The 57,303-nt window shown below is 58.9% G+C and carries 52 protein-coding genes and 1 other annotated feature (2 of these 53 running past the window's edge); of the genes, 23 read left to right on the forward strand and 29 right to left on the reverse strand.

The window, feature by feature from the left end; all coding sequences use genetic code 11:
• From hisIE to hisG, 8 genes are all read right to left on the reverse strand, one after another.
• A protein-coding gene (gene hisIE, locus BN1125_RS06235; protein ID WP_244268473.1) for a bifunctional phosphoribosyl-AMP cyclohydrolase/phosphoribosyl-ATP diphosphatase HisIE crosses the window boundary here: on the reverse strand, positions 1–451 show its 5' portion. 116 nt of this gene lie to the left of the window's left edge; the window shows 451 of its 567 coding nt (coding positions 1–451); it begins with the start codon at positions 449–451; its stop codon lies beyond the left edge, outside the window.
• Positions 452–633: 182 nt separating this feature from the next.
• Positions 634–1,407, reverse strand: a complete 774-nt coding sequence (hisF, locus tag BN1125_RS06240; protein ID WP_042011276.1) for an imidazole glycerol phosphate synthase subunit HisF — start codon at positions 1,405–1,407, stop codon at positions 634–636.
• Complete coding sequence (hisA, locus tag BN1125_RS06245) at positions 1,407–2,168, reverse strand: 1-(5-phosphoribosyl)-5-[(5-phosphoribosylamino)methylideneamino]imidazole-4-carboxamide isomerase (protein ID WP_042011277.1); 762 nt, start codon at positions 2,166–2,168, stop codon at positions 1,407–1,409. The genes hisF and hisA overlap by 1 nt, the downstream gene beginning before the upstream one ends.
• Positions 2,169–2,173: 5 nt before the next feature.
• Complete coding sequence (hisH, locus tag BN1125_RS06250) at positions 2,174–2,815, reverse strand: imidazole glycerol phosphate synthase subunit HisH (protein ID WP_042011278.1); 642 nt, start codon at positions 2,813–2,815, stop codon at positions 2,174–2,176.
• Positions 2,815–3,954 carry a bifunctional histidinol-phosphatase/imidazoleglycerol-phosphate dehydratase HisB gene (hisB, locus tag BN1125_RS06255; protein ID WP_042011279.1) on the reverse strand — a complete coding sequence of 380 codons (1,140 nt, stop codon included), beginning with the start codon at positions 3,952–3,954 and terminating at the stop codon, positions 2,815–2,817. Before hisB ends, hisH begins: the two co-directional genes overlap by 1 nt.
• A 15-nt stretch (positions 3,955–3,969) precedes the next feature.
• Entirely contained in the window at positions 3,970–5,040 is a 1,071-nt protein-coding gene (gene hisC, locus BN1125_RS06260) for a histidinol-phosphate transaminase (protein WP_042011280.1), read from the reverse strand.
• The gene (gene hisD, locus BN1125_RS06265; protein WP_042011281.1) at positions 5,037–6,362 is read right to left on the reverse strand and encodes a histidinol dehydrogenase; all 1,326 of its coding nucleotides are present in this window, start codon (positions 6,360–6,362) and stop codon (positions 5,037–5,039) included. Before hisD ends, hisC begins: the two co-directional genes overlap by 4 nt.
• 12 nt (positions 6,363–6,374) lie before the next feature.
• Positions 6,375–7,271 carry an ATP phosphoribosyltransferase gene (hisG, locus tag BN1125_RS06270; protein ID WP_042011282.1) on the reverse strand — a complete coding sequence of 299 codons (897 nt, stop codon included), beginning with the start codon at positions 7,269–7,271 and terminating at the stop codon, positions 6,375–6,377.
• Between the two features lie 25 nt (positions 7,272–7,296).
• Positions 7,297–7,425: a sequence feature (His leader region), on the reverse strand.
• Positions 7,426–7,613: 188 nt separating this feature from the next.
• On the opposite strand from hisG, the gene BN1125_RS06275 reads away from it, so the two are divergent.
• The 7 genes from BN1125_RS06275 to rnd all read left to right on the forward strand — a co-directional run bounded on the left by BN1125_RS06275 (position 7,614) and on the right by rnd (position 15,254).
• The gene (locus BN1125_RS06275) at positions 7,614–7,859 is read left to right on the forward strand and encodes a hypothetical protein (protein WP_042011283.1); all 246 of its coding nucleotides are present in this window, start codon (positions 7,614–7,616) and stop codon (positions 7,857–7,859) included.
• A gap of 67 nt (positions 7,860–7,926) precedes the next feature.
• A complete protein-coding gene (yoaA, locus tag BN1125_RS06280) occupies positions 7,927–9,846 on the forward strand; it encodes a DNA repair helicase YoaA (protein WP_042011284.1) in 1,920 nt (639 codons plus the stop codon).
• Between the two features lie 90 nt (positions 9,847–9,936).
• A complete protein-coding gene (gene tsaB / locus BN1125_RS06285) occupies positions 9,937–10,638 on the forward strand; it encodes a tRNA (adenosine(37)-N6)-threonylcarbamoyltransferase complex dimerization subunit type 1 TsaB (RefSeq protein ID WP_042011285.1) in 702 nt (233 codons plus the stop codon).
• Between the two features lie 118 nt (positions 10,639–10,756).
• The gene (locus BN1125_RS06290) at positions 10,757–11,272 is read left to right on the forward strand and encodes a Slp family lipoprotein (RefSeq protein WP_042011286.1); all 516 of its coding nucleotides are present in this window, start codon (positions 10,757–10,759) and stop codon (positions 11,270–11,272) included.
• 8 nt (positions 11,273–11,280) lie between these two features.
• The gene (locus BN1125_RS06295) at positions 11,281–12,159 is read left to right on the forward strand and encodes an alpha/beta fold hydrolase (RefSeq protein WP_042011287.1); all 879 of its coding nucleotides are present in this window, start codon (positions 11,281–11,283) and stop codon (positions 12,157–12,159) included.
• Positions 12,160–12,356: 197 nt separating this feature from the next.
• The gene (gene fadD, locus BN1125_RS06300; protein ID WP_156993161.1) at positions 12,357–14,033 is read left to right on the forward strand and encodes a long-chain-fatty-acid--CoA ligase FadD; all 1,677 of its coding nucleotides are present in this window, start codon (positions 12,357–12,359) and stop codon (positions 14,031–14,033) included.
• Between the two features lie 108 nt (positions 14,034–14,141).
• The gene (gene rnd / locus BN1125_RS06305) at positions 14,142–15,254 is read left to right on the forward strand and encodes a ribonuclease D (protein WP_042011289.1); all 1,113 of its coding nucleotides are present in this window, start codon (positions 14,142–14,144) and stop codon (positions 15,252–15,254) included.
• 186 nt (positions 15,255–15,440) lie between these two features.
• On the opposite strand, the gene BN1125_RS06310 is transcribed toward rnd, so the two are convergent.
• From BN1125_RS06310 to selD, 3 genes are read right to left on the reverse strand one after another with little or no spacing between them, the layout of a single operon-like run.
• Entirely contained in the window at positions 15,441–16,085 is a 645-nt protein-coding gene (locus tag BN1125_RS06310; protein WP_042011290.1) for an MBL fold metallo-hydrolase, read from the reverse strand.
• A gap of 21 nt (positions 16,086–16,106) precedes the next feature.
• Positions 16,107–17,222, reverse strand: coding sequence for a tRNA 2-selenouridine(34) synthase MnmH (mnmH, locus tag BN1125_RS06315; RefSeq protein ID WP_042011291.1), 1,116 nt, complete (start codon positions 17,220–17,222; stop codon positions 16,107–16,109).
• Positions 17,219–18,256 (reverse strand): selenide, water dikinase SelD, encoded by a 1,038-nt coding sequence (gene selD, locus BN1125_RS06320; protein WP_042011292.1) that lies wholly within the window; start codon positions 18,254–18,256, stop codon positions 17,219–17,221. Before selD ends, mnmH begins: the two co-directional genes overlap by 4 nt.
• A 325-nt stretch (positions 18,257–18,581) precedes the next feature.
• Between selD and BN1125_RS06325 the strand changes: the two genes are divergently transcribed.
• On the forward strand, positions 18,582–18,995 hold the full coding sequence (locus BN1125_RS06325) for a GNAT family N-acetyltransferase (RefSeq protein ID WP_042011293.1): 414 nt from the start codon (positions 18,582–18,584) through the stop codon (positions 18,993–18,995).
• Between the two features lie 111 nt (positions 18,996–19,106).
• Here BN1125_RS06325 and BN1125_RS06330 read toward each other — a convergent pair whose 3' ends face one another.
• On the reverse strand, positions 19,107–20,300 hold the full coding sequence (locus BN1125_RS06330; protein WP_042011294.1) for a class I SAM-dependent methyltransferase: 1,194 nt from the start codon (positions 20,298–20,300) through the stop codon (positions 19,107–19,109).
• Positions 20,301–20,413: 113 nt separating this feature from the next.
• Positions 20,414–21,844 carry a methyl-accepting chemotaxis protein gene (locus BN1125_RS06335; RefSeq protein ID WP_042011295.1) on the reverse strand — a complete coding sequence of 477 codons (1,431 nt, stop codon included), beginning with the start codon at positions 21,842–21,844 and terminating at the stop codon, positions 20,414–20,416.
• A gap of 83 nt (positions 21,845–21,927) precedes the next feature.
• Between BN1125_RS06335 and yccX the strand changes: the two genes are divergently transcribed.
• Both yccX and BN1125_RS06345 read left to right on the forward strand, forming a co-directional pair.
• Positions 21,928–22,200, forward strand: coding sequence for an acylphosphatase (gene yccX / locus BN1125_RS06340; RefSeq protein WP_042011296.1), 273 nt, complete (start codon positions 21,928–21,930; stop codon positions 22,198–22,200).
• A 15-nt stretch (positions 22,201–22,215) separates the two neighbouring features.
• Positions 22,216–23,079: a CHAD domain-containing protein gene (locus tag BN1125_RS06345; protein WP_042011297.1), complete on the forward strand. Its 864-nt coding sequence runs from the start codon at positions 22,216–22,218 to the stop codon at positions 23,077–23,079.
• Positions 23,080–23,220: 141 nt separating this feature from the next.
• Here BN1125_RS06345 and metG read toward each other — a convergent pair whose 3' ends face one another.
• Entirely contained in the window at positions 23,221–25,254 is a 2,034-nt protein-coding gene (gene metG, locus BN1125_RS06350) for a methionine--tRNA ligase (RefSeq protein WP_042011298.1), read from the reverse strand.
• Positions 25,255–25,440: 186 nt separating this feature from the next.
• Between metG and apbC the strand changes: the two genes are divergently transcribed.
• From apbC to BN1125_RS06370, 4 genes are all read left to right on the forward strand, one after another.
• On the forward strand, positions 25,441–26,523 hold the full coding sequence (gene apbC, locus BN1125_RS06355; protein ID WP_042011299.1) for an iron-sulfur cluster carrier protein ApbC: 1,083 nt from the start codon (positions 25,441–25,443) through the stop codon (positions 26,521–26,523).
• 110 nt (positions 26,524–26,633) lie between these two features.
• The gene (gene udk, locus BN1125_RS06360) at positions 26,634–27,278 is read left to right on the forward strand and encodes a uridine kinase (protein WP_042011300.1); all 645 of its coding nucleotides are present in this window, start codon (positions 26,634–26,636) and stop codon (positions 27,276–27,278) included.
• Positions 27,279–27,344: 66 nt separating this feature from the next.
• The gene (dcd, locus tag BN1125_RS06365) at positions 27,345–27,926 is read left to right on the forward strand and encodes a dCTP deaminase (RefSeq protein WP_005336719.1); all 582 of its coding nucleotides are present in this window, start codon (positions 27,345–27,347) and stop codon (positions 27,924–27,926) included.
• A gap of 375 nt (positions 27,927–28,301) precedes the next feature.
• A complete protein-coding gene (locus tag BN1125_RS06370; protein WP_042011301.1) occupies positions 28,302–29,771 on the forward strand; it encodes an inorganic phosphate transporter in 1,470 nt (489 codons plus the stop codon).
• A 579-nt stretch (positions 29,772–30,350) separates the two neighbouring features.
• Here the strand turns inward: BN1125_RS06370 and BN1125_RS06380 are convergent.
• From BN1125_RS06380 to potA, 4 genes are all read right to left on the reverse strand, one after another.
• Positions 30,351–31,418 carry an extracellular solute-binding protein gene (locus tag BN1125_RS06380; RefSeq protein ID WP_156993153.1) on the reverse strand — a complete coding sequence of 356 codons (1,068 nt, stop codon included), beginning with the start codon at positions 31,416–31,418 and terminating at the stop codon, positions 30,351–30,353.
• Between the two features lie 81 nt (positions 31,419–31,499).
• Positions 31,500–32,273, reverse strand: coding sequence for a spermidine/putrescine ABC transporter permease PotC (potC, locus tag BN1125_RS06385; RefSeq protein ID WP_042011303.1), 774 nt, complete (start codon positions 32,271–32,273; stop codon positions 31,500–31,502).
• Complete coding sequence (gene potB, locus BN1125_RS06390) at positions 32,270–33,166, reverse strand: spermidine/putrescine ABC transporter permease PotB (protein ID WP_042011304.1); 897 nt, start codon at positions 33,164–33,166, stop codon at positions 32,270–32,272. The genes potC and potB overlap by 4 nt, the downstream gene beginning before the upstream one ends.
• Positions 33,153–34,256 (reverse strand): spermidine/putrescine ABC transporter ATP-binding protein PotA, encoded by a 1,104-nt coding sequence (gene potA, locus BN1125_RS06395; RefSeq protein ID WP_084202269.1) that lies wholly within the window; start codon positions 34,254–34,256, stop codon positions 33,153–33,155. The genes potB and potA overlap by 14 nt, the downstream gene beginning before the upstream one ends.
• Before the next feature lie 201 nt (positions 34,257–34,457).
• Between potA and BN1125_RS06400 the strand changes: the two genes are divergently transcribed.
• Together BN1125_RS06400 and BN1125_RS06405 are read left to right on the forward strand one after the other, a co-directional pair.
• Positions 34,458–35,195, forward strand: a complete 738-nt coding sequence (locus BN1125_RS06400; protein ID WP_042011305.1) for a DUF2189 domain-containing protein — start codon at positions 34,458–34,460, stop codon at positions 35,193–35,195.
• 16 nt (positions 35,196–35,211) lie between these two features.
• The gene (locus tag BN1125_RS06405; RefSeq protein WP_042011306.1) at positions 35,212–35,898 is read left to right on the forward strand and encodes a DUF2987 domain-containing protein; all 687 of its coding nucleotides are present in this window, start codon (positions 35,212–35,214) and stop codon (positions 35,896–35,898) included.
• A 101-nt stretch (positions 35,899–35,999) separates the two neighbouring features.
• Here BN1125_RS06405 and ttcA read toward each other — a convergent pair whose 3' ends face one another.
• From ttcA to ccoN, 11 genes are all read right to left on the reverse strand, one after another.
• Positions 36,000–36,908 (reverse strand): tRNA 2-thiocytidine(32) synthetase TtcA, encoded by a 909-nt coding sequence (ttcA, locus tag BN1125_RS06410; RefSeq protein ID WP_042011307.1) that lies wholly within the window; start codon positions 36,906–36,908, stop codon positions 36,000–36,002.
• Between the two features lie 81 nt (positions 36,909–36,989).
• Entirely contained in the window at positions 36,990–37,937 is a 948-nt protein-coding gene (gene uspE / locus BN1125_RS06415) for a universal stress protein UspE (RefSeq protein WP_042011308.1), read from the reverse strand.
• A gap of 139 nt (positions 37,938–38,076) precedes the next feature.
• Entirely contained in the window at positions 38,077–38,832 is a 756-nt protein-coding gene (locus tag BN1125_RS06420; protein WP_042011309.1) for an FNR family transcription factor, read from the reverse strand.
• A gap of 68 nt (positions 38,833–38,900) precedes the next feature.
• A complete protein-coding gene (locus BN1125_RS06425; RefSeq protein WP_042011310.1) occupies positions 38,901–39,587 on the reverse strand; it encodes a sulfite exporter TauE/SafE family protein in 687 nt (228 codons plus the stop codon).
• Positions 39,571–39,759, reverse strand: a complete 189-nt coding sequence (ccoS, locus tag BN1125_RS06430) for a cbb3-type cytochrome oxidase assembly protein CcoS (RefSeq protein WP_042011311.1) — start codon at positions 39,757–39,759, stop codon at positions 39,571–39,573. Before ccoS ends, BN1125_RS06425 begins: the two co-directional genes overlap by 17 nt.
• 139 nt (positions 39,760–39,898) lie before the next feature.
• A complete protein-coding gene (locus BN1125_RS06435) occupies positions 39,899–42,283 on the reverse strand; it encodes a heavy metal translocating P-type ATPase (RefSeq protein WP_042011312.1) in 2,385 nt (794 codons plus the stop codon).
• Between the two features lie 86 nt (positions 42,284–42,369).
• Positions 42,370–42,858 (reverse strand): FixH family protein, encoded by a 489-nt coding sequence (locus BN1125_RS06440; protein ID WP_042011313.1) that lies wholly within the window; start codon positions 42,856–42,858, stop codon positions 42,370–42,372.
• Between the two features lie 140 nt (positions 42,859–42,998).
• On the reverse strand, positions 42,999–43,979 hold the full coding sequence (ccoP, locus tag BN1125_RS06445; RefSeq protein ID WP_042011314.1) for a cytochrome-c oxidase, cbb3-type subunit III: 981 nt from the start codon (positions 43,977–43,979) through the stop codon (positions 42,999–43,001).
• Positions 43,979–44,158 (reverse strand): CcoQ/FixQ family Cbb3-type cytochrome c oxidase assembly chaperone, encoded by a 180-nt coding sequence (locus tag BN1125_RS06450; RefSeq protein ID WP_042011315.1) that lies wholly within the window; start codon positions 44,156–44,158, stop codon positions 43,979–43,981. The genes ccoP and BN1125_RS06450 overlap by 1 nt, the downstream gene beginning before the upstream one ends.
• 10 nt (positions 44,159–44,168) lie before the next feature.
• Positions 44,169–44,783, reverse strand: a complete 615-nt coding sequence (ccoO, locus tag BN1125_RS06455) for a cytochrome-c oxidase, cbb3-type subunit II (protein ID WP_042011316.1) — start codon at positions 44,781–44,783, stop codon at positions 44,169–44,171.
• Between the two features lie 16 nt (positions 44,784–44,799).
• On the reverse strand, positions 44,800–46,224 hold the full coding sequence (gene ccoN / locus BN1125_RS06460) for a cytochrome-c oxidase, cbb3-type subunit I (protein WP_042011317.1): 1,425 nt from the start codon (positions 46,222–46,224) through the stop codon (positions 44,800–44,802).
• Positions 46,225–46,505: 281 nt separating this feature from the next.
• Between ccoN and BN1125_RS06465 the strand changes: the two genes are divergently transcribed.
• From BN1125_RS06465 to BN1125_RS06495, 7 genes are all read left to right on the forward strand, one after another.
• Positions 46,506–46,967 carry a hypothetical protein gene (locus tag BN1125_RS06465; RefSeq protein WP_042011318.1) on the forward strand — a complete coding sequence of 154 codons (462 nt, stop codon included), beginning with the start codon at positions 46,506–46,508 and terminating at the stop codon, positions 46,965–46,967.
• A 93-nt stretch (positions 46,968–47,060) separates the two neighbouring features.
• Entirely contained in the window at positions 47,061–47,519 is a 459-nt protein-coding gene (locus BN1125_RS06470; RefSeq protein ID WP_042011319.1) for a GAF domain-containing protein, read from the forward strand.
• A 102-nt stretch (positions 47,520–47,621) separates the two neighbouring features.
• Entirely contained in the window at positions 47,622–48,260 is a 639-nt protein-coding gene (gene proQ, locus BN1125_RS06475) for an RNA chaperone ProQ (RefSeq protein ID WP_042011320.1), read from the forward strand.
• A gap of 8 nt (positions 48,261–48,268) precedes the next feature.
• Positions 48,269–50,284 (forward strand): carboxy terminal-processing peptidase, encoded by a 2,016-nt coding sequence (prc, locus tag BN1125_RS06480; RefSeq protein ID WP_042011321.1) that lies wholly within the window; start codon positions 48,269–48,271, stop codon positions 50,282–50,284.
• A gap of 142 nt (positions 50,285–50,426) precedes the next feature.
• Positions 50,427–53,051, forward strand: coding sequence for an aminopeptidase N (gene pepN / locus BN1125_RS06485; RefSeq protein WP_042011322.1), 2,625 nt, complete (start codon positions 50,427–50,429; stop codon positions 53,049–53,051).
• Between the two features lie 70 nt (positions 53,052–53,121).
• Positions 53,122–53,343, forward strand: coding sequence for a DUF2835 domain-containing protein (locus tag BN1125_RS06490; RefSeq protein WP_042011323.1), 222 nt, complete (start codon positions 53,122–53,124; stop codon positions 53,341–53,343).
• 278 nt (positions 53,344–53,621) lie between these two features.
• Positions 53,622–57,303 carry the 5' portion of an NAD-glutamate dehydrogenase gene (locus BN1125_RS06495; RefSeq protein WP_042011324.1) on the forward strand. Its footprint extends 1,157 nt past the window's final position, so the window shows 3,682 of its 4,839 coding nt (coding positions 1–3,682); it begins with the start codon at positions 53,622–53,624; its stop codon lies off the right edge, out of view.

Consider the following 57,303-nt stretch of genomic DNA (forward strand, 5'->3'; position numbering starts at 1 on the left):
CCCGATCCTTGGCCATGGCGGCCAGCGCCACTTCGACACCTTCCTCACCGACCTTCTGGGCGATGCGCTTGGTGCCTTTGCCATAGAGGCTGGCGGTGTAGCTGGTGGCCGGATCGGCACCTTTGCGGGCGGCCAGCACCTGCTCCAGCTCTGCCAGAAAACCGAGGGGTGGCAGCGGGTGGCCATGGAAGCAGGAGGTCGTCCCTTTGTGGCAGGTGGGGCCGATGGGATTGGCAGCAATCAGCAGGGAATCGTGATCGCAGTCGGTGCTGATGGCCACGAGTTTGAGCACATTGCCCGAGCTTTCGCCCTTGGTCCAGAGCCGCTGTTTGCTGCGGCTAAAGAAGGTGACCTGACCTGTGGTCTGGGTCTTCTCCAGCGCTTCACGGGTCATAAAGCCCTGCATCAGCACCTCGCCGCTGGCGGCGTGCTGGACGATGGCGGGGATCATGCCATCGCATTTTTCCCAGTCGAGCTGTTCAATTAATAAGTTGGAATTATGCACGGGTATCGGCTCCTCTATTATCAGACCGGCACTCAGGGCGGGGGATCATGGCGCATTTACATTTTTCCCAGTCGAGCTGCTCGGCAAGGGGGCGCGCGCTGGCGGTTGTTTGTGCATTTTCAGAGAAGTTATTCACGGATGGCGACTCCTTCGGTTTTCAGCCAGCGTTTCAATTCGGGAATGGGGATAAGGCCCTTGTGGAACACAGAGGCGGCCAGCGCCCCGTCCACATCGGCGAGGGTGAAGGCATCGCGAAAGTGTGCCATGGCACCGGCGCCGCCGGAGGCGATCAGCGGCACCTTGCAGACGCTGCGCACTTGCTTGAGCTGGTCGAGATCATAACCCTGACGCATGCCGTCCTGATTCATCACGTTCAGCACGATTTCGCCCGCGCCGCGCTTTTGTACCTCCTGCACCCAGTCGAGAGTGTGCCAGGCGGTGGTGCGGGTGCGACTCTCGTCACCGGTAAACTGTTTGACCTGATAGTGGCCCGTCCCAGCGTCGAAGTAGGAGTCAATGCCCACCACCACGCACTGCACGCCGAAGCGCTCGGCCAGTCGGCTGATCAGGGTCGGGTCGGCCAGCGCCGGGGAGTTGATGGAGATCTTGTCGGCGCCAAACTCGAGGATCTGGCGGGCATCCTCCACACTCTTGATGCCACCGGCGACGCAGAAGGGGATATCGATCACCTCCGCTACCCGGCTCACCCAGCTCTTGTCCACCACCCGCGCATCGCTGGAGGCGGTGATGTCATAGAACACCAGCTCGTCAGCGCCCTCTTCGGCGTAGCGGCGCGCCAGCTCGACAATGCCGCCCATCACCTCGTGATTGCGAAACTGCACCCCTTTGACCACCACGCCATCTTTCACGTCGAGGCAGGGGATAATGCGTCTTGCCAGCATCAGTTGCCTCCTGTGGTATCGGCAGCGGGAGCTTGCCAGCAGGCGATGGCGTCCCCCACCGAGAACTTGCCCTCCAGCAGGGCGCGGCCAAGGATGATCCCCTTGACCCCGGAGCCCTTGAGCGCCTCAATGTCTTCGATGCCGCCAATGCCGCCGGAGGCCTGAAAGGCCACGCTCGGGTAGCGGGCGCAGAGATCCCGATAGAGCTCGACGTTGGTGCCAGCCAGGGTGCCGTCACGGCTGATGTCGGTGCAGAGCACATGCTTGAGCCCGGCGGGGAGGAAGCGTTCGATCAGCGCCTCGATGGTCACGCCGCTGTTCTCCTGCCAGCCTGCCACCGCGATATGGCGATTGCCTTGTGCATCGATATTGACGTCCAGCGCCAGCACGATCTGCTCGGGGCCATATTTCTCCATCCAGCTGGCCACCAGATCCGGGGATTTGACGGCGGTGGAGCCAATCACCACCCGGCTGGCACCGGCGGCTAGCAGATCTGCCACATCCTGTTCGGTGCGCACGCCGCCGCCGACCTGCACCGGCGCTTCGGTGGCCGACAGCAGTTGAGTCAGCAGGGGCAGCTGGCGCGCCTTGGCATCCTTGGCACCATCCAGATCTACCAGATGGAGCTGCACCGCCCCCTGGGAGACATATTCGTCGAAGCGCGCCTGCGGGCTGCTGCTGTATTCAGTCTTCTGCTCGTAGTCGCCCTGATAGAGGCGAACTACCTGACCGTTGATAAGGTCAATTGCGGGAATGATCATGCTAGTCACAGCTCCAGAAAATTTTGCAGCAAACGGGCACCGGCTGCGCCTGAGCGCTCCGGGTGGAATTGGGCGCCAAAGAAGTTACTGTGGTCAGCAACCCCGCCCACGATGGCGGTGAAAGGCTTGCCATAGTTGCAGGTCGCCAGCGTTGCTTCTGTCACCTCCAGCGCATAGGAGTGCACGAAGTAGAAGTAGCTGCCGCTCGGGATCCCCTTGAGCAGAGGATGGCTTTCGTCATGCTCAATCTGGTTCCAGCCCATATGGGGCAGGCGCAGGTTGCCTACCTCCATCAGCCGGATCTTGCCCGGTACTATGCCAAGGCAGTCGATAAGCGGCTCTGGTGAACCCTCTGTGCCCATGCTCTCTTCGGAGGCCTCCGCCAGCATCTGCATGCCGAGGCAAAAGCCCAGCAGCGGCTGCTTGGCGGCGCGAATGAGCGGCACCAGCCCGCGCTCGTTGAGGTTGTTCATGGCGGCCACCGCGGTGCCGACGCCGGGCAGGATCAGCTTGTCCGCCTGCTCGATATCGGCGGCCTGGCTGGAGACCAGTGGCTGTACGCCGAGGCGCTCGAACGCCATCCTGACCGAGGCCAGATTCGCACAGCCGGTGTCGATGATGACCAGCTTCTGCTTGCTCACATCCATCACAGCACTCCCTTGCTGGAGGGGAGCTCGCTCCCTTCCACCCGAATGGCCTGACGCAGGGCGCGGCCAAAGCCTTTGAACAGCGCCTCTACCTGATGGTGGGTGTTGCCGCTGCCCACCTTCATCTGCAAGGTGATGGCCATGGCGTCTGACAGCGAGCGGAAGAAGTGGGGCACCATCTCGGTAGCCATCTCGCCCACGTTGTCACGGCCAAAGCCGCTCGGGCAGTCGAATACGAAGTAGGGGCGACCGCTCAGATCCAGCGCTGTGCTCACCTCTTGCTCCGTTAGCGGGCGGGCATCGATCACTGCCTGCACTTCGTCCATCGCCAGCACGAAACCGAAACGGCCGATGCCGCGCTTGTTGCCAAGGGCCTGACGCAGTGCCTGACCGAGGGCCAGCCCCACGTCCTCTACCGTGTGGTGATCGTCGATATGCAGATCGCCGCTGACGTTCAGCTTGAGCTGGAAACCGGCGTGGGTGGCAATTTGATCCAGCATGTGATCAAAGAAGCCGATGCCGGTGGCGATCTGGTTGCCGCCGCTCTTGTCGGTGGCAGAAGGGTCCAAATCTACCGCCACCTGAATGCGGGTCTCCTTGGTATTGCGCTCTACCTCGGCTACGCGGCTCTTATTTGGACTGAGAACAGTGAGCAGCTGATCACGGATAGCGAGCCAGCCGTGATCTAGCGGGTGGTAGCGAATACCGCTGATGCCCATGTTCTCGGCAAGCTGCAGATCGGTCTGGCGATCGCCAATCACGAAGGAGTTGGCAAAGTCGATGCGGCCCGAGGCGAGGTACTCCCTCACCAGCCCAAGGTGGGGCTTGCGGCAGCTGCAGCCGTCGGTGGGGAAGTGGGGGCAGATCAGCACCTGCTCCCACTTCACCCCTTGCGATTCAAACAGGTGCATCATCAGGTCGTGGGGTGGCTGGAAGTTCTCCAGCGGCAGGCTGGCGGTGCCCAGCCCATCCTGATTGGTCACCATCACCAGCACGTAACCGGCGGCCTGCAACTCGCGCAGCACTGGGATCACCATGGGCTCGAAGCGCAGCTTGGCGAGGCTATCCACCTGCTTGTCGCTCACCGGCTCTTCAATCAGGGTGCCGTCGCGGTCGATAAACAAAAACGGGGTCTTCATCGCTACATCCTTGTTCTAGAGAGAGGGAGAGGGCAGGTCACGCAGTACGGCCAGCACGGCGTCCATCTCGCCCTGATAGCCGATGGTGACGCGAATGCTGTTATCCAGACCCGGCTTGGTTGAGAAATCCCGCAGTATGATGCCTGCGGCCTTCATGGCAGCAAAGACGGCGGCGCCATCCACAAAGCGCACCAGCACGAAGTTGCCCTTATCCTCGAACACGGCGTTGACGCAGGAAAGTCTGCCGAGCTCTGCCTTGAAGGCGGCTTTTTGCTTGTTGAGCTCCTGCACCCGCTCCTGCATCAGCTCCAGCCCCATGGGGGAGAGGGCCTGCGCCGCGATCTGGGCGATGGGCTCGGGAATGGGATAGGGGGCGATCACCTTGGCCAGCATGGCGATCACCTCGGGATGGCCTAAGGTAAAGCCGCAGCGGATCCCCGCCAATGCAAAGGCCTTGGAGAGGGTGCGGGTCACCACCAGATTGGGGAAGCGGGCCAACAGGTCCACCACGGACGCTTCCGGGCAGAACTCGATATAGGCCTCGTCCACCACCACGATGGCGCGATCCCGCGCCTTCTCCAGCAGAGCGATGAGACCGTCGCGCCCCACCAGATCCCCGGTGGGGTTGTTGGGAGAGCAGAGAAACACCAGTTTCACATCAGACAGACGGTCTGCGATGGCGGGCCAGTCAGGCTGACGGTTGGCGGTCAGCGGCTGCTCGACGATGCCGACGCCGCAGGTCTCGGCGCTGATGGCGTACATGCCGTAGGTGGGGGGGCAGATGAGGATCTGATCTTCACCCGCTTCGCAGAAGGTGCGAATAAGCAGCTCGATGGCCTCGTCGGCACCGCGACTGACCAGTACCTGTTCGGGATTGACCCCGGCATAGGCGGCATAACCAGTCACCACCTCGGCCGGTTGGCATTCGGGATAGCGGTTGAGACGGCTCCCCTCGATGGTGAAGGGATAGGCCTGTGGTGCCTCGTTGGCGTTGAGCCAGACGTGGCCCTTGCCGCCGATGCGGCGAGCGGATTGATAAGGGGTGAGGGCCCGCACCACGCGGCGCGCCAGATTGGCAATGCTCATGACAAATCCTTCTGCTCTGTTTTTTGCGGCAAATCGATTGAAAGTGCGTTCAGTCTGAGGGTGACGGCGTTCTTGTGGCCATCGAGCCCTTCGGCCTCTGCGATGCGCTCGACGATGGGACCAAGGCCCTGAATACCTTCCGCGCTCAGCTCCTGCACCGTGTAGCGGCGCTGATAATCGGCAAGGCCAAGGCTGGAGTAGGTGCGGGCATAGCCATAGGTAGGCAGAGTGTGGTTGGTGCCGCTGGCGTAATCGCCGACCGACTCGGGGGTCCATGCCCCGAGGAAGATGGAACCGGCGTTCTCGAGGCTATCCAGCAGATCGCGGGGCGCTTGGGTCTGCACAATCAGGTGCTCCGGCGCGTAGGCGTTGGAGATGGCGCACGCTTCGGCCAGATCGTCACAGAGGATCACCAGACTGCTACCGAGCGCCTGCGCGGCGATCTCGCGGCGGCTCAGCTTGGCCAGCTGGCTCTTGATTTCTCCTGCGATGGCATCGGCCAACAGGGGCGAGGTGGTCACCAGCACCACCTGACTGTCGGGGCCGTGCTCGGCCTGGGAGAGCAGATCTGCCGCCACGAAGGCCGGGTTGGCACTCTCGTCGGCAATCACCAGCACCTCGGAGGGGCCCGCGGGCATGTCGATGGCCGCGCCGCGCCAGTCGCGCGAAACCTGCCCCTTGGCTTCGGTCACATAGGCGTTGCCCGGGCCGAAGATCTTGTCCACCTTGGGAATGCTTTCGGTGCCGTAAGCCATGGCTGCGATGGCCTGGGCGCCACCGATGGCGAAGACCTTCTCGACGCCGCAGGCGCGGGCGGCAAACAGGATCTCGTCGCTGGCCGGGGACGGGGTGCAGAGCACCACTTCACGGCAACCGGCGATGGCTGCAGGAATAGCCAGCATCATCACGGTGGAGGGGAGCGGCGCGCTGCCCCCCGGCACATAGAGGCCGACCCGGCTGATGGGCTGGGTGCGCAGTTCGCACACCACCCCAGGTTGGGTCTCGACCCGCACCACCGGCTGCACCTGGGCGGCGTGGAAGGTGCGAATATTGGCAATCGCCGCTTCGATGGCGTTTTTGATGTCGTCATCCAGTCGCGCGCAGGCAGCTTCAATTTCGGCCTCACTAACGCGCAACTGTTCACGGGGGGCGCGCTCGAAGCGCTGGCTCAGCTCGCGCAGGGCCTCATCGCCACGGCTACGCACCGCGGCGATGATATCCCGCACTACGGCGCCAATATCGGCCTCGTCATTGAGGGCGGGCCGGGTCAGCACGTCGGCCTGCTGGGCGGGAGAGAGGGTCTTCCAGATCAGGGTCTGCATGAGATCTCTTCCTTATTCCATCATCTTTTCGATGGGCAGCACCAGAATGGAGCTGGCGCCGAGGGCCTTGATCTGCTCCATGGTCTCCCAGAACAGGGTCTCGCTGGAGACGACGTGCAACGCCACCTGATTGGTGTCACCGGCCAGCTGCATGATGGTGGGGCGCTCGGCTCCCGGCAGCAGATCGGTGATGGCATCGAGCTTGTCTTTGGGGGCGTGCAGCATGATGTACTTGCTCTCGCGGGCCTGCTGCATCCCCTGAATGCGTGGCAGCAGTTTGTCGATCAGCTTCTGCTTGACATCTGACAAGGGGTTGGGGGCCTGTACCAGCACTGCCTTGGAGCGGTAGATCACCTCCACCTCTTTGAGGCCGTTGGCTTCCAGGGTCGCGCCGGTGGAGACCAGATCACAGATGGCATCGGCCAAGCCTGCGCGTGGTGCCACTTCTACCGAGCCGCCCAGCATCACGCTCTTGAAGCCAAGACCCTTTTCGTCAAAGAAACGCTTGAGCAGCCCGGGGTAGGAGGTGGCGATGCGCTTGCCCGCCAGACTTTGTGGCCCTGTGTAGGTCACATCTTCCGGCACGGCCAGCGAGAGGCGGCAGCCGCCAAAATCGAGCTGCTTGAGGGTCTTGACCTCTGCAGACAACCCTTGGGAAGCGCGAATAAGCTGCACCTCTTCCAGCACGTTCTCACCGATGATGCCAAGGTCAACCACCCCTTCCATCACCAGACCCGGGATATCGTCATCACGCACCCGCAGGATATCGATGGGCATGTTCTCGACATGGGCGATAAGGCGCTGCTCGCGCAGATTGATCTTGAGGCCACAGCTCTTGAACAGTGCCTGGGAGTCCTGGCTCAGACGACCGGACTTTTGCATGGCGATACGCAGACGTTGTGTTTCCATTTGCTCGATTTCCTTCTAGTCAAAAACGAAAAAACCCTCGGAAGTGTGTGCTTCCGAGGGTTTATGAATCTTGCGGTCCTTTTGGAAGTCACCAGTTAAGTGTCTTCCAGCAGTCAACCTCCTGAAAGACTAGTCGGGATGATGGTGGTGATGATGAGTCTTCAGAGTGGTGAACTTCATGTAATCAATCCTTTACAAAAATAAGATGTCGTAATTGACGCCTGATTTAAACTACCTGCCTTGACAGAAAATGCAACCCAAAATTGTGATTTGATCGATTAAAGTGGCGGAAACGGTTTTCTGGTCGATAACTAGACAATAACCCCTGCAGGAGTCGCCATCATGCCCAGCCAGGACCTGTTGTTCCCCATTTTGCCCCGGGCTCCCGCCGCGCCCGGCAGCGAAGAGATCAAGCGGGAAGTGAACCAGATCAGCAAAAAGCACCAGCTGCGCAAGACCAGCACTGACAACAGTGACTCCCAGCAGCGCCAGCAGGCGTATAGCACGCCCGCCAAGCGTGATCAGTCCAAGTCGGAAGAGGATGATCACAAACCGGATCCCGAGCATCAGATCGATCTGTTCGTCTAAGCAGATTATCTGTCCCGCTTTTGCCGCGCTTTTGGCATAATGGCCGCTTTTGCTGCGGGACGCCCTTTTGAACATCCAGACCCTGTTCAAGCCAGATGGCCCTCTGGCCAGCCATATCGACGGTTTCAAAGCCCGCGCCCCCCAACTGGAGATGGCCGAAGCGGTCGCGCGCGCCATCAAAAGTGGTGGTCGTCTGCTGGTGGAGGCGGGGACCGGTACTGGCAAGACTTATGCCTATCTGGTGCCTGCGCTGGAATCCGGCAAGCGGGTGGTGATCAGCACCGGCTCGAAGAACCTGCAGGAACAGCTCTTCTATCGGGATCTCCCGACCATTACCGGTGCGCTCTCCTACACCCCGCCGGTGGCTCTGCTCAAGGGGCGCAGCAACTATCTCTGCATCGAGCGGATGAACCGGCTCTTGAGCGAATCCCATCTGCAAAAGCCTGACATCCTGAGCGATCTGGTGAAGATCAAATCCTGGTCCACCGCCACCGATAACGGCGATGTGGGGGATATTCCGGGATTGCAGGAGAACGCCGAGATCCTCGCTCACGTCACCAGCACCAATGAAAATTGCCTCGGCCGTGACTGCCCCTATTACGACGACTGCCATCTGGTGGTGGCCCGTCGCCGCGCCATGGATGCCCGGGTGGTGGTGATCAATCATCACCTCTTTTTCGCCGATATGGCGGTGAAAGACACCGGGTTTGGCGAGTTGGTGCCGGAGGCGCAAGTCTACGTTTTTGATGAGGCGCACCAGCTGCCGGAGATCGCCACCAACTACTTCGGCAAGTCGGTGGGTAGCCGAACGATTCAGGATCTGGCGCAGGATATCCAGCTGGCCTATCGGGCAGAGGCGCACGACATGGCCCAGCTCGGCAAGGCGGCGGACCGGCTCGCTATCGCCAGTCAGGATCTGCGTCTGGCCTTCGGGGTGGATGGCGGTCGCGGCAATACCCGCGACATGCTGCGCCAGCCGCTTTGGGGGCAGGCTTTGGCTCGTCTCAACGATGCCATCGGGCTTTGCTACGAAGTGCTCAAACTGGCTCTCGGCCGGGGTGAGCAGCTGGATCACGCCTTCGAGCGCATCAGTGAACTGCGCACCCGTCTTGGCGAGGTGCTGGCGGTTAACCAGACCGGTTTCTCCTACTGGTACGACTGCTCACGGCTTCATTTCACCCTCAATCTGACGCCGCTTTCGGTGGCCGAGCGATTCAGTGCCGAGGTGCAAAGACCGGAAGTGGCCTGGGTCTTCACCTCCGCCACCCTGACGGTGGATATGCGGTTTGATCACTTCAAAGCCGAGCTGGGGCTAGCGGGCAGCGCCGAGCTGATCCTCGACAGTCCGTTCGACTATGGCGAGCAGGCGCGGCTCTGTGTGCCCCGTTATCTGCCGGAGCCCAACGCCTTTGGCCGTGGCGAGCAGCTGGCCAATCTGATGATCCCCCTCATCAACAAGACGCCGGGGGGCTGTTTCTTCCTCTGCACCAGCCATCAGGTGATGCGTCAGGTGGCCGAGGTGCTGCGCCGGGAGATTGGCCGCACCGTCTTGCTGCAGGGGGAGGACAACAAGCAGCGGTTGCTCAAGGAGTTTGTCGAGAATGGCCGTGCCGTGCTGGTGGCGACCAGCAGTTTCTGGGAGGGGATCGACGTACGAGGGGCGGCGTTGTCGTGTGTTATCATCGACAAGCTGCCGTTTGCCAGCCCCGATGATCCGCTGCTCAAGGCGCGGGTGGATGATTGCAAGCTCAAGGGGGGCGATCCCTTCGCCGAGCTGCAACTGCCCAAGGCGGTGATTGCCCTCAAACAGGGGGTGGGGCGGCTTATTCGTGATCGCAGTGATCACGGGGTGCTGGTCATCTGTGATCCACGAATGGTCAACAAGCCCTATGGCGCCACCTTTATCAAGAGTCTGCCCGCCATCCCGCGTACCAGGGAGTTGGGAACGCTGGGGAGCTTTTTCGATCGCACTGAACGCGGTGAATAAGTGTGCCGCCAGATAACAGATTTGAACAACGGGTGAGCATATCTCGCTTGCCGGTTATGTAATTGACTGATTTTATAGAGATTGGAACGCATGAACGAGTTGAAGATCCTGGCCGTAGATACCGCCACCGAAGCCTGCTCAGCCGCCTTGCTGGTGGGTGACAGGCAGTTCTCCCGTTGGGAGGAGGCGCCACGGGATCACACCCGCAAGATCCTCCCGATGGTGCAGTCTCTGTTAGACGAGGCGGGAATAAGTTTGAGCGATCTGGATGCCATCGCGTTTGGCCGTGGCCCAGGCTCCTTTACCGGCGTGCGGATCGGCATTAGCGTGGCGCAGGGGCTGGCGTTTGGCGCCGGTGTGCCGCTGATTGGTATCTCGACGCTGGCCGCCATGGCGCAAGGGGCCTATCGTCTCGACGGCGCCGAGCAGGTGCTGACCGCCATCGATGCGCGGATGAACGAGGTCTATTTCGGCCGCTATGAGCTGATCGATGGCCGCATGCAGCTGGTGGGCAATGAGGTGGTGAGCGATCCCGCGGCACTGGTTGACGTCAGTGGCAAGCTGGCGGGTCGGGTGACCTGCGTCGGCACCGGGTTTGAGACCTATGGCGAGACCCTGAGTGGTCTGGCCGATGAGCTGGCGGTGAGCCAGGTGCGCTTCCCGGCAGCAGAGGACATGCTGCCGCTGGCCCGTGCCGCCTGGCTGGCGGGGGAGGCGGTGCCGGTTGAGCAGGCGACGCCGGTCTATTTGCGTGACAAGGTGACCTGGAAAAAACTGCCGGGTCGTGAGTAAGGGACGGGTAGACAACGGCCGTGGTGCCGCCCTTGCTACCAACCGATGAACATCCTCTGTCGGCTGGTGCTGTCAGCACGGCAGGGGCGGGCACTGACGATCTGGAAAGGAGAGTGACATGTTCAGGCGTGCAATGGTGATGGGTGCGGCTGTGTTGCTACTGGCAGCCTGCAGCTCGGTCCCCAAGGAGCTGGCCTATGAACCCGAAAATCAGCTGGTGGCCTATCCACCTGCCCTGGGCGGGATGGAGGGCAAACCGGCTCGCTGGAGCGGCGTCATTTCTGCGGTGCACAACAAGGCAGATCAGAGCGTTATTGAAGTGGTCTATCTGCCGCTCAAATCCAACGGCGTGCCGGAGCAGACCGAGCAGAGCCCGGGTCGCTTTCTGGCCATCATGAAGGGCTTTGTCGATCCGACCCTCTATGCCAAGGGGCGCAGCCTGACGGTGCTTGGCACCATTGGCAAACCGGTAGATAGCCAGATTGGCGAGCACAAGTACCGCTTCTCGGTGCTCAATGTGACGGGCAGCAAGCTGTGGCCGCCAGTCAAAGAGGTGGAGGTGCGCTATATGGACCCTTACTTCTACGACCCCTTCTATGATCCCTTCTGGCCGAGATGGCCGCTGCGTCGCTAAGGCTGGCCATGATCGACAGCATCAAGAGCACTCTGCACGGACGTCAGCTCACCTTGGTGGATGGTAGGCAGGTGGCCCTGCTGGAGAACCAATCCGCTGAGCATGATCAGCAGGGCAAACCCCTGCTGATTGCTCTGCACGGTTGGCTCGACAACAGTGCCAGCTTCTTGCCGCTGGCGCCGCATCTGGGGGATTTTCACCTCATCTGTGTCGATCTGCCGGGACACGGCCACTCCGATCACAAGACCACCTCTTATGTCTTTGTCGACTGGCTGGACGATCTCTACCAGATCGTCCAGGCGGCAGGGTGGTCGCGTTTCACTCTGCTCGGCCACTCCCTCGGGGCGCTGATCGCCTCGGCCTATGCCGGGGTGTTTCCCGAACAGGTGGAGCGGCTGATCATGCTGGAGGGGCTGGGGCCGCTCAGCCAACCCGATGAGGAGGTGCCTGCCCAGTTGCGGCGGGCGATTTTAAATCGCAGCCGTACCCGTGAGCGCATCGCTAGCGGCTTTGCCTCGCTTGATGAGGCGGTGACCGCCCGTTGTAAGGTGGCGGACATCACGCCGGCAGCGGCACGCCTTATCTGTGAACGGCAGCTTGAGGAGCGGGCAGGGCGTTGGCACTGGCGCAGCGATCCCAGATTGCGGGATCTCTCGCCCCTTAGAATGAGCGAGGGACAGGCCAGGGCACTGATGGCGGCAATTCGTTGTCCGGTGTTGTTTATCCGGGGGGAACAGGGCTTTGCTGCACTGGCAGCGCAATGGCAAGTCCGTCATGATGCCTTTCAGCAGATCGAACGGGTCATATTGGGCGGAAACCACCATTTTCATATGGAAAATCCGGCCGATACGGCCGTTTGTATCGTAAAATTTTGCCAATTTCGGTAGAATCACCAGCTTTCAATAATTCCAGGTTTGTTTTCTCCCTCACACTTTTCTGTTGTTAATTTGCTGTTAATTGATGTTGCACTGTGTAAGTATTGCGTCATTAGAGCATCAGCTTAAAACAGTCGATTGAAATAGATGTGAACTGGGACGGAGGCAACACAGTGAGCGCACAGGTGCTAGTTATGCAGGAGAAGTTCGTGGAAAAAGTCTGGCTGAAGCGTTATCCGGAAGGGGTTCCTGCCGAGATTAATCCAGACCAGTACGGCTCCCTGGTCGAGATGTTCGAATCCTCGGTGACCCAGTTTGCCGACCAGCCTGCCTTCGTCAACATGGGGCAGACCATCACCTACCGCCGACTGGAAGAGCAGTCCCGTGCCTTTGCTGCCTATTTGCAAAACGAGTTGAAGCTGGAGAAGGGGGATCGGGTCGCGGTGATGATGCCGAACCTGCTGCAATATCCCATCGCCGTGTTCGGCATCCTGCGCGCTGGCATGATAGTGGTCAATGTCAACCCGCTTTATACCCCGCGCGAGCTGGAGCATCAGCTCAAGGACTCCGGTGCCAAGGCCATCGTTATCGTCTCCAACTTTGCCCATACCCTGGAAAAGGTGGTCTACGACACCCCGGTCAAGCACGTCATTCTGACCCGAATGGGGGACAACTTGGGGCTGGCCAAGGGCACCCTGGTCAACTTCGTGGTGAAATACGTCAAGAAGCTGGTGCCGAAATACAATCTGCCCCACGCCACCACCATGCGTCAGGCGTTGGTGAAAGGGCGTTACCAGCAGTACATCAAGCCGGAGATCAGCAACGACGATCTCGCCTTCCTGCAGTACACCGGCGGCACGACCGGCCTCTCCAAAGGGGCCATGCTGACCCATCGCAACATGATTGCCAACGTCGAGCAGTGCCTCGGTGTCTATGGCCCCATGCTGGAGCGTGGCAAGGAGTTCGTGGTCACGGCGTTGCCGCTCTATCACGTCTTTGCCCTGACGGTAAACTGCATGCTGTTTATGCGGATCGGCGGTTACAACCTGCTGATCAGCAACCCGCGCGATATCCCGGGTTTTGTCAAAGAGATCAAGAAGTATCCCTTTACCTGTATCACCGGGGTCAACACCCTGTTCAATGCGCTGGTCAACAATGAGGAGTTCCAGGGCATCGCCTTTGACAAGCTCAAACTGACCATCGGCGGCGGCATGGCGGTGCAGCGTGCGGTGGCGGAGAAGTGGAAAGGGCTGACCGGAACCCCCTTGCTGGAAGGTTATGGCCTGACCGAATGCTCGCCGCTGGTGAGCGTCTGCCCCTACGATCTGACCGATTACAACGGCTCCATCGGTCTGCCGGTCTGCTCCACCGATATCCGTCTGGTGGATGACAACGGTCAGGTGATCCACGCCCACGGCACCCCCGGCGAGATGCAGGTCCGTGGCCCGCAGGTGATGAGCGGCTACTGGCAGCGCCCCGAGGCGACCGCCGAAGTGATGCAGGATGGTTGGCTCTGTACCGGTGATATCGCGGTGTGCGATGAACAGGGCTTCTTCAAGATCGTCGATCGCAAGAAAGACATGATCCTGGTCTCCGGTTTCAACGTCTATCCGAACGAAATCGAAGACGTGGTCGCCCTGCACCCGAAAGTGCTGGAAGTGGCCGCCGTCGGCGTACCACATAAGGTGTCCGGCGAGCTGGTGAAGATCTTTGTGGTCAAGAAAGATGCAAAATTGCAGGAGGACGAGATTATTGCCCACTGCCGTACACATCTGACTGCCTATAAGGTGCCGAAACTGGTAGAATTTCGCGACGAACTTCCCAAGACCAATGTGGGCAAGATCCTGCGCCGCGTACTGCGCGACGAGGAGATTGCCAAGCAATAACCGGACTGCGGCTGCAGAATCCTCTGCACACCAGCACCGCCGTTATGCAAAACCGTGGGTCATCCCACGGTTTTTTCTTTTTGGCCCTGAATAACCGCGCAGGCACAGATGCATTATCAACTTATCACTCAGCAAGCCGACTTTGAGCACTATCTCGCTTCTCTGGCCGACGTTCCCCTGGCTATCGATACTGAATTCGTTCGCACCCGCACCTACTATCCCCAGCTTGGCCTATTCCAGATCTACGATGGCCAGCAACTGGCACTGCTCGACCCGCTTACCCTCGATCTGACGCCACTCTGGCAACGACTGGGCCGGGAGGGGCAGATTGCCATCCTGCACGCCTCCGGCGAAGATTTGGAGCTGATCCAGCACCAGGCGGGCCATCTGCCCAACCAGATGCACGACACCCAGCTGGCCACTGCGTTTCTCGGTTACGGCGTCTCGGTCGGCTTTGGTGCGCTGGTTAACGAATTCCTCGGGGTTGAGTTGGAAAAAGATCAGGCGCGCACCGACTGGCTGGCCCGCCCGCTTACGCCGCGTCAGCTCGAATACGCGGCGGCGGATGTGTTCTACCTGATGCCGCTCTACGAGAAGGTGATGGCCAAACTGCGAGAAAGCGGCAAGTTTGCCTGGTTCGAACAGGAGTGCCAGAACCACTCCGCCCGCAAGACCCAGGGCAGCGATCCCCGTCAGGCTTACCTTGAAATCGTCAACGCCTGGCAATTGGGTCGCCGCGAGCTGGCCATCCTGCGCGAGCTGGCCGCCTGGCGCCAGCAAGAGGCGGTACGCCGCGATCTGGCCCTCAACTTCGTGGTCAAGGAGCTGCACCTGTTCAAGGTGGCGGAGCGTCGGCCAGCCTCCCTGCGGGATCTCAACGAGCTGGGACTCTCACCCATCGAGATCAAGATCCATGGCAAGCGAATGCTCGATATCGTTGCCAAGGCTCAGCAGAGTGATCCCGACAGCTGGCCCGAGGCCATTCGCCGGCTGGTGGACTACCCCCAGTACAAGGCCGAGCTCAAGCGGATCAAGGCCATGGTGGAAGAGAAGGCCAAGGCCAGCAACATTCCGCCCGAGCTGATTGCCAGCAAGAAGATCATTCATCAGTACTTCACCTGGAGCTGGCGGATGAACGATGAAGAACGGGCCCGCAGCGACAAGCCGATGTTGCTGCAAGGGTGGCGTCATGAGCTGGTAGGGCATCTGCTGGCACAATAAGCCATCAGATTGCTACACCTATTAATTTAATCCTCACCCCCGGGTGGGGATTTTTATTGGACGAAAAGACAAGCGGGCATGCTGAACTGGGAAAACGAGGGTGTTCTTGATTGGCCGTATAGCGGGAATCGAGAATGAAAAAGAGAGCAGAGAGAAAAGGCAGCGGAAAACCGCTGCCTTTTTTGATCACCAGATAGGCTGGGTCAGGTAGGGGTTGCTCGCCTTCTCGCGGCCGAAGGTGGAGCTGGGGCCGTGGCCCGGGATAAAGACAATTTCGTCGCCCAGCGGCAGCAGGGTCTCGGTGATCGACGTGATTAGCGTACCGTGATCCCCACGGGGAAAGTCGGTACGGCCAATGCTGCCGGCAAACAGCACGTCGCCGACCCAGGCGAGTTTTTCGGCCTGTGAGAGCAGCACGATATGGCCCGGAGTGTGACCGGGGCAGAAGTAGACCTCCAGCTCGCACCGGCCAACCTGCACCTTGTCACCCTGCTCAAGCCAGCGATCCGGCGTGAAGGCGGGGGTATGGGCGAAGCCGAACATCTGGCTCTGCTGGGGCAGCATGTCGAGCCAGAAAGCGTCTTCCTTGTGGGGACCGGTAATGGCGACGCCAGTTTTTTCCCGCAGCTCGGCGGCGGCCCCCACATGATCCAGATGACCGTGGGTTAGCAGGATGTGGCTCAGAGTCAGCCCGCGCTTGGCGATGGCGGCCAGCAGCTTGTCTGCTTCGCCACCCGGGTCGATCAGCGCCGCCTGATGGGTCTCGTCACACCAGACGAGGGAGCAGTTCTGGGCGAACTGGGTGACCGGGATCACCTCGAATTTCAACATAGAGTTCCTCTCTTGGGATGGTCAGCCGCGCAGAGCGTTGGCATGTTGCTCGGCGAAATAGTCGAGGCAGGCCTGCTTGTCACCGCGAAACACGATGCGCTCCTGCTTGTTGCCAAGCTGATAGAGATACATGGGGTCGTAGTAGCGGGTGAGCAGCAGGGTGATCCAGGCCAGATGCAGCGCGGTATCGCCGCTCTTTTCCTGCTCGGTGAGGGCGGTCTGCATCAGGGCATCCAGCTCGCGGTGGGCCTGATCGCCGAGACGGCGCTTGAGACGGGCCAGCGCATCGGTGAGGTAGGCGGCAAACAGCGGCCAACCGGCTTCCTGGCCATACATGGCTTGATAGCGCAGCCAGAGATCGTGCACATAATCTTCGCGGATCTGCTCGGCGCGCTCCTCTTGCGGCACATCCACCACCACCAGCGGGGCCTGACTCATGGCCTCGTGCAGAGAGATGGGCAGGCAGCAGCGGCCAATCAGCCGGCTCTCATCCTCGACCACGAAGGCCTGCTCGCCCTGATGGCGGCGCTTGAGCAGTTCGATGGCGAGGTTGTTTTCAAAGTTGATGTTGCTGGGCTGACCGCCGGGCAGCTGACCAAACGAGGAACCCCTGTGATGGGCATGTCCTTCCAGATCGAGCGCCTGGGCCACGTGGTCCAGCATATGGGTCTTGCCGGAGCCGGTCATGCCGGTCAGCACGGTCCAGTGACACTCGGCAGAGGCCTTGTCCTGGGTGTCTATCAGGAAACGGCGCAGCTCCTTGTAACCACCGGCGACGCGGGGACGGGTGATCCCCGCCTCCTGGATCCACTGCTGAACGGTTTGCGAGCGCAGGCCGCCGCGAAAGCAGTAGAGCAGGGCATCGGGCTGCTGGCGCAACTGCGTCAGCCAGCCTTCGAGCCGCTCGGCCCGCACGGTTCCCCCTACCAGCTGGTGACCCAGTGCGATGGCGGCCTCCTGACCCTGTTTTTTATAACAGGTGCCCACTTGGGCGCGCTCGTCATCTGTCATCAGCGGCAGGCTGCTGGCACAGGGGAAGGCCCCCTCCTTGAACTCGATGGGGGCGCGGACATCAATCAAGGGCACATCGTCTAAAAAGATCCGGGCGTAGTCGCTGGCCAGTGGTAATTCACTCATTGGACAATCTCGATAAAGCGGGTGCCCTCAAGGGGCTTGATCTGGCCGATGGGCGAGAGTGCTAGCCCAGCTTCTTGCGCGATGGCGAGCAGCTCGGCTTCGCTCTCTTTACCCACGGCGACCAGCAGGCCGCCACTGGTTTGCGGATCGCACATGATGTTGCGGGTGCGATCGTCCATGGCATCGAGCTTGTGGCCGTAGGAGTCGTGGTTGCGCAGGGTACCGCCCGGGACGCAGCCCTCAGAGAGGTAGTAATCCACCTCATCCAGCAGCGGCAGCGCCTTGAAGTCGAGCCGGGCGCTGACATTTGATCCTTCACACATCTCCAGCAGATGGCCAGCCAGACCAAAGCCGGTGACGTCGGTCATGGCGTGGACTCCCGGCAGTTCGGCAAAGCGCTGGCCGATCTTGTTGAGGGTGCACATGGCGTTGGGGGCCAGCTGCTCGTGTTCGGGTTTCAGCTTACCCTTCTTCTGGGCAGTGGTGAGGATACCGATACCAAGGGGCTTGGTCAGATAGAGGGTGTCACCCACCTGGGCGGTGTCGTTCTGCTTGATGGCGTCAAGGGGCACAATACCGGTTACCGCGAGGCCGAAGATGGGCTCGGGGGCATCGATGCTGTGACCACCGGCCAGCGAAATGCCCGCTTCATGGCACACCTGACGGCCGCCGTCGATCACCTGCTGGGCCACTTCGGCGGGCAGGGTATTGATGGGCCAGCCGAGGATGGCAATGGCAACGATGGGCTTGCCGCCCATGGCGTAGATATCGCTGATGGCGTTGGTGGCGGCGATGCGGCCAAAGGTGAAGGGGTCATCGACGATGGGCATGAAGAAGTCGGTGGTGGAGACAATGCCCTGACCGTTGCCGATATCGACCACGGCCGCATCATCCTTGCTGCTGTTGCCAACGATCAGGGTCGGGTCGTTGAAGCCCGGGATCTGGCTCTTGAGGATGGTGTCGAGTACCTTGGGAGAAATTTTGCAGCCGCAGCCAGCGCCGTGGCTGTATTGGGTCAGACGAATGGAAGACATGTTTACCCCTAATGCAGCGGCTCTGTGGAGCCGTCTTGGTCAATGGGCGGCCTTGTAGAGAGAATGACAAGAAGCCGCAAATATGGGTGGCCTCGGTGCCAACAGGGGCAGCGATGACTGGCAGTGATGGAGGACCGCCAGGCCGGACGGGGAAGAAAAGGGCGACAAGGTGCACCAGCGCAGCCCCGCCAAGGGCCACAGGACGGAGCATTATGCCACATTTGCCCCTTGGGGTTCGAACAGGAATTCATATAAGCAGCCGGGAATTGCCCGCGCGTGTTGCATCAGGCGAGGGTTCTTTGGCTGCAATCAGGAGGAATAAGTCGTGCCAATCCGATTTTTGATCAACCAGCCCATCACGGCGCTGCAGTTTGTGGCGCTGCTCGAACAGACCACGCTGGGGGCTAGGCGTCCCATCGACAATCTGGCCACCCTGCTGGGGATGCTGGATCACGCCAATCTGCTGGTCACCGCCTGGCAGGGGACGTCGCTGGTCGGGGTGGCCCGTTCGGTGACCGACTTTCATTTTTGTTGCTACCTCTCGGATCTGGCGGTAGCCGAGTCGGTGCAGGGGCAGGGGATTGGCAAAGCCCTTATTCGCGAGACGTTTTTGCAATTGCAGCCCGGCTGCAAGCTGATCCTGCTGGCGGCGCCGCAGGCGGTGGACTACTACCCCAAGCTCGGCTTTAGCCAGCACCCGAGCGCCTGGGTGATGAACAGTCTGGATGAGCTGATCTGAGGAGAGTGATGCGGGTCCAACTCCAACGCCGTTATTGGGCAAACACAGTGGTGGGGAAAAAATCAGGCCCGCAAGGGGCCTGATTGATCACAAGGGGAGGGGGACTGCCGATCAGCGGGCGCGCACCACCAGACCCTTGAGGTAGAAGCCTTCCGGATAGGCGGTACCGATGGGGTGATCAGACGCCTGGGAGAGCAGCTCCAGGATCTGGGCATCGCGACCGGCATCGAGCGCCGCATCGGCCACGATCTTCTGGAACAGGCTCTGCTCCATCAGGCCGGAGCAGGAGTAGGTCAAGAGCACACCACCCGGCGCCAGCAGCTGGAACGCCAGCATGTTGATGTCCTTGTAGCCGCGGCAGGCCCCCAGCAACTGGGCCTTGCTCTCGGCAAACTTGGGCGGATCCAGCACGATGACGTCGAACTTCTCGCCCTTCTCGCGGTATTCACGCAGCAGCTTGAACACGTCGTGACGGATAAACTGGGTGTTGCTGGTATCGAGCCCGTTCAGCTCGGCGTTCTGTCGGGCGATATCCAGTGCGTTCTGGGAGAGATCGACGTTGACCACCTCTTTGGCGCCGCCCTTGAGGGCATAAACGCCAAAACCGCCGGTGTAGCTGAAGCAGTTGAGTACGCGCTTGCCTTCGGTGTACTTGGAGGCGGCCTGACGGTTGTCTCGCTGATCCAGATAGAAACCGGTTTTGTGGCCATTGCGAATATCCACCAGGATCTTGACGCCGCCGTTCTCCTCGATCACTACCGGCTCGTTCGGGGTCTCGCCATAGATGACGCCGGTGCGCTCTTTCAGCCCTTCCTTCTTGCGTACCGCCACGTCGGATCGCTCATAGATGCTGCACTCTGGGTAGAGGGTACGCAGCGCTTGCGTGATCAGCTCGCGCTGGAACTCGGCACCGGCGGAGAGAATTTGGCACACCAGAAAATCGGCATAACGGTCGATGGTCAAGCCTGGCAGGCCATCTGATTCGGCGGCGCAGAGGCGATAGCCGGTGAGCCCCTGACGCTTGATCAGCGGATCGCGAGACTCCTGGGCATATTTGAGGCGACGGATAAAGAAATCGAGATCGATGGTCTCGTTCTTGTCGAAGGTCCAGACCCGGGCACGGATCTGGGAGCTGCCTGACCAGGCGCCACGGGCCAGCCACTTGCCATCGTTGGCATAGATCTCGACGGTGTCGCCGTCAACGGGGTTGCCTTCAACCCGCTCAATCCCCTTGGAGAAGATCCAGGGATGACGGCGCAGCAGGGATTTTTCGCGGCCTTTGACGAGATAGATGAACACGCTCATGGATGTTTGCCGATGGTAGAAAGAAAAGGGGCCACATTCTATGTGGCCCGCAGCTAAAACTCAAACAACCCTGTGTAATGGATGGGGTTGCCCTGATCTGGCAGCTTATATGGTCATATCTTAATCCCCTTGAGTGCCTGGGTCAGCTCGGTGGCGGTGGCTTTCAGTCCCTGAGTTCCGGCTACCGAGGCGCTGGCGGAGGCTTCCACCTGTGCCGCTTCGTGGCGTACCTGATCGAGATTGTGGGTGATGTCGGCGGCGACCGCGCTCTGCTCTTCGCTGGCGGTGGCGATCTGGCTGCTCATCTCCAGCACCGCATCGCTGTGGTTGCTCAGTTTCTCGATATCCAGCCCTACCTCGCTGATGAGCTGCTGGCTGCTGGCGGCGCGCTCGACGGTCTTCTCCATGATCTCGTTGAGGGCGCCGGTGCCGCCCTGCAGCTCTTCGATCATCTGCTGGATCTCCACCGTCGCCTGTTGGGTGCGACTGGCGAGGGTGCGCACTTCATCCGCCACCACGGCAAAGCCGCGACCCTGCTCACCGGCACGGGCCGCTTCGATAGCTGCGTTGAGGGCCAGCAAGTTGGTCTGCTGGGAGATGGCGTTGATGACGTTGACCACCTCGTTGATCCGGTTGGCATTGTGGGTGAGGCGCTCCACCGCGCCGGAGGCGTTACCTATCTCGTCGGCCAGGGTGCGGATCGCCGCTATGGTACGAGCAACTCGGTTGGCGCCATTGGCCGCCTCTTCACTCGACTGGCGAGTCTGTTGCAGGGTGTCGTTGGCATTGCGGGCCACTTCGCGGATGGCCGTCGACATCTGTTCCATGGCGGTGGCCAGCGAATCCATGTGCTGGCGCTGGGAGCGCGCCATGGTCTCGCCTTCGCGGGCATGGTCACGAAACTCGTCGGCGGCCATGGTCAGCGCTTCGGCAGACTCTTCCACCAGCTTGACGATCTGATGCTGGCGATCGGTAAAGCGGTCGATGCTGCCCGCCAGGGTGGAGAACTCATCGCGCACCGGGAAAAAGTTGAGTCGGAAGGTGAGATCCCCGTCCGCCACGGTTTGCAACGCCTTGTTGGTGGAGTAGAGGGCACCGGAGACAAAGGTCATCATGTAGTGGCTCACCAGTGCCATCAGAGCGGCCAGTGCGCCGATCAGGATCAGGGTCGAGCCCTGACCTTCCCACATGGAGAGCTTGCCGGTATCGAGACCGCCGGTGACGTAGCCCGCCTGACCCGCTGGCGCGGTAAACTGGTAGTGATCCCCTCGCTGCTGCAACCCGCCAATGCCTTGCTGAGCCAGCTGCAGATCAGCAGACAATACCAGGGTGGGCTGCTGACTAACTAACTGCGCCGTTGTCTCGACCCGCTGCTGCAACTGCGCTACCCGCAGGGAGATCTCTTGCTGATGGCTGGCCGCCAGCATGTACCAGCTGAGGAAGGCTATGATGAAGAGCGGAAGCCAGAACGCAATATGGAATTTTTCACTGATGGTGAGGTGAATGAGATAGCGGTCAACCCACCGGAATTTAACTTCTTTCATAATGGAACTGCATCCTGCAGAGATAGAGTGTCGGGATACATTATCGTCTCGGAAAATTTTTTCTTAAGTGGAAGGTGTGAGAAATGGGAGAGCAATCGTTTGTCATTCGGGTGTGGGGGCAGGTGCAGGGCGTCGGGTTTCGCTATTTCACTCGCGAGCGAGCCTTGCAACTGGGCCTGCGAGGCCATGCCTACAATCTCGAGGATGGCTCGGTGGAGATCCTGATCTGCGGCCCCGCGCAGGGGGTGCAGATGATGTTGGGCTGGCTGGAGCATGGCCCACGCACCGCCAGAGTGACCCGGATGGAGTATGAAGAGGCGCTGCCGCCCACCGGTCAGGGCTTTCACACCAACTGAAGCGGCGGGGACGAGATGAACGCTGACAAGGAAGGTCTGTTGCTGACTCAGGCAAAGGGTTGGGTCGCCCGTTATCAGGAGGTTGCGCGGGCGGTGCGTGAAGAGGCCAGCGAACCGGCCGTGCATGGCTACCGTATCGCGGCGCGCCGCTTGCTGGCGCTGCTAGCCCTGTGGCGGCCATTGGTCTATCACCCCGAGCTGGAGAGGCGTCTGCTGCGCTCGGTCGGGCGGCTCTCGGCGCTGCGGGATGCGCAGGTCTACGCCGAGCGTTTTGGCAAGCCGTCTGCCGCCATGACGGGCCCCCATGCACCTGTTTGCCGAGTGCCCATGTTGTCGCGCCGACTAACCCGCTGGCTTGCGGCTGTGGCGCAGGTGCCGGATGCGCGGGCATTGGTGTCGCTTTATCAGCAACATCTGGCCCTGCGGCTTGATGAGGCGCAGTGCGTCCTCGATGAACTTCCTCTCTCTACCGGAAAATCGGCCCACTCTCGTCGTCAACAGTTGCGCCGCTGGCATCGGCTGCGCCTCGAGATCAAGCAGGTCCGTTATGGCGTTGAGCTGCTGCAGGCGCTGGGGGTCGGGGAGCAGAGCTGGTTGAGCACCCTGACTCATTGGCAGGAGCGACTCGGCCAGTTGCAGGATTGGCGTCAATGGCGGCGGAGGTTGCGAGCAGAGCAGGGACGCCCCCACAAGCAAACGAAACGGTGGCAGCAGTTGAAGCAAAAGATCACTGCCCGTTTGCGTCAACTGGACTGCCAGCAGGCGGAGCTGGTGGCGCTCAAACTGGCGATGCAGGCAGGCCACAGCATGAATGACATGCCAAGTCGGGTGGTCAGGTATTCAGAACAAAATGTATCGTCCGCCAAGTCTGGTGGATAGTCCCGAGGCCGCAATCTACGGAAGTCATCCGCGACAAGCACCGACAAAACTATCCAGGCCAAACAGGTGAGACAAAAAAAGAGAGACCGTTTGGCCTCTCTTCTGTATCTGGTTGTACATGTCTCTCAGTGAGCAAGATGCTTACTTGACGCGCATCCCCGGCTGGGCACCATCCTGCGGCTCCAGGATCCAGAGATCCTTGCCACCCGGGCCTGCGGCCAGCACCATGCCTTCGGACATGCCGAAACGCATCTTGCGCGGCGCCAGGTTGGCCACCATCACGGTCAGCTTGCCTTCCAGATCTTCCGGGTTGTAAGCGGACTTGATACCGGCAAACACCTGACGGGTTTCGCCGCCGATATCCAGTTGCAGCTTGAGCAGCTTCTCGGCTTCCGGTACCGCTTCAGCCTTCTTGATCAGCGCGACGCGCAGGTCAATCTTGGCAAAATCGTCATAGGTGATGGTCTCGCTAATGGGATCCTCTGCAAGCGGGCCGGTCACTTTCGGTGCCTGCTCCTTGGCCAGGTCTTCCTTGGAGGCTTCCACCATGGCTTCGACCTTGGCCGGCTCGATGCGGGAGAAGAGGGCCTTGAATGGGGCGACGGTGTGGTCAACCAGCGGGGCGGCGATGCCGTCCCAGGTCAGGGTCTCACCCAGGAAGGTTTCGGCACGTTCGGCCAGCAGCGGCATGACGGGCTTGAGGTAGGCCATCAGCACCCGGAACAGGTTGATACCGACCGAGCAGACCGCTTGCAGTTCGGCATCCGCCCCTTCCTGCTTGGCGATGACCCAGGGGGCCTTGTCGTCCACGTAGCGGTTGGCCTTGTCGGCCAGCGCCATGATCTCGCGGATGGCACGGCTGAACTCGCGGCTCTCATAAGCCTCGGCGATGGCGGTACGGGCGTTGGCGAATTCGGCGTAGAGCTCGGGTTCGGCGCAGGTTGCCGCCAGCTTGCCGCCAAAACGCTTGGCGATAAAGCCGGCGTTGCGGGAGGCGAGGTTGACCAGCTTGTTGACCACGTCAGCGTTGACCCGCTGCACGAAATCTTCGAGGTTCAGGTCCAGATCGTCGATGCGGCTGTTGAGCTTGGCGGCGTAGTAGTAACGCAGGCACTCCGGATCCAGGTGGTTCAGGTAGGTGGATGCCTTGATAAAGGTGCCCTTGGATTTGGACATCTTGGCGCCGTTGACGGTCACATAGCCGTGCACGTTGACCTTGGTCGGCTTGCGGAAGTTGGCACCTTCTAGCATGGACGGCCAGAACAGGCAGTGGAAGTAGGCGATATCCTTGCCGATGAAGTGGTAGAGCTCGGCGTCGGAGTCCGCTTTCCAGTAGCTGTCAAAGTCGATGTCGCCACGCTTGTTGCACAGGTTCTTGAAGGAAGCCATGTAACCGATGGGCGCATCCAGCCAGACGTAGAAGTACTTGCCCGGGGCGCCGGGAATTTCGAACCCGAAGTAGGGGGCATCACGGGTGATGTCCCACTGCTGCAAGCCGCTTTCGAACCACTCCTGCATCTTGTTAGCCATCTCTTCCTGAATGGCGCCGGAGCCGCGCACCCACTCAGAGAGCCATTTTTCAAACTGCGGCAGGTCGAAGAAGAAGTGCTCGGAGTCCTTCATTACAGGAGTCGCGCCGGAGACGGCAGATTTCGGATCGATCAGCTCAGTCGGGCTGTAGGTGGCGCCGCAGCTGTCGCAGTTGTCGCCATACTGCTCCGGAGATTTGCACTTGGGGCAGGTTCCCTTGACGAAACGGTCCGGCAGGAACATGGATTTTTCCGGATCGAACAGCTGGGAGATGGTGCGGCTCTTGATAAAGCCACCATTTTTCAGGCGGCCGTAGATAAGCGTGGCCAGCTCGCGGTTTTCGTCGCTGTGGGTGGAGTGATAGTTGTCAAAGCTGATGTTGAACCCGGCGAAGTCGGCCTGGTGCTCCTTGGAGACAGCCGCAATCATCTCTTCCGGGGTGATACCCATCTGTTGCGCCTTGAGCATGATCGGGGTGCCGTGGGCATCATCGGCACAGATGAAGTGCACCTGATGACCGCGCATTCGCTGATAACGAACCCAGATATCGGCCTGGATGTGTTCCAGCATGTGGCCAAGGTGAATGGAGCCATTGGCATAGGGGAGGGCGCAGGTTACCAGCATTTTACGAGGATCAGTTGCCATATTACGTTCTTGATGTGCTTGTTGGGATGATAGAGTGCCGTGCATGTTACCCGAATTGGGGGTAGCCTGCCTAGGGTTGTGGCTGTGCCGACCTTGGTAGCATCTGCCGCTGTGATGGCAGGCAAGCCACTGATTTGTGTGCGGTAACCGTTCACCTCAAGATAAAGACAAGATAATGAGGAGTTAATGGTGATTGATTCAGTAAAACAGATCCTCGCCGAATTCAAGCCAGCAGGCTGGCCCAAGGATCTGGTGGATGCCGGATTCGTTCGGGAGATCATCAATCAGGGGCTGGGGCTCTCTATCCGGCTGGTATTGCCGTTTGCCGGTCTCTCGCTGCTCGATCAGCTCAAAGAGAGCTACGATGCCAGGCTGCGCAGCGCCACCGGTGCCGCCCGTATCGACTGGGCGCTGGAGATTGACGTTGCCAGCATGCCACGGGCGCAGGGGCTCAATGCCGTGCAGGGGATTCGCAACATCATCGTGGTTGCCTCCGGCAAGGGGGGGGTGGGCAAATCCACCACCGCTGTCAATCTGGCGCTGGCCCTGCAAAAAGAGGGGGCGCGGGTCGCCATTCTCGACGCCGATATATATGGCCCCTCCATCCCCACCATGATGGGCACCCTCAAAGAGCGCCCGGTCAGCCATGACGGCAAGCTGATGGAGCCGGTGATGGCCTGTGGCCTCAAGAGCAACAGCATTGGCTATCTGGTCTCCGAGCAGGATGCCACCATCTGGCGCGGCCCCATGGCGAGCAAGGCGCTGGCGCAGATCCTCCATGAGACCCGTTGGGGCGAGGTGGATTATCTGGTGGTCGACATGCCTCCGGGCACTGGCGATATCCAGCTCACTATGGCTCAGCAGGTGCCCACCTCGGCGGCAGTGATCGTCACCACCCCGCAGGATGTGGCGCTGGCCGATGCCCGCAAGGGGATCGCCATGTTCAACAAGGTCAATGTGCCGGTGCTCGGTATTATCGAGAACATGAGCTACCACGTCTGCAGCGCCTGTGGTCATCATGAGCCGCTGTTTGGTACCGGTGGCGGCCAGAAGATGGCAGAGCAGTATCAAGTGGCACTGCTTGGTCAATTACCGCTGCACATCGATATCCGCCAACACATGGATGATGGCTGTCCGACGGTGTTCGGCGCACCGGAAGGAAGCCTGGCTCAGGCTTATTTGAAGCTGGCGCGCAGGGTAGGGGCTGAACTCTTTTTCAGCGCAAAACCGATTGCGACCCCCCTCTATGCCATGGCGCTGGATGAATAATCGGCGGTCGGTCACTTGAAAGGGAATTGAGGGTGGGCATGACCCACCCTTTTTTATATAATGGATCGGTTTAAACCATCCCCACTGCTCTTCTCTTTTAGGTATTTGTCATGTCTGATACTCAACATTCGTGTGTGATCATCGGTATTGCGGGCGCATCTGCGTCTGGCAAAAGTCTTATAGCCCAGACCATTTATGAAGAGCTGGTGGCCGAACTGGGCGCAGGTCAGATTGGTGTGATTACCGAAGATTGCTACTACCGCGATCAGACCCATATGACAATGGAAGAGCGTATCAAGACCAACTATGACCACCCCAATGCACTGGATCACGACTTACTGGTACAGCACCTGAGTCAGTTGGTTAAAGGTGATGCGGTCGCCATTCCCCAGTACTCGTACACCGAACATACCCGGATGAGTGAAGTGACCCCGTTTGCGCCGCGCCGGGTGATCATTCTGGAAGGGATCCTGCTGCTGACCGACAGCCGTCTGCGGGATCTGATGGATGCCTCCATCTTTATGGATACCCCCCTCGATATCTGCCTGCTGCGCCGTTTGGTGCGTGACGTGCAGGAGCGTGGCCGTACCATGGACTCCGTGCTCAAGCAGTATCAGAAGACGGTGCGTCCCATGTTCCTGCAGTTTATCGAGCCATCCAAGCAATATGCCGATGTGATCGTGCCCCGTGGCGGCAAGAACCGCATCGCTATCGACATGCTCAAGGCGCGTATTCGCCACATGTTGATTGGCTAACAAGATGAAACAAGCCGGGTGATGCCCGGCTTTTTTAAACGCACAATTTGTCAGGAGAGTCGCCCAATGCGTCTGTGTGATACCGATATCGAACGCCATCTGGATGAAGGCAAGATCGTCATTGAGCCAAGGCCCGGTGTAGAGCGGATCAGTGGCGTCAGTGTCGATGTGCTGCTGGGTAACGAGTTTCGGGTGTTTCGCGATCATACCGCTCCCTATATTGACCTGAGCGGTCCGAGCAGCGAGATGGCCGATGCCATCGATCGGGTGATGAGTGACGAGATCCACATCCCCGATGGTGAGGCCTTCTATCTGCACCCGGGCCAGCTGGCTCTGGCGGTGACATATGAATCTGTTACCCTGCCGGCCGATATTGTCGGCTGGCTGGATGGTCGCTCCTCATTGGCGCGCCTGGGGCTGATGGTGCACGTGACTGCGCACCGGATTGATCCGGGTTGGTCCGGTCGCATCGTGCTGGAGTTCTACAACGGCGGTAAACTACCGCTGGCGCTGCGCCCCAAGATGAAGATCGGTGCGCTGAACTTCGAGATGCTCTCCGGTGTGGCCGCCCGTCCTTACAACAAGCGGGAAAATGCCAAGTACAAGAGTCAGCAGGGCGCCGTTGCCAGCCGTATCAACCAGGATTGATGACAGGTCGCACTGCGAAGAGTGAGGGAGCACAAGGTGCTCCCTTTTTTTATCGGGAATCGAACGGATATGGCGTTTGGCGCTCTGGCCGGATGAGATTGGCTGGGCAACTATGTTTTCTCACTCTTTTTGCCCTATTTTTTGTCATAAAAGCGTCATCTAAATGAAGTTATTAGTTGGAATATCCGCGATATTGCCCCTTTCCTGCCATCAATGATGGCTTTAATTAATCCATGGCAAGCCAGATGTTGACTGGAGTTAAGATATTTTTTTCTAAAAAGCTCTTTATTTTTATGACTGAAATATTTCAAGGGTGGCTATGGTGTTGGCCGCCATCTGGCATAATCCGCCGCAACTCATAAACAGGCTTTTTTTATGTTTGAAATGTTCAGTGGTTTGGGTTTGTGGTGGTCAATCGGTTTGGTATTAGCCGTTTTTTTTGTGCTTGCCTATGAATTTATCAACGGCTTTCACGATACCGCCAACGCGGTAGCAACGGTTATCTATACCAAGGCGATGCCGGCTCATCTGGCGGTTGTCGCATCGGGTATCTTCAACTTTTTTGGCGTCATGTTTGGCGGCCTGGGTGTGGCGTATGCCATTGTCCATTTGCTGCCCATCGACTTGCTGCTTGGAATGGACTCAACCCAGGGGTTGATCATGGTCTTCTCCTTGCTGTTTTCTGCCATCGTGTGGAATCTGGGCACCTGGTATTTCGGGATCCCGGCTTCCAGCTCACACACGCTGATCGGTTCCATCCTGGGGGTCGGCGGCGCCTATGCCTGGATCACTCACCAGCCGGTGACCGAAGGGATCAACGTGGGCAAGGCGATCGATATCATGCTCTCTCTGATCATCTCTCCCACCATTGGGTTCATCATTGCGGCCTTGCTGCTGCTGGCGATGAAGCGCATCTGGACCAGCGACAAGATCCATAAAACGCCGGAAGAGCGTCAGCTGGTGGATGGCAAGAAACACCCGCCGTTCTGGGCCCGTCTGACCCTGGTGGCTTCCGCCATGGGGGTGAGCTTCGTGCACGGCTCCAACGATGGCCAGAAGGGGATCGGTCTGGTGATGCTGGTGCTGATCTGCATGGCACCTGCCTATTTCGCGCTGGACATGAACAGCCGCGCCTATGATCTGGACCGGACCCAGGATGCCAACCAGCGCATCATGGAGATCTACCAGCGCAACCAGTCTGCCATCGCGGGTGTGATCAACTTCTCCGCGCCGGCAATCGCCCAGGAAGAGCTGATGACCCACTGCTCCGCCGATGGCGTGCTGCAGGCGATGGCTACCCTGGATGCCCGTCTGGCTGCCGTGCGCACCTACGAGCAGATGAGCCTGACTGATCGCCGTGAAGTCCGTCGTCTGCTGCTCTGTATCGATGACACAGCCCGCAAGGTTGCCAAGCTGCCGCTGCCGGCCAAGGAGCTGACCGATCTGGCCAAATGGCGCAAGGATCTGACCGCGACCGCTGAGTATGCACCAACCTGGGTCATCGTCTCCATCGCGCTGGCACTCGGTTGCGGCACCATGGTGGGCTGGCGTCGCATCGTCCATACCGTGGGGGAGAAGATCGGCTCCACTGGCATGACTTACAGCCAGGGTATTGCGGCCCAGATCACCGCGGCCAGTGCCATCGGTGTGGCCAGTTTGACCGGTATGCCGGTATCCACCACTCACATCCTATCTTCTGCGGTGGCGGGTACCATGGTGGCCAACAAATCGGGCCTGCAGAGCCAGACAATCAAGACCATTCTGATGGCCTGGGTGCTGACTTTGCCGATGACCATGCTGCTCTCAGGCGGTCTCTTTATCGTCAGTAATCATCTGTTTGGCTAATTGCCAGTAGCATCCTCTATAAAGGATTTCCATGGCTGTCTCTTGAACACAACTCGTGTGGCTCAAGAGACAGCACCAGATCATCGCCTGCCAGGAGGGTCTGTACCTACATCAGCCCTCCCATAACCCCCAAGCCAGGCTCGCCCCGTTTGCTTCCAGCCCCCCAGTATCGCTATGCCATATTCGGCGCGGCCTTCTTCTCCAGCTTCAACCACAGCAACGTCCAGCTCTTCGTACCCTGCAGCCCTTTGCCGCCTCTCCTGCTTGCCAGCCTCTTCTTTGATACATCGCAACGGCAGTAGCCGCACCGCGATAAAAGCCAGGGTGATGCTCATTCGTGTCAGGTTCTGGCAAACGTGGTGTTGAACACGGCTTCTCAACTGCCTCGCTGCACTTGGCTGCTTGGGAGGCGCTACAAGGGGGCTGGCTTAACAAGTTTTGCCGTTTATCGAGGCTTCCCGTCCCTCTCGGTGTCAATGAGTGTTGCGCCGAGAAATGGTGCTGGTGGTTAAAAAGAGAAGGGGGCAAACAGTGCCCCCTTAATTCATTGACCCCGTCAGAGCCGAATAGAAAGCTGACTTAGCCCGCCTTCGCCACCATGGCTTTCAACTGCAGGAAGTACTGTTCGTAGAGCTGAGAGGCGTTGCCGACGTCAGACTGGAACACCCCTTTTTTCTTGGTCTCGTCGCTTGGGAAGACTATTTTATTGTTTCTGAACTCCGGAGAGAGCAAGGGGATGGCATCCTTGTTCGGGGTTGGGTAACCGATGGTTTCAGCCACCTTGGCCGCTACATCGGGGCGCATCAGGAAGTTGATAAGGGCGTGCGCCTCTTTCACATGCTTGGCCTTGGCCGGGATGGCGAGGTTGTCCATCCAGAGCACGGCCCCCTCTTCGGGGTAGGTCATCTGGATGGCCGGATATTCGAGCTGGGCGCCGTAGGCCGAGCCGTTCCACAGCATGCCGATGTTCACTTCACCCGCGATGAAGGGATCTGCCGGGTTGTCAGAGTTGAATGCCTTAACGTTGGGCATCAGCTTTTTCAGGTATTCGAACGCTTCGGCGATCTGCGCCTTGTCCTGGGTATTGGGGCTGTAGCCCAGTTGCACCAGTGCGATATGGAACACCTCGCGGGCATCATCCATCAGCAGCAGGCTCTCTTTCCACTCCGGCGCCCAGAGCTGTTTCCAGCGGGTGACCGGCTGCTCGATGATGTCAGTGTTGGTGCCAATACCGGTCGCGCCCCAGATATAGGGGATAGAGTAGCGGTTGTTCGGATCGTACTCGTGGTTGAGCAAGGTGGGATCGAGGTGCTTGAAGTTCGGCAGCTGGGCGCGATCCAGCGGCTGCAGCATCCCCTCCTTGGCCATTTTCGAGATGAAGTAGGTGCTGGGCACCACCACGTCATAGCCGTCGCCATGGGTTTTCAGCTTGGCGTAGAGGGTCTCGTTGGATTCGTAGGTGGAGTAGATCACCTTGATACCGGTCTCTTGCTGGAACTGCTCCAGCAGGCCATCCGGCACATATTCTGACCAGTTGTAGAAGTAGACCACCTTATCGTCGGCCGCGTGAGCGCTCTGGCTCAGCAGCGGGGTGGTGAGGGTGAGGGCGGCTGCCAGCAGGGCGCCGGCCTTGTGTTGGATTGTCATCAACAACTCCTTGGGGTGATGGGGCCTTGCGGCCCACCGTGACAGAGTTCGCCAAAGGTGGCGGGGACGAAACGGGCAGGGTCAGCCCTGCCGTTTGCGCAGTAACAGTTGTGCCAGCAGTACCATCCCGAGGGAGGCGAGCAGCATCAGGGTGGCCAGGGCGTTGACCTCGGGGGAGACCCCCACCTTGACCATGGAGTAGATCTTGAGGGGCAGGATCTCGTAGGCCGGGCCGGTAACAAAGGAGCTCACCACCACGTCGTCCAGCGACAGGGTAAAGGAGAGCAGCCAGCCCGCCATCACCGCCGGCAGCGCCAGCGGCAGTATGATGCGGCGCAGGATGATCCACTCGCCAGCCCCCAGATCCCGCGCCGCCTCCAGCATCCGCACATCAAAACCGCACAGCCGCGAGTAGACGGTGATCACCACGAACGGCAGGCAGAAGGTGATGTGGGCGATCAGCAGCGACCAGAAGCCCAGCGCAATGCCGGTCACCACAAACAGGGTCAGCAGGGAGATGGCCATCACGATATCGGGGGACATCATTACCACGAACAGCATGCCGCTCACGTACTGCTTGCCGCGAAAGCGATAGCGAAACAGCGCCACGGCGGTGAGGGTGCCGATCAGAGTGGCTGCGGTGGCGGTGAGGGCGGCGATGGTCAGGGAGTGCTGGGCCGCCTGCATCAGGCTGGCGCTGGCAAACAGCTTCTCATACCAGCCCAGGGTAAAGCCGCGCCAGTCGATGCCATATTTCGACAGGTTGAAGGAGTTGGCGATCAGCACCCCGATGGGCACATAGAGATAGCCAAACACCAGCAGCAGGAACAGCAGAGCCTTCAGCGCGCGCATCATGCCAGTCCCCCCTTCTTGCTGAGCAGCTTGCCCGCCCGCCAGTAGCAGTAGACCAACAGCGCCATCAGCACCGTCAGCATCACGCTGATGGCCGCGCCAAAGGGCCAGTCACGGCTGTTGAGGAACTGGGTCTTGATCAGGTTGCCGATCAGCAGGTGCTTGGCGCCCCCCAGCAAGTCGGAGACATAGAACATCCCCATGGCGGGCAGGAACACCAGCAGACAACCGGCGATGATGCCGGGCAGGGTGAGGGGCAAGATGATCCGCACCAGCCGCTGCCAACCGTTGGCGCCGAGATCTCGCGCCGCCTCCAGCAAACGGCCATCCAGCTTCTCGATGCTGGAGTAGAGCGGCAGCACCATAAAGGGGAGCAGCACATAGACCAGCCCGATGATGACGGCCACCTCGGTATACATCATCTGCAGCGGTCGCTCGATAAGCCCCAGATCCAGCAGCCAGCCATTGATCAGCCCCCGGGTGCCAAGCAGTACTTTCAGCGCATAGGTACGGATCAGGGAGTTGGTCCAGAACGGCACCACCACCAGAAACAGCAGCAACGGGCGGATGCGCGTTGGCAGATGGGCCAGCAGCCAGGCAAAGGGGTAGCCCACCAGCAGGCAGATGGCGGTGGCGAGCAGCGCCAGCCAGAGGGAGTGGAGCAGCACCTCAAAGTAGAGGGGATCCAGCAGGCGGCCATAGTTGCTCAGGGTAAAGAGCGGCGCGATAAGCTCGGACTCGTCACGGGTCAGGAAGCTGACGCCGATGATCATCAGGTTGGGCAAAAAGACAAATAGCGTCAGCCAGCCGAGGATCAGCGCGATGGCCCCGTTGCGAAAACCGTTGTGGGCAAAGCTGGGCCGGGTGTGCCCGACAGGGGAATTAATGAGGCTCATAGGGCAGCACGACCTCCCAACTGTCGACCCAGTGGATCGCCACCTCCTGACCCAGGCGGTAGTCAAAGTCGGGGTCATCCTCGTCGAAGAACTCGGAGATAAGCAGCTGTTTGCCACTTGCGAGTTTGATCAGCGAATCCAGTGTCGCTCCCTTGTAGTTGCGCTCGCTGATATTGCCCCGCAGCGCAACGCTCTGATCGTCATCCTGATCGAGAATGCGCAGATCTTCCGGGCGAAGCAGCACCAGTACCTTGTCGTCTGGCTGGAATGGCAAGGTGGTATGGAGCAGGCATTCGCGCCCCTCCACCTCGGCCTGCCAGATACCGGGCTCACGCTGGCTGATCAGCTTGCCATCCATCACGTTGATCTCGCCGATAAAGCGGGCCACGAACAGATTGGCTGGCGATTCGTAGATATCGCGCGGGGTGCCGCGCTGGATGATCTTGCCCCCCTCCATCACCAGGATGCGATCAGACATGGTGAGCGCCTCTTCCTGATCATGGGTGACAAAGACAAAGGTAATGCCGAGGCGACGCTGCAGTGCCTTGAGCTCGCTCTGCATCTGCTTGCGCAGCTTGTAGTCAAGCGCCGAGAGGGATTCATCGAGCAGCAGCAGGCGCGGCTTGTTGACCACGGCGCGGGCGATGGCGACCCGCTGTTGCTGACCGCCGGAGAGCTGATCCGGGCGGCGGTTGGCGAGCTCGGTGAGCTGCACCATGGCGAGGGTCTCCTCGACCCGCTGACGGATCTCGCTGGCAGGCACTTTCTGCATCTCGAGGCCAAAGGCGACGTTTTCAAACACCGTCATATGGGGGAAGAGCGCATAGCTCTGGAACACGGTGTTGATGTGTCTGTGTTCGGCGGGGATATGGGTGATTTCGTCACCGGCCAGATGAAGGGTGCCACCATCGACCGATTCGAGCCCGGCCAGCAGGCGCAGCAGAGTGGTCTTGCCACAGCCGGAGGGGCCCAGCAGGGTAAGAAATTCACCGTCATAGATTTCAAGGTCAAGGTCACTCAGGATCACCTTGCCATCGTATTTTTTGCTGATCTTGTTCAGCGCGACAATTACCTGTGGATTGTTCATCATCCGCCAGTCTCACCCCAGCCAGTGGCCATCGTGTTGAAAGAGGGTCGCATTCTATGCAGTCGACACATGAAATTAAAGGCTTTTTGGCCCGAATTAGCCGCGAGAGGGCAGGAAAAACGGCTACGAATAGCAGGCCAAATCGCTATAATGTGCCACCTGATTTGGTCGTTTTCGATATTGGACAGTCAATTGAGTAATAAAATGCGTATTGGCGGCTCCCTTGAGCAGTCTCTGAACCAGAGCTATCGCCTTGATTTGAAAGGGGTCATCCAGGAAGGCTGGCAACAGACCCGCCGTACCGGATTTGGCCTGCTGCTGGCGATTGTCGGTGTCACGGCAACCTGGATCCTGCTTAGCAATGTGCTGTTGGTGCCCTATCTGGGGGACGACAGCCAGATGAACGTGGCCATGTTGCTGAGTCTGCTGATGACAGTGATGATGGCGCCCATGACCAGTGCCCTCGATATGTTGGGGTTGCAACAGTCGGTCGGCGTGCGGGCCCGGGCGAACCAGGTGTTCGACTTTTTCCGCCACTTTGTGCGTCTCGGCATGTTGAGCCTGCTGGGCAGCGCCTTGACCAGCCTGTTTGGCCCGCTGTTTGATCTGCTGGGGTTGCCCCCCGTATTGGCCTTTATTCCCTCGGCCCTGATCGGCATGGGGCTGCTCTTTACCGTCCCCCTGGTGCTGGAGCGTGGCCTGACTCCCCCCCAGGCCATTGTGGTCTCTCTCAAGCTCTTTATGCGTGGCTGGCCCACCATTGTGCTGTTCCATGGGGTGATGACCGTGCTCTTCTTCCTGGCTCTGATCCCCATGGGGTTGGGGCTTATCTGGGTGGCACCGCTCTACTTTAACTGCAAGGGGATCCTCTATCGGGATCTCTGCGGGGTGGGGGTAGAGGTTAATGCGGTGACTGAAGGCCCCAATCATTTCAATGCATGATGCAAAAGGACGTTGAATGACCCGTCAATATGGAGTGACCCAGGCTTTGCGCCATACCCTACTGGCGAGCCTCTTGCTGCCAGGGTTGGCACTGGCAGCGCCGGTGCTGGATCTGCAATACAGCACCTTCTACAGCCAGATGAAGACCTTTGCCAAAGGGGAGTTTGGTCACGCCAGACTGGGGTTTTATCTGACCGATCCGCAAAATGGCCAGCGCTGCGGCCTCACCTTTGCCCGGGTTGCAACTGACAGCAAGGAAGTTGCGGGTGAGGTAACGGTCGATAGCGAATTAAGGCTGCCTTTTGATGAAGATCTCAACCTCGACAAGGGGATTGTGACGGTCGGCCTGAAAGAAGAGCATCCCATCTGCGATATGACGGTGCAGGTGATGGCCAGTGCACCGGATGGATCCGCGCTGTCCGTGGCGGAGCTGGCGACCCGCCAGCAGCAGATGCAGTCACTGCTCGACAAGATGGCAGGCATGGTGGGTAAATATTTCTTGCCCGATATGGTGGGGATCCGAATTGCTATGATCGAGCCGCAGGGGCGGGCCTATCTGGTGGACGGTGCCCGTCAGACACCGGTCGACTGGCAGGAGGGAGAGCTGCAGATCAGCAATGAACAGCTGGCGGCATTTGCCAGCGGTACGCTGCGTATATCGGGAGAGGTGTTACGGCTGATCCCCTGGCTGCACAAGGGCTGATATCGGCGACGGTGCCATCTTCGTCACAGGCAGATCAAGAAAGTAAAAAGGAGCGATCATCGCTCCTTTTTATTGCGTGGCATTTGCCATGTGGCGTCGGCTTAGCGCACTTCAATCACATCCAGCATTTCCATCTCGTCGATCGCCAGTAGCGGCACCTTTGGCATCTCGGGTAGATCAAACGCCTTGTCGCCGCCATCTATGATGCCGGAGTCGCGGTTGATGCTCTTGAAGTCAAACAGCTTGTGGTCGAGCAGGTGGCTCGGGATCACGTCCTGAATGGCGGTAAACATGGTCTCGATACGGCCGGGGAAGCGACGATCCCAATCCTGCATCATCTGCTTGATAGCCTGACGCTGCAGGTTTTCCTGCGAGCCACACAGGTTACACGGAATGATGGGGAAGGCTTTGACGTCGGCGTAGCGCACCAGATCTTTCTCTTTGCAGTAGGCCAGCGGGCGGATCACCACGTTCTTGCCATCATCGCTCACCAGCTTGGGCGGCATGGACTTGAGCTTGCCACCGTAGAACATGTTGAGGAAAAGGGTCTCCAGGATGTCATCGCGGTGGTGACCAAGGGCTATCTTGGTGCAACCCAGCTCCTGGGCGGTACGGTAGAGAATACCGCGGCGAAGCCGTGAGCAGAGAGAGCAGGTGGTTTTGCCTTCCGGCACCTTCTCCTTGACGATGGAGTAGGTGTCCTCTTCGACAATCTTGTACTCGATGCCGAGGGAGTCCAGATACTCGGGCAGCACATGCTCGGGGAAGCCGGGCTGTTTCTGATCCAGGTTAACGGCAACCAGATCGAAATGGACGGGGGCGCTGGCTTTGAGGCTCATCAGTATGTCGAGCATACCGAAGCTGTCCTTGCCGCCGGAGAGGCAGACCATGACCTTGTCACCCTCTTCAATCATGTTGAAGTCGGCAATGGCCTGACCCACATTGCGCCGCAGGCGCTTGTGCAGTTTATTGAAACTGTATTTTTCTTTGGCGTTCAGCTCTTCTAGCATGCTCGTAAAACCCGGGACACAAATAAGCGCGTTATTATAGCCATGTCCCGGGGGAGGGCAAGGTGCCGAGTCAAAAGGCGATTATGATTGCGCTCGTCGACTCTCGATAGGGCAACTGTAATCTGCTGGTTTGAGGATCAGGAGGTCGCAGGATAGCCGGTCAATCACATGTTCGGCAGTATTGCCGAGCAGGGCGGCCGAGAGACCGGTCCTGCCGACACAGCCCATGATCATCAGATTGGCATCGAGCTCTTCGGCCATGTCCGGCAGCACCTCTTCCGGCAGCCCTTCAGCCACCCGGGTCCAGAGATGACCAATCCCGAATTTGTCGGCATGGCTGAGCAGCAGGCTTTCGTGATGTTTGCGGATCGCTTCGTTATAGGCGTTGGGGTCAAACTCCGGCAGCTCAATGGCGACATTGACCGGGGTGCCCGGGTAGGTGTTGACCAGATAGAGGTTGGCACCCAGCAGCTCGGCAATATCGCTCCCCTCCTGGGTGATCCGCTCGTTGAGCGTTTTTTGATCCGGATCGTCACTGGAGCAGTTGATGGCCGCGATAATATTGCCGCCCCGCTTCCAGTGCCCCTCCTTGACCAGCAGTACCGGGCAGGGGCATTTGCGCAGCAGGTGCCAGTCAGTGGGGGTAAAGATGAAGGTTTGCAGGAAGCTGTGATGGTGGGTCGCCTTGACCACCAGATCATGGCGCTGCTCCAGCACCTCCTGGATCACGCACTCGAACGGGCGATTGTGCCAGACCACCTTCACCTCGCAGGCGATCCCTTGTGCCCGGTAGGGGGTGAGCAGCTCATCCAGCCACTCCTGACGCTGCGCAATCACGCCGTGGCGCATCTCTTCCCGTTCATCCACCGACAACATGGCGGTCATTTCATACGAGAAGTCATAGATGGTGAGCAGCAGGGTCAGATGGGCATTGGTGTCCAGCTCGGCGATTTTGACTGCCCGCTCGAGGGCGATCTGACGCTCCTCTTCCGGATTGATAACCACCAGAATGTTCTGATATTTGACCATCTTCTCCTCCTTGGAAAAGTCCAATGATGATAGAGCCTTGGCTCATACAGCTTAGCGCAGGAGGAGGGAGAGCGGGAAGGGACCGGATCACATTCCAGAGGAAAGGATCCGGCCGCTCATCAGGAGTGAAGAGGGAAAATCAGCCGCAAGCAGGACGGGTTGCACCAGCCATCATGCCAAGTGCCACCTGATCCAGCACGGTAATGTACTTGCCTTTGACACTGATGAGACCGGACTTCTGGAAGCGACCAAGCAGACGACTGATGGTCTCGACAGTGAGGCCCAGATAGTTGCCGATATCGCCACGAGTCATAGCCAAACGGAACTCTTTGGCGGAGAAGCCGCGCTCCGAGAAGCGTACCGACAGATTGTGCAGGAAGGCGGCGAGGCGCTCTTCGGCATTCTTCTTGGAGAGCAGCAGGATCATCTCCTGATCGCCCATGATTTCGTTACTCATCAAACGCATGATCTGCTGGCGCAGCTTGGGCATTTTGCCGGAGAGCTCGTCGAGCACTTCAAACGGGATCTCGCACACCATGGCAGTTTCCAGCGCCTGGGCGAAGGAGGGGTGCGACTGCTTGTGGATGGCATCGAAACCAACCAGATCACCGGCGAGGTGGAACGCGGTGATCTGCTCGTCCCCTTGTTCGGTGATGGTGTAAGACTTGATGGTCCCGGAACGAATGGCATAGAGCGATTTGAACTCGTCGCCAGCCTTGAACAGCTCTTCACCCTTCTGGATCGGTTTCTTGCGCTCGATGATACTGTCGAGCTGGTCAAGCTCGATATCGTTCAGGGTGAAGGGGATGCAGAGCTGACTGATGCTGCAATCCTGGCAATGAATTGCACAGCCACCGCTCTGGATACGTCTGCCAGGTTTCTTTTCCGGGATCATAGGCTCATACGAATAATTGATTTATATCAAACAAGTTTACCATCAACTCATCCCTTTTGGATAGGGTTTCAAAAGGAGGCAATGCCGATCCACAGCGTATGACCCCCGAACAAAATGAGCAGCAGGGCACCGCCAAGGCGCAAACTGCGCAGGGTTAGCCAGTATCTGAGGCGATCGGCAAGCCCTCCCAAGGCGAACAAGGTGGGCAGGGTGCCGAGGCCAAAAAAGAGCATGATCAGCGCGCCGCCACTGGCCGACCCCGCTGACGCGCTCCAGGTCAGCATTGAGTAGACCAGCCCGCAGGGCAGCCAGCCCCACACCATGCCAAAGGGCAGCGCCTGCAGTGGTGAGGTAAAGGGAAGAAATTTGCCCGCCAGCGGTTTGATATGGGGCCATACTCTTGCGCCGAGCCGCTCCAGCAGCAAGACCCCTTGCCACCAGCCAGCCAGATAGAGGCCAAGGGCAATCATTAGCAGCGCCGCCACGAGGCGCAATCCGGCGATGGCGTGTTTGCCGGCGCCCAGTTCGCTGGTGCTCGCCAGCAGTCCCCCTGCCAAGGCGCCAGCCATGACATAGCTCAGGATCCGGCCGACGTTGTAGTTGAGCAGATAAGCGAGTCGCCCCCACAAGTGCTGTTTGTTGGCGGGGATTGCCATGGAGAGCGCGGCGGAGACACCACCGCACATACCGATACAGTGGGCCGATCCCGCCAGCCCTACCAGCAGGGCGCCCAGCAGATCAAGATTGTGAGTCATGAGAGGAGGGGGTCACGGCTTTTTGTTGGGGATCATCCTCATCGAACAGGATATTGGACCCCTGCCGGTCGAGATCTTCAAACTGCTCGGAGCGAATGGCCCAGAAGAAGACGACCCCGGCGATGATCACAAACAGGATGGCGATGGGGATCAGGACAAAAATTATGTTCATGAAAAGATACCTTGGCATTCATCCCTGGCAAGCGTCCCCTATGGTAAACCTGTTCGGGCAGGAGGCCAGCCGCTATCAGTTAGAAATGTGGCCTGCATCGGAGGCAGGCCACCGTTTCAGCTATTTTCCGTCACGATCGTCATCGATTGAGCCGCATGGAGTTGGTCACCACGATCAGTGAACTGAGGGACATGCCTGCCGCTGCCAGATAGGGGGGGAGCCAGCCACTGGCGGCCAGCGGTAATACCAGCAGGTTATAGCCAATGGACCAGGCAAAGTTCTCGATGATGATCTTGCGGGTGCGCAGGGCCAGAGCTCTGGCATCCAGCAGTCGGCTCAAGTCATCGGCCAGCAGGATGGCATCGGCGCTGTTTTTCGCCAGATCGGTGCCACCGGCCATGGCGAAGGAGGCGTGAGCCCCGGCCAGCACAGGGGCGTCGTTGATACCATCCCCCACCATGATGCTGATATCCCCTTTGGTTTCCCGAGCCTTGAGATAGGCCAGCTTACCATCGGGTGAGACCCCCTTCACCAGCTCGTCCACACCCAGCTCGCGGGCAATTTCATTGGCCTGTAGAGAGCTGTCGCCCGTGAGGACTGTGGTATGCAAACCGGCCGCCTTGAATGCAGCGATCAGCGTCCTGGCATCGGGACGCAGGGTATCTTGCAGATTGAAACGGGCAAGTACCTGCTGCTCGTCAGCCAGATAGATAGCCAGACCAGAGCCGTTCTCTTGCGCCGGGTCCAGCCCAAGCCAGCGGGCACTGCCGATGCGGTAGCGTACGCCATCCACCAAGGCTGTGATGCCGTGACCGATGACCGGGGTGATTTCGCGGGCGGATGGCAGCACGGTGATGCTGTCGGCGGGCAGTCGGAAGGCGCGGGCGATAGGGTGTTCGGATTGCCCCTCCAGCGCCCGGGCGATGGCGAGGCAGTGTGCCTCGTCAACCTCTGCCAAGGTAGTGATGCCGGTCAGGCTGATCTCCCCTGTGGTCAGGGTGCCGGTCTTGTCCATCACGATGCGATTGGCCTTGGTCAGAATATCCAGCACATGTCCCCGGCGCAGCAATATCCCTTTGCGCGTCAAATTGGCGGTGGCCGAGGTCAGCGCCGTCGGGGTGGCCAGCGAAAGCGCACAGGGGCAGGTGGCGACCAGCACGGCGAGGGTCACCCAGAATGCCTGATCCGGTTGATGGAAGTGCCAGAAGGTCCAGACTGCGGCGGCAATGAGCAGTAGCACCAGAATAAAGTGGCGCGACAGTTGATCCGCCATCTGGGCGATAGCTGGTTTGTCGTCGAGAGCATGATCCTGCAGCCGCATGATCTGGGCGATCCGTGATGCTTCGATGCGGTGGCTGACCCGGATCTGCAGTGGGGCATCCGTATTGATGGTGCCGGCATAGACCGGATCACCGAGCTGTTTGAGCAGGGGCAACTGTTCGCCGGTCAGCATGGATTCGTTGAGGCTGGCTTGCCCTTCAACAATGAAGCCATCCGCCGGCAAGGTGGAGCCCGCCAACACCCGTACCCGATCGCCGACCTGCAAGGTTTTGGCCGCGACCTCATGTTCCCCTTCATCATCGATGCGGGTCGCCATGATGGGCACCAGTCGCGCCAGATTGGAGCTCGACTCCGACGCCTTGCGTCTGGCCCTGAGCTCGAGAAAACGCCCAAGCAGTAGGAAGAAGACGAACATGGTTATGGAGTCATAATAGACCTCACCGGTATTGAACACAGTGGCCCACATGGAGGCGATAAAGGCACCGATCAGTGCCAGTGAGACCGATACATCCATCGACAGATGGCCCTGCTTCAGGCTGTGCCAGGCGCCCACATAAAACGGCTGGGCCGAGTAGATCATGATGGGGGTGGAGAGCAGCAGGCTTATCCATTTGAAATAGACCATGAACTCCTCTTCAACGCTGATGAAGAGGTCCATGTAGAGTGCCACGGCACACATCATCACCTGCATGGAACCGAGGCCCGCCAAGGCCAGCCGGAACATGTAGCTGCGCACCTCTTTGGCGTACAGCGCCTCCTGTTGATGAACCTGAAATGGGTAGGCGCGATAGCCTATTTTGGCAAAACCCTTGAGGATGTCGCTTAACGAGAGCTGGGCCGGGTCCCACTTGATGCGGGCGCGATGAGTCGTGGTGTTGACGTTGATATAGCGCAGACCACCCAGGGTCATCAGGTGACGTTCGATCAGCCAGGCACAGGCTGCACAAGTGAGCCCCTCGACGGTAAGTTGTATCTCGCGCACATTGCCGCTGTCGGTAACAAACTCCTGCTGCACTTCTGCCAGATCGTAGTGGGTGAGGGCGGCCAGCTCCTCGGGCACCAGATCCCCTTTGGTGCCCGGGGTGGTTCGGTGATCGTAGTAACTGGCAAGACCGCATTCCATGATGGTCTCGGCTACCGCCTTGCAGCCCGGGCAGCACATGGGGCGAACTACTCCTTTGATCTCGAGATAATAGTCACTACTGGGGGGGGCCGGTTCGCCACAGTGGAAGCAAGGTGTCATGGTTGATAGCCCCCTGAATGCAGGATGCATGTTACAGGGGGAATGGCGAGAACAGGCTCGCCACAGTGAGAACAGCGGGTCATGACCTAGCGTCCTTTCGGGTCGAGTTCGACAGGGGCCTGGGTGGGCAGCTGGACGGTCTCTTGCAATCGCCACTGGTGATCAAAGGCATCGACCCGAATGTGCCACTTGCCGGTACGCGGTTTGTCGAAATGGAAACGATAGGTACCACTCGCGTCGGCGGTGATCATGTGTTCGCTGTCCTGACCGGCCAGGGTTGGGTGAAACAGGGAGAGATAGAGGGCTTGCCCGGCGGGAATATCTCCGCTGATGGGTTTGAGGGTCAGCTCGTTGCCAACCATTTCCAGCGAAAAGCGAATATTGAGGGCTTCGGATCGATCAAACTTGCTTAAGTCCTGATTGATCTCTTTCCCTTGTTTGTAATAGTCCTCGGCCACCAAATTGACCCCATCCTTGCTGGCAATGATGGCGGTGGCGATGCTGCCAACAACGGCGGCAGTGGGGAGGGCGATGATAAACCAGGGCCAGAATTGGCGGTACCAAGGTTGGGTCATAATGCTACTACCGTGAAACGAACGATTAACGTGAAAGGTGGCTTTTACGCAACACAAGATAACAAAAAGCCTCGAGGAGTCGAGGCTTTTTGCTGTGTAATCACGTGTTTATCACATGATACGACTTATATAACCAACCTTTATTTAGCCGGCTGATGGGACAGGCTGTAAACATAGGAGGCGAGCAGGTGCACCTTGTCCTCACCCAGAATATCTTTCCAGGCCGGCATCACACCGTGACGACCGTGGGTGATGGTCTGAACCACCACTTCGCGGGAGCCACCGTAGAGCCAGATGCTGTTGGTCAGGTCTGGCGCACCAACGGCGATGCTGCCCTTGGCATCGGCACCATGGCAGGCGGCACAGACGGCAAAGCGCGCCTCACCCTTCTTGGCTTCGACCAGATCCACCTTGCGACCGGAGAGGCTCAGCACGTAGGAAGCCACTTCTTGTACCCCCTCTTTGCCGAGGATTTCACCCCAGGCCGCCATGATCCCCTGACGACCGCCCATGATGGTGGTTTTGATTTGATCCGGCTGGCCACCCCATTGCCATTCGCTGTCGGTCAGGTTGGGGAAACCGCGACCACCGCGGGCATCGGAGCCATGGCATTGAGCACAGTTTTGCAGGAACAGGCGCTGACCCACTTTGAGTGCTTCCGGATCCTTGGCGATCTCGGTGATCTCTTTGTAGGTCTTGCCATCCGCCTGATAGGTCAGTTCGCGGAACTTGGCGCCATAGATCTCGTCAGCCTTGGCCACCTCGCGGTCATACTCCACCGCACGACCCTCGGCCTTGGCCGATTCGGTCGCGGCGCGGGATTCTGCCAGCGAACGGACATCCTGGTTGGAACTCTGCCACCCCAGCAAGCCTTTGAAGTTGCCAAGACCCGGGAAGGCGACCAGATAGACCAGACCGGTGACAATGAAGAAGAGGAACATGTAGGTCCACCACTTCGGCAACGGGTTGTTGATCTCCTCGATGCCGTCGAAGGCGTGGCCCATCGGCTTGCCTTCTTCAACACCCATCTTGTCCTTGCGGCACCACATCAGCAGCAGGAAGCAGCCGAGTATGGTCCCTAGGGTGATGACGGTTACGAAAATACTAAACAGAGTGCTCATTATTGTTTCGCTCCTGCGTTCTTTTTATCAGCACCGGCTTGCTCATCATCGGCAAACACCAGATTGGCCGCTTCGTCGAAAGAGGTTTTGCGGCGCTTGCTGTAGGCCCAGACAATGATGCCGATCATGATGGCCATCAACAGCAGGGTATACAGACCGCGAAAAGTGCCGTAATCCATCTTCTGCTCCTTATTTCAGGGCGTGGCCCAGTGATTGGAGATAGGCGATGAGGGCTTCCATCTCGGTCTTGCCTTTGACTGCCTCTGCCGCGCCCTGGATGTCTGCATCGCTGTAGGGTACCCCAAAGTTATCGCGGAACAGCGCCAACTTCTTGCCGGTCAGCTCGCCGGTCAACACATTGGTATCAAGCCAGGGGTAGGCTGGCATGTTGGACTCGGGTACCACATCACGCGGATTCATCAGGTGGGCGTGGTGCCAGGCATCGGAGTAACGACCGCCGACTCGGGCCAGATCCGGACCAGTACGCTTGGAGCCCCACAGGAAGGGGTGCTCCCAGACGCTCTCACCGGCGACCGAGTAGTGACCGTAACGCTCGGTCTCGGCACGGAACGGACGGATCATCTGGCTGTGGCAGTTGGTGCAGCCTTCGCGAATGAAAATGTCACGCCCTTCCATCTGCAGAGCGGTGTAGGGCTTGAGGCCCTCCACCGGTTCGGTGGTCTGCTTTTGGAAGAACAGTGGGGTGATTTCAACCAGGCCCCCTAGGCTGATGGCGAAGATGATGCCGACCACCAGCATGGGAACGCTTTTTTCAAATATCTCGTGACGGTTATTGTTGCTCATGGGTTGACCTCTTCAATCATGCGGGCTGGGCGACAGGTTCCAGGGAACCTTTGGGCGCAGTGATGGTGCGATAGGCGTTGTAAGCCATCAGCAGCATGCCGGTGACAAAGAAGCAGCCACCCAGGAAGCGCACGAAATAGAAGGGATAGGAGGCCTGCAGGGCTTCCACGAAGCTGTAGGTGAGGGTGCCGTCATCGTTGACTGCACGCCACATCAGACCCTGCATCACGCCGGAAATCCACATGGCCACGATGTAGAGTACTGTGCCCACGGTCGCCAGCCAGAAGTGGACGTTGATGAGCTTGACGCTGTACATCCGGCCCTGGCCGAACAGGTTCGGGATCAGGTGATAGATCGCACCGATAGAGACCATGGCAACCCAGCCCAGCGCACCGGAGTGCACGTGACCGACGGTCCAGTCGGTGTAGTGGGAGAGGGCGTTGACGGTTTTGATCGCCATCATGGGGCCTTCGAAGGTCGACATGCCATAGAAAGAGAGGGAGACGATCAGGAAGCGCAGGATGGGGTCATAACGCAGTTTGTGCCAGGCGCCGGAGAGGGTCATGATGCCGTTGATCATACCGCCCCAGGAGGGCACGAAGAGGATCAGGGACATCACCATGCCCAGCGACTGAGCCCAGTCAGGCAGTGCGGTGTAGTGCAGGTGGTGCGGACCGGCCCAGATATAGAGGGAGATCAGCGCCCAGAAGTGCACGATGGAGAGGCGATAGGAGTAAACCGGACGACCAGCCTGCTTGGGCACGAAGTAGTACATCATCCCCAGGAAGCCGGCGGTAAGCAGGAAGCCCACCGCGTTGTGGCCATACCACCACTGCACCATGGCGTCCATGGCACCGGAGTACATGGAGTAGGACTTCATGCCGGAGAGTGGCACTTCCATGTTATTGACGATGTGCAGCACGGCGACCGTGATAATGAAGGCACCGAAGAACCAGTTCGCCACATAGATGTGGGAGGTGGTGCGCTTCATCAGGGTGCCGAAGAAGACGATGGCATAGGCGACCCATACCACTGTGATGGCGATATCAATCGGCCACTCCAGCTCGGCATACTCTTTGGCAGAGGTGTAACCCATCGGCAGAGAAATGGCGGCAGAGAGGATGATGGCTTGCCAACCCCAGAAGACGAAGGTCGCCAGCGGGCCACCAAACAGTCTGGTTTGACAGGTGCGCTGCACCACGTAAAACGAGGTGGCCATCAGTGCACTGACGCCGAAGGCGAAGATCACTGCGTTGGTATGAAGGGGCCGCAGACGACTGTAAGTCAGCCACGGAGTCTCGAAGTTGAGGGCAGGCCAGATCAGCTGGGCTGCGATCAGTACGCCAACCGACATGCCGACAATTCCCCAGACAATCGTCATGACGGTAAACTGGCGAACAACGGTGTAGTTGTACTCAGGATGGTTAGTTGTATGGCTCATCGTTATATTCCGCTTCCGATGCTGCTGTTGTTTGGTTTTGTATCCGGCGAACCGGACTGGCTTCATCAGCCACCGCCAACCAGTTGTTAACATATGTTAACGAAAGGAAAAGCAAAAGATGGCTAAATGAAAACTGCATGGGGATGATACTGAACTGACAGGTAAAATAACAGTATAAACAGTGATATATTTGGCTCCGTCCGGTCTCGTTATGGCAGTGTTTTACCTTGTTCGAGATCACAAAAAACTATTTTAATTGCATCTTAATCGGACTGTTTTGGATGAAAGAGAGACTTACCGCACGTAAAGTTGTGCACCTCGCACTGGTATTGGCGCTGTTATTGGCGCTGATTGCCTACCGCACCTGGTTTTCAGCCGATAACGGCGTGCCCGCTGGCCAGACAAAAGATCAGATTTGTGATCTTTCCCACACCAGCTGCAGTGTGCGGGTGGGCGACAAGCCGCTGACGGTCGCCATCAAGGAATTACCGCTGCGCGCCGAACATGACTTTGCAATTGTTATTACTGGGGGCGATCCGGCCAGCAAGCCGGTGAAAGCGACACTCGAAGGCAAAGATATGTTTATGGGCACCATTCCGGTGAGCTTTGAACAAATAGATGGGCAATGGCAGGGGGTGACCCAGGTGGGGAGCTGCACGTCACCCGTCATGGTCTGGCTGTTAAATATCGAGTGGAGTAATGGTCAACGCCAGCAATTGGCGCTTTCCGTTGCCCGGGAATAACGGCGCAAGAGGTGGGGAGTGGAAAAAATATTTGAAATTTCCCGGCCAGGCGTTACCTTCCCCAAACCATCAGGGAGTGAAGTTCATTTAATCATGATTGAAAAACAACCGTTTTATCGCACCCTCAACCAGCAGGCCAAGGCGCTGCTGGAGGGGGAGAGCGATCTAATTGCCAATCTGGCCAACCTTTCCGCGCTGCTTAATCAGGAGCTGACGGAGATCAACTGGGTCGGTTTTTATCTGCTGCAGGGCGAGACCCTGGTATTGGGGCCGTTTCAGGGTAAACCGGCCTGTGTGCGGATCCCGGTCGGCCGAGGAGTGTGTGGGACGGCAGTGGCAGAGGGGCGCATCCAGCTCATTGATGATGTCCACCAGTTCGAAGGTCACATCGCCTGCGATGGCGCGAGCAACTCGGAAATCGTGATCCCGGTGCGCCGTGGTGGCGAGATCATCGGGGTACTCGATATCGACAGTCCAGTTTTTAACCGTTTCGACCAGCAAGACCGGATTGGTCTTGAAGAAACAGTGCAAATTTTGGAAAGCATGCTCTAAGTCATTGCTAGATGGTTCGCAAAAGGCCCCAAGCTCTCTATAATGGGGCCTTTGTTGTGCTCGGGACGTGCCCGTGCGTTTTTATGAAAGCCAAGGTTATACATGGAAAACACTGAGAAGCTGAAGAACAGTAAAGAGATCGTTGCCTACCTGGTCGAGAAATTCCCGGCCTGCTTCGTTGCTGAAGGAGAGGCCAAGCCGCTCAAGATTGGCATCTTCCAGGATTTGGCCGAGCGTCTTGCTGACGATGCCAGAGTCTCCAAGACCATGCTGCGTTCCGCACTGCGTCAATACACCTCCAGCTGGCGCTATCTGCACGGTCTCAAAGCTGGCCAGGCTCGCGTTGATCTGGATGGCAACCCGGGCGAATTGCTGACCGAAGAGCACATCGAGCACGCCAAGCAAGCCCTCAAAGAGAGCAAAGAGCGCGTATTCGCCAGCCGTCGAACCAATACCAAAGAGAAGGATGAGAAGGCCAAGAAGCCCCGTCGTCCTGCCGTGCGCAAAACCGAGAAGGCTGATGTCCCAGCCAAACCGAAGGCTGTCGCCAAGGCCCCTGCTGCCGAAGCGCCACTGGTTAAAGTGGATGCCGCTACCCTGAAAGTCGGCCAGGATGTGCGCGTCGTTATGGGTAAATTCCCTGTTCCGGCAACCATCAAGGAAGTGACCAAGGACGATGTACAGGTCCAACTGCAGACCGGCATGATGGTGCGTGTCAAATCAGAGCACTTGGTTCTCTAAGGAGACAGATGTTGAAGCATGGCGTAATTCGTTTTTCCCTCGTAGCCTGTAGCCTGGCGCTTGCCGGGCTTGCGCAGGCCATCGAGCCGGTGCTCAAGGAGAGTGATTTGTCTGTGTTGGCTCAAGAGAGCCAACATGCTACGGCCAGCAAGCGAATTACCAATCTGTTTACCCGCTCGCACTACAAACAGTTCAAGCTGGACGATGCCTTTTCCTCCGTGATGTTCGATAAATATCTGGAGAATCTGGACTACAGCCGCAACCTGTTCTTGGCCTCTGATATCAGCCGTTTTGAAAAGTACCGTAACGGTTTTGACACCGACCTCGAAAGAGGCCGTCTGACTCCCGCTTACGAGATGTTCAACCTGAGTCAGCAGCGGCGTTATGAGCGGTTCGAATACGCCCTCAAATTGCTTGACACTCCCTTCGATTTTACCCAGACCGACAACTATGTGTTTGATCGGGAAGGGGCGGCTTGGCCCAAAGATGAAGCAGAGCTCAACGAGCTGTGGCGTCAGCGGGTCAAGTTCGATGCCCTGAGCCTCAAGCTCAGTGGCAAGGAGTGGCCCGAGATCAAGGAGCTGCTTGGCAAGCGTTACAACAACGCCATCAAGCGGATGTCCCAGACCGAGAGCGAGGATGTCTTCCAGCTCTTCATGAACTCCTTCGCTCGCGCCATCGAACCGCACACCAGTTATCTCTCACCGCGCAGTGCCGATCGCTTCAACACCGAGATGAACCTCTCGCTGGAGGGGATTGGTGCCGTGTTGCAGGCAGAAGATGACTTTACCGTCATCCGCTCGCTGGTGCCCGGTGGCCCGGCAGCCAAATCCAACCACCTCAAACCCGATGACAAGATCACCGGGGTAGGGCAGGAAGATGGCAAGGTTGTCGATGTGATCGGCTGGCGTCTTGATGACGTGGTCGAGCTCATCAAGGGGCCCAAGGGGAGCAAAGTGAAGCTGGAGATCCAGCGCGGCAAGGGTGCAACGGCCAAGACCGAGCAGATCGAGCTGACCCGCGACAAGGTACGCCTGGAAGACCGGGCCGCCAAGTCCAAGGTGATCACCGCCGAAGGCAAGAAGATTGGTGTCATCGAGATCCCGAGTTTCTACGTCAATCTGCACGATGACGTGATCAAGGAGCTCTCCAGCCTGAACAAGCAGAAGATCGAGGGTCTGATCATCGATCTGCGCGGTAACGGCGGTGGCGCCCTGACCGAAGCGTCGGCCCTCAGCGGTCTCTTCTTTGCCAGCGGTCCCGTGGTGCAAATTCGTGATCACATGGGCCGTATCACGGTCAATGGCGATGACGATGGCAATGTCTACTATGGTGGCCCCATGTCGGTGATGATCGATCGCTACAGTGCCTCGGCCTCCGAGATCTTCGCTGCTGCCATGCAAGATTATGGCCGTGCCCTGATCCTGGGTGAAAACTCGTTCGGCAAGGGGACGGTGCAGCAGCATCGCAGCCTCGCCAAGGTCTATGACTTCTACGAGCAGCCGCTGGGCCATGTGCAGTTCACCATCGCCAAGTTTTACCGGATCGATGGTGGCAGTACCCAGAACAAGGGCGTTGCGCCGGATATCAGCTTCCCGACACCGGTTGCGCCACAAGAGACGGGCGAGAGCCGCGAGTTCAATGCGTTGCCGTGGGACAAGATTGCCTCCGCCAACTACGAGAAACTCGGCAACTTCGCCAGCGTACTGCCCAAGTTGCAGGCGGCGCACGATGCCCGGATCGCCAAGGATCCCGAATTTGCCTATGTGATGCAGGACATCGCCGACTACAAGGAGGAGAAAGACAAGAAGTCGGTCTCCCTCAACGAGGCGGAACGTCTTGCCGAACAGGCAAAACAGGATGAGAAAGCGCTCAAACGCACCAATGAGCGTCTGGTTCGTCTTGGCAAGCCGACGGTGAAGAGTCTGGATGATCTGCCTGCTGATTTTGAAGCGCCCGATGAGTATCTCGTCGAAGCGGCCAATATCACGGCGGACCTGGTCAAGGCCAGCAAACGCAGCTGATCAGGTGACAAACAATGCACAAGGGCGACTCGAGTCGCCCTTTCTTTTGCTGGCATAACGGCCTGAATGCAAAGTGTTTGACCCTGCCAGTTGGTTGTGACAGCCTCTTTCTCGCCTTTAACAAGCGTGGAAGCAGATAATAATGACCGATCACTCTCAGGCCATGACGGCCAAATACCGCCAGGATTATCAGGCGCCGCTCTACTGGATCGACACCATTGACCTCGATTTCCAGTTGCAGGAGCCATTCACCGAGGTGACCGCCATCACCCGTATTCGCCGCAACGGCGAGCACAATGCCCCCCTGGTCCTCGATGGTGAGCAACTGACCCTCAAGCGCGTGGCCATCGATGGCATTCCCTGTGACCACTACGAGCAAGGCGAGAGCAGTCTGACCCTGTTCAACCTGCCGGCCGAATGTGTGCTGACCATCGTCACTTTGCTGGATCCGGCCGCTAACACCGCGCTGGAAGGGCTTTACAAGTCTGGCGATGCCTACTGTACCCAGTGTGAAGCGGAAGGGTTCCGTCGCATTACCTATTATCTGGACCGCCCCGACATTCTGGCGCGCTACAGCACCCGCATTACTGCCGACAAGGCCCAATTTCCCTTCTTGCTCTCCAACGGCAACAAGGTTGACTGCGGTGAGCTGGACGGCGGCCGTCATTTCGTGCAGTGGCAGGATCCGTTCCCCAAGCCCAGCTATCTGTTTGCACTGGTGGCCGGTGATTTCGATGTGGCGCGCAGCCACTTCACCACCGCCAGCGGCCGCAAGGTGGCCCTCGAGATCTTCGTCGACAAGGGCAACCTGGATCGCGCCGGTTTTGCCATGGAGAGCCTCATCAACGCCATGCGTTGGGACGAGCAGCGTTTCGGCCTCGAGTATGATCTCGACGTTTATATGATCGTTGCGGTGGACTTCTTCAACATGGGCGCCATGGAGAACAAGGGGCTCAACATCTTCAACTCCAAGTTCGTGCTGGCCAATCCGGCCACCGCTACCGACAGCGACTACCACGGTATCGAGCGGGTGATCGGTCACGAATATTTCCACAACTGGACCGGCAACCGCGTCACCTGTCGTGACTGGTTCCAGCTCAGCCTGAAAGAGGGACTGACGGTATTCCGGGATCAGGAGTTCTCCTCCGATCTGGGCTCCCGTGGCGTCAACCGCATCAACAATGTGCGTACCGTGCGCGGCCCGCAGTTTGCCGAAGATGCTGGCCCCATGGCGCACCCCATCCGCCCGGATGTGGTGATCGAGATGAATAACTTCTACACCCTGACCGTCTACGAGAAGGGCTCTGAAGTGATCCGCATGATGCACACCCTGCTGGGTGAAGATGCCTTCCAGGCCGGTATGCGCCTCTACTTCGCGCGTCACGATGGGTCCGCCGCCACTTGCGATGATTTTGTGCAGGCGATGGAGGATGCTTCCGGTGTGGATCTTGGCCGTTTTCGCCGCTGGTACAGCCAGTCCGGCACGCCGGAGCTGACCGTCACCGACGAGTACGATGCCGCCAGCGGTATCTATCGCCTCCACGTGAGCCAGCACACCCCGCCGACTCAGGATCAGCCGCAAAAGCTGCCGCTGCATATTCCGCTCGATATCGAGCTCTATGACGAACAAGGTGTCGTCATTGCGCTGCAATATCAGGGCAAGGCCATCGGCCATGTGCTCGACTTGCTGGAAGCGGAGCAGACTTTCGAATTCGATCAGGTGCCGGTCAAGCCAGTTCCCTCCCTGCTGCGGGACTTCTCCGCGCCGGTCAAGCTGCACTATGACTACAGCGATGAAGCACTGGCCTTCCTGATGCGCTTTGCCCGCAACGAGTTTGCTCGCTGGGATGCGGCCCAGATGCTGATCAACAAAGCGGTCATCGACGGGGTGGCGCGGGTGCAGCACGGCCAGGGAGTTGAGCTCTCCCGGACCCTGCTGGCGGCCTTCGTTGCCATTTTGGACGATAGCGAGCTGGACTCGGCCCTCAAGGCTGAAATCCTGGCACTGCCGGGTGAAGCAACCCTGGCCGAGTTGTTCGAGGTGGCCGATATCGATGCCATCCATCAGGTGCGTGATGCTATCCATACCCGTCTTGCCGCCGCCTTTGGCGCGCGATTGGCGGCGACCTATCAGAGCCTGCATGTGAGCGGTTATCAGGTGGTGCACGCCGACATGGCCAAGCGAGCCCTTAAAGGGGTGGTGCTCGGCTATCTGGCGGCGCTGGATGCAGAACATGCCGATGCGCTGGTACGCGAGCAGTATGCAACAGCCGACAACATGACCGACACCCTGGCGGCGCTGCAGGTGGCCAACAGTTATCTGCTGCCGTGTCGCTCCGAGCTTTTGGCCGACTTCGAAGAGAAGTGGGCCAAGGATGGACTGGTGCTGGACAACTGGCTGCGGCTGATTGGCAGCAAACCGGCTGCCGATGTGCTCGGCGAAGTGCAACAGGCGATGAGCCACCCCACCTTCAGCATTCGCAACCCGAACCGGCTGCGGGCGTTGATCGGCAGTTTTGCCATGAACAATCAGGCGCAGTTCCATGCGGTGGATGGCAGCGGTTACCGCTTCCTGACCGATCTGCTGATCGAGCTCAACGAGGTCAATCCGCAGGTGGCCTCCCGCCTTATTACTCCGCTTATCCAGTTCAAACGACTGGATGAGGGGCGAAAGGCTCTTATCCGCGCCGAGTTGACCCGTCTTGCCAACCTTGATGGGCTGGCACGGGATCTGTTCGAGAAGGTAAGCAAGGCACTGCAGCAGTAAGACGAGACGGGGCAGGGGCGTTAACGCCCCTGCCCCCATTGTATGATTTGTCGTGTGATCAGGAGCAAGCGTGAAGCAGTTTACTTTTCGGCTCTCATTGAGCCGCGACGAGGTGATGCTGATGTATCAGGGCCATGCCAGACGGCTGGTAGTGCGCAGCGAACAGGGGCTGACCCTGGAACTTGGCATAGAAAAAATACGGCCCTTTGTCGCCATCAATGGTGTGCATGGCTATTTTCGGCTGAAAACTCAGGACGATTACCGCTTTATCAGTCTGGAACGCATGAATTAACAAAAAAAGAACAGATTACCGACTATTTATCTGCTTTTCGTCACTATCAATGCGCTGATCTGGTACAAAGGTAGTGGGAATTTCTGTTTTTTCGGTCTTTCGCAAAATATCTCACAGTTTAAGCCGTGATCCGCACCTTGTTTTTAACATCTCGATAGCGCCTTTCCTCGCCTTCCCTTATCCAACTCATTACACTTCGCAACAACTCTGCACCAGCGGGTAACCAGGGTGGTTGCCACTGCGTCGGTGGTGAATGTCGTCCGATAAGGAATATAAAAATGGCATTGAAAGACGCCCCTACCTCAGTTCTGCTTGAAAACGTTCTCAGCCTGATCCATCAGAAGCTGCCCCAAAAAAGTGCCTCTCTGGTCGAGCGCTTCGTTGCCAAGTTTTACGGCAACATGGCGAGCTCCGACCTGCACGATCGCAATGACAGCGATCTCTACGGTGCGGCACTCAGCCTGTGGAATGCCCTCAATCAGCGTACCGGCACCGATCCCTATATCCGGGTCTACAACCCCGAGCTGACCCGTCATGGTTGGCAATCGCCCCACACCATCGTCGAGGTGATCCTGCAGGACGCCCCCTTCCTGGTAGACTCCATCCGGATGGCCCTCAAGCGCCTCAATATCACCGCCCATATGATGCTGCACCAACCGCTGCACCTCATTCGCGGTGGAGATGGCAAGATTGGCGCCATTCTGGCGCTTGATAACACCGCCGGACAAACATCCGTTGAAACCGCCTTCCTTATCGAGATCGACCACCTCACCAGCGAGGAGCAGATGGCCACGCTCGCTGCCGAACTCAAATCCGTGGCCGATGAAGTGGCGCTGGCGGTCGGCGATTGGCAGCCGATGCTGGCCAAGCTTAATGAGATCATCGACGAGCTACCCAAGCGCAAGCACCCGGTCAGCAAGGAGGAAGTAGCCTCCTGCATGGCCTTCCTCAAATGGGTGGCTGCCCACAATTTCACCCTGATGGGTTACCGCCGTTATGATGTCAAGGCGGTGGAGGGGGATCACGAGATCCTGCCGCAGGCCAGCTCCAGCCTGGGTCTGATGAAGAACTCCATCAAGGAAGTGGGCCAACGCCTTGGCTCCATGCCGGCCAGTGCCCGCCACGCCGCCTTGAGCGCTGACCTGCTGATCCTCACCAAATCCAACAGCAAGTCTCGGGTGCACCGTCCGGCTTATGTGGACTATATCGGCATCAAGCGCTTCGACGAGCATGGCAAGGTGGTCGGGGAAGATCGCTTCATCGGCCTCTACGCCTCTTCTATCTACAACACCAGTGCGACCCAGATCCCGCTCATCAGCCATCGTCTCGAGCGCATCATGGCCGCCTCCGGCCACGAGAAGGGCTCCCACGCCTACAAGGCGCTGCTGAACGTACTGGAGACCTATCCCCGCGACGAGTTGATCCAGGCCCGCGAAGAGGAGCTGCTGGCCACCGGTCTTGGCGTGCTGGAAATGCAGGAGCGTGACATGCTGCGGCTGTTCGTGCGCCGTGATGTCTTCGGTCGCTTTTTCTCCTGCATGGTCTATGTCACCAAAGAACGCTACAACACCGCACTGCGGATCAAGACCCAGCAAATTTTGCAGAATTATTTTGGCAGCAACGAAGAGGTAGAGTTCAACGTCTACTTCACCGAGGGGGTGCTGGCGCGAACCCACTACATTGTGCGGGTCAACAACAACAACGTGGATGTGGATGTGAACGAAGTACAGAACAACCTGATTGAAGCGGCCCGCAGTTGGGACGACCGACTCGACTCCGTGCTGCTCTCCCATTATGGCGAGGCCCGTGGCAATGAGCTGCGCCGCCGTTTCTGTACCGCCTTCCCGCGTGCTTACAAGGAAGATGTGCTGCCGGGCTCTGCCGTGGCCGACATCATGGCGCTCGATAACCTGAGCGAAGCCGAGCCCCTCGGCATGCTGTTCTACCGCGCGCAGGAGGAGGAGAACGATCGTCGGGTACGGCTCAAACTGTTCCATCGCACCGAACCCATTCACCTCTCCGACGTGCTGCCGATGCTGGAGAACATGGGACTGCGGGTGATTGGCGAGACCCCGTATCAGGTGCGCACTCCGGGGGGCGATCTGTTCTGGATCCTCGACTTCTCCATGTTGCTGCACGGCGAGCAGCCCTTTGATCTGTCCCAGAGCCAGCAGCGCTTCCAGCAGGCGTTTGCCGCCATCTGGAACAAGCAGTTGGAAGATGATGGCTTCAACCGGCTGGTGCTGGGGGCGGGTCTCACCGGCCGCCAGGTGTCGGTGCTGCGCGCCTACGCCAAATACATGCGTCAGACCGGCGTCTCCTTCAGCCAGTCCTATATCGAAGAGACCCTGACCCGTTATCCCGATATCGCCCAACTGCTGTTTACCCTGTTTGAGCAGCGCCTCGACCCGGCTGGCAAGCAGGACGCCAAGGTACAGGCCAAGCTGCACGAGGAGCTTGCCGCCAAGCTGGATCAGGTGGCCAACCTGGACGACGATCGCATCATTCGCCGCTATGTGGAAATGATCGACGCTACCCTGCGCACCAACTACTACCAGCTGGACAAGGCGGGCAACATCAAGCCCTACATCTCCTTCAAACTGGCTCCCTCCAGCATTACCGACATGCCGCTGCCGCTGCCGAAATTCGAGATCTTCGTCTACTCGCCGCGGGTGGAAGGGGTACATTTGCGCTGGGGTAAAGTGGCTCGTGGCGGTCTGCGCTGGTCCGATCGCAAAGAGGACTTCCGCACCGAAGTGCTGGGTCTGGTGAAAGCCCAGCAGGTGAAGAACACCGTCATTGTGCCGGTAGGGGCCAAGGGCGGTTTCTACTGCAAACAGATGCCGGTGGGGGCGCCCCGTGCAGTCATCCAGGAGGAGGGCAAGGCCTGTTATCGCCTGTTTATTCGTGGCCTGCTCGATGTGACCGACAACATCATCGGCGGCGATGTGATCCCGCCCAAATCCGTGGTGCGTCACGATGAGGATGACTACTACCTGGTGGTTGCCGCCGACAAGGGCACGGCGACCTTCTCCGACATCGCCAACGAAATAAGCCTCGAATACGGTCACTGGCTCGGCGATGCATTCGCCTCCGGCGGCTCGGTCGGTTACGACCACAAGAAGATGGGTATCACCGCCCGCGGTGCCTGGGAGTCGGTCAAACGGCATTTTCGTGAAATTGGCGTCAACTGCCAGACCACCGACTTCACTTGCGTGGGGATTGGGGACATGGCCGGCGACGTGTTCGGCAACGGCATGCTGCTCTCCGAGCACACCCGGCTGGTGGGCGCGTTCAACCACATGCACATCTTCGTTGACCCGACCCCGGATGCGGCCAAGAGCTTTGTCGAACGCCAGCGCCTGTTCGATCTGCCGGGTTCCAGCTGGGATGACTACAACCGCGAGCTGATATCACAAGGGGGCTGCATCTTCTTGCGTTCCGCCAAGTCCATCAAGCTGAGCCCGGAAATGCAGACACTGCTCGGCACCGACAAGGCCAGCATGGCGCCGAACGAGCTGATCAAGGCGCTGCTTTGCCTCAATGTCGACCTGCTGTGGAACGGCGGCATCGGCACCTATGTGAAGAGCGCTCGCGAGAGCAATGGGGAAGTGGGCGATCGCAGCAATGACGCACTGCGAGTCAATGGTCGCGATCTGCGGGCCCGTATTGTGGGTGAGGGAGGCAACCTCGGCTTTACCCAGCTTGGCCGGGTGGAGTACGCCAGTCAGGGCGGTCGCATCAATACCGATTTTACCGACAACGTGGGCGGGGTGGATTGCTCCGACAACGAGGTGAACATCAAGATCCTGCTGAACCAGTTGGTGGCGGCAGGGGACCTGACCCTCAAGCAGCGCAACCAGATGCTCTACGAGATGACCGACGATGTGGCGCAGATTGTCATCACCAACGCCTATCGCCAGTCCCAGTCCATCTCGGTCACCAGCTTCCGCGGCTCTG

This window comes from Aeromonas fluvialis (assembly GCF_000819885.1).
Lineage (GTDB): Bacteria > Pseudomonadota > Gammaproteobacteria > Enterobacterales > Aeromonadaceae > Aeromonas > Aeromonas fluvialis.

What these genes read in the sequence shown, in the direction of transcription:
- hisF (WP_042011276.1), bottom strand. Translation starts at nt 1,407, where the DNA reads ATGCTGGCAAGACGCATTATCCCCTGCCTCGACGTGAAAGATGGCGTG.
- hisA (WP_042011277.1), bottom strand. Translation starts at nt 2,168, where the DNA reads ATGATCATTCCCGCAATTGACCTTATCAACGGTCAGGTAGTTCGCCTC.
- hisH (WP_042011278.1), bottom strand. Translation starts at nt 2,815, where the DNA reads ATGGATGTGAGCAAGCAGAAGCTGGTCATCATCGACACCGGCTGTGCG.
- hisB (WP_042011279.1), bottom strand. Translation starts at nt 3,954, where the DNA reads ATGAAGACCCCGTTTTTGTTTATCGACCGCGACGGCACCCTGATTGAA.
- hisC (WP_042011280.1), bottom strand. Translation starts at nt 5,040, where the DNA reads ATGAGCATTGCCAATCTGGCGCGCCGCGTGGTGCGGGCCCTCACCCCT.
- hisD (WP_042011281.1), bottom strand. Translation starts at nt 6,362, where the DNA reads ATGCAGACCCTGATCTGGAAGACCCTCTCTCCCGCCCAGCAGGCCGAC.
- hisG (WP_042011282.1), bottom strand. Translation starts at nt 7,271, where the DNA reads ATGGAAACACAACGTCTGCGTATCGCCATGCAAAAGTCCGGTCGTCTG.
- BN1125_RS06275 (WP_042011283.1), top strand. Translation starts at nt 7,614, where the DNA reads ATGCCCAGCCAGGACCTGTTGTTCCCCATTTTGCCCCGGGCTCCCGCC.
- tsaB (WP_042011285.1), top strand. Translation starts at nt 9,937, where the DNA reads ATGAACGAGTTGAAGATCCTGGCCGTAGATACCGCCACCGAAGCCTGC.
- BN1125_RS06290 (WP_042011286.1), top strand. Translation starts at nt 10,757, where the DNA reads ATGTTCAGGCGTGCAATGGTGATGGGTGCGGCTGTGTTGCTACTGGCA.
- BN1125_RS06295 (WP_042011287.1), top strand. Translation starts at nt 11,281, where the DNA reads ATGATCGACAGCATCAAGAGCACTCTGCACGGACGTCAGCTCACCTTG.
- rnd (WP_042011289.1), top strand. Translation starts at nt 14,142, where the DNA reads ATGCATTATCAACTTATCACTCAGCAAGCCGACTTTGAGCACTATCTC.
- BN1125_RS06310 (WP_042011290.1), bottom strand. Translation starts at nt 16,085, where the DNA reads ATGTTGAAATTCGAGGTGATCCCGGTCACCCAGTTCGCCCAGAACTGC.
- mnmH (WP_042011291.1), bottom strand. Translation starts at nt 17,222, where the DNA reads ATGAGTGAATTACCACTGGCCAGCGACTACGCCCGGATCTTTTTAGAC.
- selD (WP_042011292.1), bottom strand. Translation starts at nt 18,256, where the DNA reads ATGTCTTCCATTCGTCTGACCCAATACAGCCACGGCGCTGGCTGCGGC.
- BN1125_RS06330 (WP_042011294.1), bottom strand. Translation starts at nt 20,300, where the DNA reads ATGAGCGTGTTCATCTATCTCGTCAAAGGCCGCGAAAAATCCCTGCTG.
- BN1125_RS06335 (WP_042011295.1), bottom strand. Translation starts at nt 21,844, where the DNA reads ATGAAAGAAGTTAAATTCCGGTGGGTTGACCGCTATCTCATTCACCTC.
- yccX (WP_042011296.1), top strand. Translation starts at nt 21,928, where the DNA reads ATGGGAGAGCAATCGTTTGTCATTCGGGTGTGGGGGCAGGTGCAGGGC.
- BN1125_RS06345 (WP_042011297.1), top strand. Translation starts at nt 22,216, where the DNA reads ATGAACGCTGACAAGGAAGGTCTGTTGCTGACTCAGGCAAAGGGTTGG.
- metG (WP_042011298.1), bottom strand. Translation starts at nt 25,254, where the DNA reads ATGGCAACTGATCCTCGTAAAATGCTGGTAACCTGCGCCCTCCCCTAT.
- apbC (WP_042011299.1), top strand. Translation starts at nt 25,441, where the DNA reads ATGGTGATTGATTCAGTAAAACAGATCCTCGCCGAATTCAAGCCAGCA.
- udk (WP_042011300.1), top strand. Translation starts at nt 26,634, where the DNA reads ATGTCTGATACTCAACATTCGTGTGTGATCATCGGTATTGCGGGCGCA.
- dcd (WP_005336719.1), top strand. Translation starts at nt 27,345, where the DNA reads ATGCGTCTGTGTGATACCGATATCGAACGCCATCTGGATGAAGGCAAG.
- BN1125_RS06370 (WP_042011301.1), top strand. Translation starts at nt 28,302, where the DNA reads ATGTTTGAAATGTTCAGTGGTTTGGGTTTGTGGTGGTCAATCGGTTTG.
- BN1125_RS06380 (WP_156993153.1), bottom strand. Translation starts at nt 31,418, where the DNA reads ATGACAATCCAACACAAGGCCGGCGCCCTGCTGGCAGCCGCCCTCACC.
- potC (WP_042011303.1), bottom strand. Translation starts at nt 32,273, where the DNA reads ATGATGCGCGCGCTGAAGGCTCTGCTGTTCCTGCTGCTGGTGTTTGGC.
- potB (WP_042011304.1), bottom strand. Translation starts at nt 33,166, where the DNA reads ATGAGCCTCATTAATTCCCCTGTCGGGCACACCCGGCCCAGCTTTGCC.
- potA (WP_084202269.1), bottom strand. Translation starts at nt 34,256, where the DNA reads ATGATGAACAATCCACAGGTAATTGTCGCGCTGAACAAGATCAGCAAA.
- BN1125_RS06400 (WP_042011305.1), top strand. Translation starts at nt 34,458, where the DNA reads ATGCGTATTGGCGGCTCCCTTGAGCAGTCTCTGAACCAGAGCTATCGC.
- BN1125_RS06405 (WP_042011306.1), top strand. Translation starts at nt 35,212, where the DNA reads ATGACCCGTCAATATGGAGTGACCCAGGCTTTGCGCCATACCCTACTG.
- ttcA (WP_042011307.1), bottom strand. Translation starts at nt 36,908, where the DNA reads ATGCTAGAAGAGCTGAACGCCAAAGAAAAATACAGTTTCAATAAACTG.
- uspE (WP_042011308.1), bottom strand. Translation starts at nt 37,937, where the DNA reads ATGGTCAAATATCAGAACATTCTGGTGGTTATCAATCCGGAAGAGGAG.
- BN1125_RS06420 (WP_042011309.1), bottom strand. Translation starts at nt 38,832, where the DNA reads ATGATCCCGGAAAAGAAACCTGGCAGACGTATCCAGAGCGGTGGCTGT.
- BN1125_RS06425 (WP_042011310.1), bottom strand. Translation starts at nt 39,587, where the DNA reads ATGACTCACAATCTTGATCTGCTGGGCGCCCTGCTGGTAGGGCTGGCG.
- ccoS (WP_042011311.1), bottom strand. Translation starts at nt 39,759, where the DNA reads ATGAACATAATTTTTGTCCTGATCCCCATCGCCATCCTGTTTGTGATC.
- BN1125_RS06435 (WP_042011312.1), bottom strand. Translation starts at nt 42,283, where the DNA reads ATGACACCTTGCTTCCACTGTGGCGAACCGGCCCCCCCCAGTAGTGAC.
- BN1125_RS06440 (WP_042011313.1), bottom strand. Translation starts at nt 42,858, where the DNA reads ATGACCCAACCTTGGTACCGCCAATTCTGGCCCTGGTTTATCATCGCC.
- ccoP (WP_042011314.1), bottom strand. Translation starts at nt 43,979, where the DNA reads ATGAGCACTCTGTTTAGTATTTTCGTAACCGTCATCACCCTAGGGACC.
- BN1125_RS06450 (WP_042011315.1), bottom strand. Translation starts at nt 44,158, where the DNA reads ATGGATTACGGCACTTTTCGCGGTCTGTATACCCTGCTGTTGATGGCC.
- ccoO (WP_042011316.1), bottom strand. Translation starts at nt 44,783, where the DNA reads ATGAGCAACAATAACCGTCACGAGATATTTGAAAAAAGCGTTCCCATG.
- ccoN (WP_042011317.1), bottom strand. Translation starts at nt 46,224, where the DNA reads ATGAGCCATACAACTAACCATCCTGAGTACAACTACACCGTTGTTCGC.
- BN1125_RS06465 (WP_042011318.1), top strand. Translation starts at nt 46,506, where the DNA reads ATGAAAGAGAGACTTACCGCACGTAAAGTTGTGCACCTCGCACTGGTA.
- BN1125_RS06470 (WP_042011319.1), top strand. Translation starts at nt 47,061, where the DNA reads ATGATTGAAAAACAACCGTTTTATCGCACCCTCAACCAGCAGGCCAAG.
- proQ (WP_042011320.1), top strand. Translation starts at nt 47,622, where the DNA reads ATGGAAAACACTGAGAAGCTGAAGAACAGTAAAGAGATCGTTGCCTAC.
- prc (WP_042011321.1), top strand. Translation starts at nt 48,269, where the DNA reads ATGTTGAAGCATGGCGTAATTCGTTTTTCCCTCGTAGCCTGTAGCCTG.
- pepN (WP_042011322.1), top strand. Translation starts at nt 50,427, where the DNA reads ATGACCGATCACTCTCAGGCCATGACGGCCAAATACCGCCAGGATTAT.